Raw genomic sequence first — 57671 nt, 5'->3', positions numbered from 1 at the left:
CACGCAGTGACTGCGGCTATCTGCCCGTCAGCCAACATGGCGACGCACCAAGCATTCTCGCGGCATTGGGCCGGGCCGATCCGGCGGTCAATGCGCTGATGCCGCACATCGATGCGCAACGCCGCTCCCGCGCCTGGAACGACGCCAAGGTCAGTGCCCACCACGGCATTATCCCCACCGGGGCCGGCAAGGACCTGGCACAGTTGGCCGGCAAGCACCGCGCCGTCTACACCTTGATCCGCGCCCGTTACCTGGCGCAGTTCCTGCCCAACCACGAATACGACCGCACCCAGGCGGACTTCAACTGTGCCGGCGAAGCCTTGCGCGCCGTGGGCAAAGTGGTGGTGGAGCCAGGCTGGAAGCGTGCCTTGCCCGAAGCCCTGGCGCCAAGCAAGGGTCGCGAGGCGCCGGCCCCACAACCCTTGCCACCATTGGTGCAAGGCCAGGACTACGCAGTGGCCAAGGTCAACCTCAAGGACTTGTGGACCCAGCCGCCCAAACCCTTCACCGAGGGCGACTTGATCAAGGCCATGAAAAACGTCGCCAAGCTGGTGGACGACCCGCTGCTCAAGCAGAAACTCAAGGACACCACCGGCATCGGCACCGAAGCGACACGGGCCGGGATTATCCAGGGCCTGCTGGACCGCGGTTACCTGGTAAAAAATGGCAAGGCATTGTCAGCCACACCAGCGGCCTTCAGCCTGATCGACGCGGTGCCCAGGGCCATTGCCGACCCCGGCACCACCGCCATTTGGGAACAGGCCCTGGATATGGTGCAAAGCGGTGAGATGAGCCTGGAGGAGTTCGTCGCCAAACAGGCAGCCTGGATGAGCAAACAAGTGGCGCGCTGCAATGGCCTGCAAATGACCATCAGCGGCCCGGCCAGCCCGGCAGGTCGTGCTGCCACGCCCTGGAAAAACAAACGCAAGCCGGCCAAGCGCAAGACTGGCACCAGCCCGAAACGGGCGGCAAAACCGGCGAGCAAGGGCTAATTGGGTGAAAAAATCCAGGAAATGACGCTTTTTGACGGGATATACGCCGCTTTGGGTCTTGCCCCAGCGCCTGCGGTCTAGGATTCTGTAGGCACAGCCCTAATAACAACACCAGAGTGGCCGCCATGAAAACCGTCGCACAGTTGCTCAAGTCCAAGGACCAGAAAAATCAGGAAGTGCATACCATCCAGTGGAATCACACCGTGTTTGAGGCGCTGGTGGTGATGGCAGCGAAGAACGTCGGCGCTTTGCCGGTGGTCAAGGACGACAAAGTCGTCGGCATCATCAGTGAGCGCGACTACGCGCGCAAACTGATTCTCCACGGACTGTCCTCGACGAGCACACAGGTCCACCAGGTGATGAGTTCACCGGCGATCACCGTGGACACCCACAAAAGCGTCGAAGACTGCATGGGCATCATGACCGACGGCCACCTGCGTCATCTGCCGGTGGTGGAAGACGAAGAACTGCTGGGCCTGCTGTCCATCGGTGACCTGGTCAAGGAAGCCATCGCTGAGCAGGCGGCCCTGATCCAGCAACTGGAGCAGTACATCCGCGGCGAATGACCCTGCTCTCAACACCACCACGCCCCCGGTGAGAACTGGCTTATGTAGGAGCTGGCTTGCCTGCGATGGCATCACCTCGGTGTAACTGATGCACCGAGGCGCCTGCATCGCAGGCAAGCCAGCGCCTACATGGATCACTGCTGAACCCGGCCTTGCATGCGACCCACCGGCACAAAAAGTGACGCCCAAGTCACCTTCCCCTGCACCCTCCCCTGCACAAAAAAAATTATGTAGTGCGTGAAAATAATCACTACATAACCGTTGACGTAACCATTTTGACCTTGCATGATTCAGACGTCTCCCGGATCGGGAGCGTTGGCAACAAGCGTTTTGAACAGGCTCGTCTGACCGCCGAGCTGTTTTTCCGGATGTGCACTGCCCACAAGGCAGATTGATGAAGCTGACCGAACCGAAAGGCACGGTACAAGAAGCTCAAATGCTGCTTGTCTTCGTTATGAAACCATTGCGTAGCAGGTCATCAGCAACACTACATGCATCAGGTTCAAGACCCTGCCCGTATTCGGCAGACCGTTACTGACGCCCGGTTTTCGGAACCGGAGACAACTTAAAAGTGTATTAACGAATCAACTGAAGATCGCCAACTGGTCAAGGGGCTTACACATGAATCTGAACAACCAACCAACTATCGACGAATTGGCTGAGATGTTCGCAGCGCAGAAAGACACACTCGACGACCATATCCTGTGGATTGGCAAATCGGGCGAAGTGCAAATTGACTGCCTGGCGCCCCATACCGAAGAAGCCGAGTTCGACCGTAATAACCGTGAACTGGCGGCGCGCCTGAAGATGTACCGCCGTGGCCAGGGTTATGTCGGCAAGAAAGCGGCAGCCGATCGCAACTTTATCGAGCAAGTGTTCGATACACTTAACAATGCCTGGGAGTCCTTCAAGGACAACTCGCAAGTTAAAGTAATCGACCGCTACTACTAAGAATAACGCTACCTTTGTGGGAGCTGGCTTGCCGGCTCCCACATGTGTTTGTGTGCAACTTCAACAGTTGGGGTAATGCCCCTTCCCCGCCTCAGCCAGAAAGATATCGAACAGTGCCTGCGCCGCCGCCGACAGCTCATGCCCCGGCTTGGTCAGCACACCAATCGGCCGCTCGATCACCGGCCCTGTCAAGGTGATGCAATGAGCGCCGGCCTCCTCCATCTGCTGCGCGCATAACGCCGGCACCGCGCTGACCCCCAAGCCATTGGCAACCATCTTGCCCACTGTGGCCAGTTGATGACTTTCGAGGGCCACGGGTAACTTCATTTGCAAGGCACCGAGGTGTTCTTCCAGCATCACCCGCACAGTGGAAGGCCGCTGCAGGGTGATAAAAGGTTGCACCAGCAGGGTTTTCCAATCGATCTCGGCCATTTGCGCCAATGGCGAATCACCGGGCACGACGGCGATAAAGCGGTCCAGGTACAGCGGGGTGAATGCCAGCGACGACCCCGGCGCCGGTTCGAACGCTACCCCCAACTCCACCTGGCGATCACGGACCATTTCCAGCACTTGTTCGTTGATCAGGTCATGCACCGTCACGTTGACCTGAGGAAAGCACGCGCGAAAGATCTTCAAGATCGGCGGCAGCAGGTTGCCGGCAAACGACGGCATCGCCGCCACCGTTACCCGCCCACGTTGCAGAGTAAAACGCTGGCGCAATTCATCTTCGGCATTGTCCCAATCGGCAATCAGACGACGCGCAAGCGGCAACAAGGATTCACCTTCAGGGGTCAGTGCCACGTTACGGGTATTGCGACTGAAAAGGCGCCCGCCCAAGCCCTCTTCCAGGCCCTTGATGGTCAGGCTCAGTGCCGACTGGGACAAATGCAGGCGCTCACAGGCGGCGGCAAAACTCAGGCTTTGGGCCACGGCAAGGAAGGCCCGCATCTGTTTAACAGTCATACATTAAGCTCCAGGCGGCAAGTTGAAAGCTGCAAGTGAAAAAGCCGCGGGACTATTCTTGTTGCTTGCGGCTTGAAACTGATTATGCTGTTTTTTAAATCAATCAACCTTAAAAAACAACTTAACAAATCAATCCGTCGGCGCAACACTCGGTTCACTGGCTGGACCACAAACAATAAAAGAGGTGCATATGGCAGGTTTCGATAAACGCGTGGCGTCCTATGAAGAAGCGCTGGCAGGCCTGGAAGATGGCATGACCGTACTCTCCGGTGGTTTTGGCCTGTGTGGCATCCCGGAAAACCTCATCGCCGAAATCAAGCGCAAAGGCACCCGTGACCTGACGGTGGTTTCCAACAATTGCGGCGTCGACGGTTTCGGCCTGGGCGTGTTGCTGGAAGAAAAACAGATCAGCAAGGTCATCGCCTCCTACGTCGGTGAAAACGCCCTGTTCGAGAAGCAACTGCTCAGCGGCGAAATCGAAGTGGTGTTGACGCCCCAAGGCACCCTGGCGGAAAAAATGCGCGCAGGCGGCGCCGGCATCCCGGCCTTCTTTACCGCCACCGGCGTCGGTACCCCAGTCGCCGAAGGCAAGGAAACCCGTGAATTCAACGGTCGCCCATACCTGATGGAAGAGTCCATTACCGGCGACTTCGCCATCGTCAAAGGTTGGAAAGCCGACCATTTCGGCAACGTGATCTACCGCCACACGGCGCAAAACTTCAACCCACTGGCGGCCACCGCCGGCAAGATCACCGTGGTTGAAGTCGAGGAAATCGTCGAACCGGGCGAGTTGGACCCGGCGCAGATCCACACTCCAGGCATCTACGTCGACCGGATCATCTGCGGCACATTCGAGAAGCGCATCGAACAGCGCACCGTCCGCAAGTAATCCTCTAGCCCGAATAATAAGGACACATAAAATGGCTCTTACCCGCGAACAAATGGCTCAACGCGTCGCCCGCGAAATGCAGGACGGCTTCTACGTCAACCTCGGCATCGGCATCCCGACCCTGGTGGCCAACTACATCCCCGACGGCATGGAAGTGATGCTGCAGTCGGAAAACGGCCTGCTGGGCATGGGTCCGTTTCCTACCGAAGACACCATCGACGCCGACATGATCAACGCCGGCAAGCAGACCGTTACCGCACGCATCGGCGCCTCGATTTTCTCTTCCGCCGAATCCTTCGCCATGATTCGTGGCGGGCATGTCGACCTCACGGTACTCGGCGCCTTTGAAGTGGACGTACACGGCAACATCGCGTCCTGGATGATCCCAGGCAAGCTGGTCAAGGGCATGGGTGGCGCCATGGACCTGGTGGCCGGCGCAGAAAACATCATCGTGATCATGACCCACGCCTCCAAGGACGGTGAGTCCAAGTTGCTCAGCCAATGCAGCCTGCCGCTGACCGGTGCCAACTGCATCAAGCGCGTGCTGACGGACCTGGCCTACCTGGAAATCGAAAATGGCGCTTTTGTCCTCAAGGAACGCGCACCTGGCGTCAGCGTTGAAGAGATTGTCAGCAAGACCGCCGGTAAACTGATCGTCCCGGACCACGTTCCAGAAATGCATTTCCAGTGAGGACAGATTCCATGCAAGACGTCGTGATTGTTGCTGCCACCCGCACCGCCGTTGGCAGCTTCCAAGGTGCCCTGGCCGGCATCCCGGCTCCGGAACTGGGCGCTGCGGTGATCCGCCGCCTGCTGGAGCAGACGGGTCTCGATCCTGCGCAAGTGGATGAAGTGATCCTCGGCCAGGTGCTGACCGCAGGCAGCGGCCAGAACCCGGCGCGCCAGGCATCGATCCTCGCCGGCCTGCCGCATGCGGTGCCGAGCCTGACCTTGAACAAGGTCTGCGGCTCGGGCCTCAAGGCCCTGCACCTGGGCGCGCAAGCCATCCGCTGCGGTGACGCCGAGGTGATCATCGCTGGCGGCATGGAGAACATGAGCCTGGCCCCCTACGTACTACCATCCGCCCGCACCGGCCTGCGCATGGGCCACGCGAAGATGATCGACAGCATGATCACCGATGGCCTGTGGGATGCGTTCAACGACTACCATATGGGGATCACTGCGGAAAACCTGGTGGACAAATACGGTATCAGCCGTGAAGCCCAGGACGCGTTCGCCGCCGCCTCCCAGCAAAAAGCCGCCGCCGCGATTGAAGCCGGGCGCTTTGCCGACGAGATCACGCCGATCCTGATTCCCCAGCGCAAGGGCGACCCGATTGCCTTTGCCGTGGACGAGCAGCCCCGTGCCGGCACCACCGCCGAATCCCTGGGCAAGCTCAAGCCAGCCTTCAAGAAAGACGGCAGCGTCACCGCCGGCAACGCGTCGAGCCTCAATGACGGCGCCGCTGCGGTGCTGCTGATGAGCGCCGACAAAGCCAAGGCCCTCGGCCTGCCGGTCCTGGCGCGTATTGCCAGCTACGCCAACGCAGGTGTCGACCCGGCAATCATGGGCATTGGCCCGGTGTCCGCGACCCGCCGTTGCCTGGACAAGGCCGGCTGGCAACTGGCCGACCTGGACCTGATCGAAGCCAACGAAGCGTTTGCCGCACAGGCACTGGCGGTGGGCAAGGAACTGGAGTGGGATGCGGACAAGGTCAACGTCAACGGCGGCGCGATTGCCATCGGCCACCCGATTGGCGCTTCAGGCTGCCGCGTGCTGGTGACCCTGCTGCATGAAATGATCAAGCGCGATGCCAAGAAAGGCTTGGCCACCTTGTGCATCGGCGGCGGTCAGGGCGTGGCACTGGCCCTTGAGCGCGGCTGATTCAACGAGCAACATGAAAGAGGCCCGGTTCCACGAAAACCGGGCCTTTTTTTGCCTTCTGATTTGTAAGCGCCCTTCAATGTAGGAGCTGGCAAGCCAGCGACTACAATAGATCTCCATCGTCAGCCAGGTTGGGGCACGGCGAAGACCGCATTGGCCCGCACCACGACCTTTTCTCCCACCTGCAAACTGACCGTGGCAAACGCCATCTGCCGCCCGCGCTTGTGGTGCTCCAAGTGCACCTCGATCCACTCCCCCACCTGCACCGCCCCCAGATAATCGAGGGTCATGCTCGCGGTAATCAACGGCAACGGCGGGGCGCTGGAAAACGCCATGGCGTAACCCATGCCAACATCCGCCAGGGTCGCCAGCACGCCACCGTGGACCGTGCCGCGTCCGTTGGCATGGCGATTGTCGGCGCGCAGCCCCAGTTGCAGTTGCAGGCCTTCGCCACGGCAGTACACCGGGCCAAGCAAATCCAGGAGCGGGCTGCTGCGGGGCAATGGGATAAAACCTTCAGGAGTAACAGTCATGGTCGGATCGTCCTTGTGTGCAGACACAAGGTTTAACCCTGGGCGCGCGTTGCAGCCATCAAGATCAATGCGGCAAATCTGTGGCGATAAGCCTACGCCCGCTTTGCGTTCGCCGGGCAAACCCGCTTTAATCGCCGCGCACTTTATCCCGCACACTTGAAGGAACTGTAATGCGCCATCTGGAAGGCAGATTCACTGCACTGTTGTTATTGACTGGCCTGCTGCTCGGCGGCTGCTCGCCCAAGGAGTACTCCGAGGCCACGGCCATCAGTGGCGAACAGGGCCGGGCCGGCGCGCTGCTGGCCTATGAGCATGAGTTGAGCCTGGCGATGCCAGTAGCCCTGCTGGCACCGCGCATGCAGGCCACTCGCCAAGCCTGTGAGTCGGCGCAGTTCGGCGCCTGCAATATCCTGCGTATCGAAGAGAACAGCGACGGCGGCATGATCGTGCTACGCATTGTTCCAAACGGTGTCGAGCCGTTGGTGAGCATGGCGGCCGAGGGCGGTCAACTGGGCCAGCGCATCACCAGCGCCGAGGACCTGGCCGACGCCGTGGCCGATGTGCGCCGTCGCCAGGAACGCTTGCAGGCCCAGCAAAAACGCCTGGATGAACTGGCTGCGCGCAAGGACATCACCGTGGGTGACCTGATCACCCTCAGCAAGGAACAGGCCGCCATCGAAAACGAGCTGCAGGAACTGGCACAGATCGCCGCCGGCCAACAGCGGCGCCTGGACACCAACCGCGTGACCCTGAACTTCCAGCCCTCGGACGGCGAGCATCAGCAATCGCGCTTTGCCAGGATGTTCGGCAACCTGGGCGACAACCTGGTCGATGGCACCGCCGATGCCCTGGAGCGTTCCAGCTATGTGCTGCCGTTTGTGATCCTCGCGTTCCCGGTGTTGTGGCTGTGGGTCTGGTTGTGGCGCAAGCTGGTCAAGCGTCGCCCCTGACCTCAGCGCTTGATGCAGCGCTGGTAACGCTCATCCACACGCTTGGCGAACCAGGCCGTGGTGAGGTTGCGGGTGATCTTCGGGCTCTTGAGCACAATACCCGGCAGGATCGCCCGCGGCAGCGGTTTGCCTTCGGCTTTCTCGGCCAGGGCAAACACTCGCTGGTACAGGGTGGTCTCTTCAAAATCCAGGCGATCGCCCTGCTCCAGCTGGCTGCGAATGCTCGGGTTGCGCATGTCCAGCTTCTTGCCCAATGAACGCACCGCCAGCTCCGTGGTGCCGGGCATGATGGAGCCATGCAGGATCAGATCCCCATCCAGCGCCAGACGCGTGCCCGAGGCGCGGCTGACGGCAGCCTGGAACGCCGCATTGCGACTGGCGTACCAACCGGCGTTGAAATCCGCAAAACGGTACAGCGGCTGGTTGTAGTTCACCGGGTAGCCGAGCAAATGGGCGATGCCGAAGTACATGCCACCCCGTCGGGTAAACACTTCCCGGCGAATGCTGCCGTCCACGGTGTAGGGATAGCCCCTGGCCTGTTTCTCGGCAAAGGCAATGCTCACCTGCATCGGGCCTGCGGTATGCACGGGGTTGAAACTGCCAAACAAGGTACGCCCCAATGGCACAGTGCCAATGAAATCATCAAAGATGCCACTCAGGTCTTTTTCGGTACGCGCAGCGCTCAGGCGCTCGGCGTAGGACTTGCCCGTGGGCGAACGCAGCTGCAACGCGGTACGCACCAGCACGGCCGGCACATGCACTTTGCCTGCACGACGGAGGATTTCATCCTGGGCGATCTTGCCCATGTTCGGCACCGGCGGGTCGACCTGGTAGGTGGACTCCTGCTCGGTCACCGCCAGTACCGCGCAGATATTCTCAGTGCTGGGGTAGATGTTCTGGCTGTCGAAGGCGGTGTAGATATCCTGGGCCCAACCGGCGCGATCCGACACCTTGGCCGGCATCAGCCGCACGATCTGCGCCTTGACCTCGGCCTCACTGCGCTCGGGCTGTTGCTGGCTGCGTTGGGTTGAACAGCCGGCCATGACCAACAAGGCGGCCAGGCAGAGAATCATCCGGGATGAAAGCATGCGGGGGTGTCCTGTAGGCCAGTTAAAGCACCCACTATCTCACAAACCCACACCCGCCCCTGTAGGAGCCGGCTTGCCGGCGTCTACAAGGGTGTAGCGTCAGGATCAGATCCCGGAAAGCGCCAGGTCCATCGCAAAGTAGGTGAAGATCAAGTCCGCACCGGCACGCTTGATCGAGCCCAGGGTCTCACGCACCACCCGTGCTTCATCAATGGCCCCTGCCTGGGCACCGAACTTGATCATCGCGTATTCGCCACTGACCTGGTAGGCCGCCACGGGCAAGCGCGAGGCTTCACGGATATCGCGGATGATGTCCAGGTAGGCGCCGGCCGGCTTGACCATCAGGCAGTCGGCACCTTCCTGCTCGTCGAGCAGGGATTCGCGCACGGCTTCGCGGCGGTTCATCGGGTTCATCTGGTAGCTTTTGCGATCGCCCTTCAGCGCACTGCCGCCCGCCTCGCGGAACGGGCCATACAGGGCCGAAGCGAATTTGGTGGAATAGGCCATGATCGGGATATGGTTGAAACCGGCCGCATCCAGGGCCCGGCGAATAGCCTGGACCTGACCGTCCATCGCCGCCGACGGTGCGATCACATCAGCACCGGCGCGGGCGGCCGCCACTGCTTGCTTGCCCAGGTTGGCCAGGGTGCGGTCGTTGTCCACTTCATTACCGTGCATCACACCGCAATGGCCGTGGTCGGTGTATTCGCAGAAGCAGGTGTCGGACATCACAATCATTTCCGGCACCGCGTCCTTGCAGATCGCCGACATGCGCGACACCAGCCCGCGCTCGTTCCAGGTGTCGCTGCCGCTGGCGTCCAGGTGATGAGACACGCCAAACGTCATCACCGACTTGATCCCGGCGCGGGCAAAGCGCTCGATTTCACTGGCCAGTTTCGATTCAGGGATGCGCATCACACCGGGCATGCTGGTAATCGGTACGAAATCGTCGATTTCTTCTTCGACAAAAATCGGCAACACCAGGTCGTTGAGGGTGAATTCGGTTTCCTGGAACAGGCTGCGTAACTCGGGGGAACGACGTAAGCGGCGAGGACGGGCTTCGGGGAACTGGCTGGACATGAATGCTCCTGAAAAAAACAGGCGAAAAAACCTAGGGGCGAAAGCTTATGCCCTACGCACCCATCAGAACAAACGCTGGGGAACAACAGTTTATTCCCCTGGCGGTAACAATTGCATTGACCTACAGCCGTAGACAGCCCTCTATGCAGACCGTCACGGCACCACCGATCCAGATTTCATCACCTTGCCGGGCGACACGGATTCGCCCTACACGCCCCATGGTAGTGCCCTGGCTGACCACATACGCATCGGGCGCCAAGCCTTCGCCCAGCAACCACTGCGCCAGGCCGGCATTCAGGCTACCAGTGGCCGGATCTTCCGGCGCCCCATCACCAGCAATGAACGCCCGCACCTCAAACTGCGCATCAACCTCATCGTAGGCAGGGTCGCACGGGGCAATCACGCCCACCGCCAGCCCCAGCAACTTTGAATAGTCCGGCTGCAAGGCCAGTACCGCCTGCCGATCAGTCAACATCAGGGCCAGCCAGCCCGCGCCGTTATCGACCCATTGGCTGCGAAGGATCGCCTCGGGCTCAAGGTTCAGGGCCAGGCGCACACGCTCCAGCAACTCAACATCCAACGGGCCCGAACGGATCAAGGGCGGGGCGATAAACGCCAACTCGTCACCCTCGCGGCGGATGCGCACCAGGCCGATCTCGCATTCCTGGATGATCTCTCGGCCCCGGGGCACGCCACCGGCTTGCAGCCATGCCTGGCAACTGCCCAGGGTCGGATGGCCGGCGAAGGGCAGTTCCTGCACAGTGGTAAAAATCCGCACTCGGTAATCGGCACGCGGGTCCCGGGGCTGGAGCAGGAAGGTGGTTTCGCTGAGGTTGGTCCATTGGGCAAAGTCGGCCATCTGCTGGTCGCTGAGGCCATCGGCGCCCAGCACTACAGCCAGTGGGTTGCCCTTGAGTGCAACCCTGCTGAACACGTCCAGTTGCTTGAAATCGAAAGTCGGCATGGGTCAGCTCGGAATATTCAGACCACGGATCACCGCTGGCCGGGCGACAAAGCCATCCAGCACCCGTAATACATTGGGGAAGTCGGTAATGCCCACCAGATCGCCGGACTCATAGAAACCAATCAGGTTGCGGATCCAGGGGAAGGTGGCGATGTCAGCGATGCTGTACTCATCGCCCATGATCCAGGTACGGCCCAGCAGGTGCTTTTCCAGCACGCCGAGCAGGCGCCGGGCTTCAGCGGCGTAGCGGTCACGGGGGCGCTTGTCTTCGTAGGCCTTGCCGGCAAACTTATTGAAGAAACCGACCTGGCCGAACATTGGCCCGATCCCGGCCATCTGGAACATCAGCCATTGCAGGGTTTCATAGCGCGCAGCGGGGGCCAGGGGCAGCAGTTGGCCAGTTTTTTCAGCCAGGTAGATCAGGATCGCACCCGACTCGAACAACGCCAGCGGCTCGCCGCCAGGACCATTGGGGTCGATGATCGCCGGGATCTTGTTGTTGGGGTTCAGGGACAGGAACTCCGGGGAAAGCTGGTCCTGGGTGTCGAAGCTGACCTTGTGCGCCTCATACGCCAGGCCCACCTCTTCGAGCATGATCGATACCTTGACGCCATTGGGGGTCGCCAGCGAATACAGCTGCAAACGCTCGGGATGCTGGGCTGGCCATTTGGTAATAATCGGAAACGCTGCGAGTGAAATCATCGATATACCCCAAGCTGAGAAAAACCCATGATAGCCATCTAGCGGCCAGGCTGCATTGGTCTTCAATCCGCAACATCGGCGCGCTAATCTCGGATTTCAGCGAACCAAAACGCTATGGCGCACTCTTAGAAGCGCTTGAACGGTTGAATGGAGGCATACCGCCATACTCATGGAAAACCGCACGATGCTTGGAGCGTCGCTGTGGCTGGGCCTTGCGGTCTTGATCCAAAGCACTGAAGACTCGAACCTAATGACAATCAAGCCTCTGTGCCTTGGTAAACGCTTTAAACGATATGCTTACTACATGCTACCGATGTTCTTCGTAGGCGGCGCCTTGATGCTGGCCTTCGAAGCTCGCGAAAGCAGTGCCGAGCCGAAGAACGGCGTACAGACCCTGGTCTTCCTGCGCCATGGCGAAAAACCCGCCGGCGGCCTGGGCCAGCTCAATTGCCAGGGCCTCAACCGCGCGATGAACCTGGCCACGGTGCTGCCGGAAAAATTCGGCGCCGCCGATTTCGTGTTCGCCGCCAATCCGACGCGCAATGTCGAGGAAGGCGAGTTCGACAATTCCTACAGCTATATTCGTCCATTGATGACCATCAGCCCCAGCGCGATCAAACTTGGGCTGCCAGTCAACATCGAGTTTTCGGCCAACGATACCAGCGACCTGGCTGACGAATTGATGGAAGACAAATACCACAACTCCACCATCTACACGGCCTGGTCCCACGGCTACCTGCCGGAGTTGATCAATAAGGTGGCGAGCGAAGCCGTCGGTGAGAAGTACACCATCACCGAAGACTGGTCCGGCGGTGACTTCGACACGTTGTACGTGCTGACCCTGACCTGGCACGACGGCAAGGCCAGCCTGCTCAGCCGCAACTACAAGCAAGGCCTGGATAACGGCTTGCACACCTGCCCGGATGCGACGCATGTAAACGCTGACACTTGATCGTGTAGAACCTGACACACCGCTATCGCCGGCAAGCCGGCTCCTACAGGGGGCGGGACCGCGTATGATGCGTCGCTATCGACTTATCTGCGGATCTTGACCATGTCTAACCTCACCTCTGCCAGCCCTGCACGCGGCTGGTCCTTCTGGTGGAAACCGGCGCTGTTCCTGTTGGTGGCCTGCGTCGGCCTGTATTACGTGAAGTGGTCGCCCTACTACTTCAAGGCCTTCGTCGCGGCCGACAGCCATAGCATCGGCAACTCGATTCTCAATGACCAGCAAGGCTCGCCATTGGCGGCGGCCCTGGCCTATGCCCAGGTGTATTTCCTCGCGATCTGGAAAGCCGCCGTGCTGGCGGTGATTCTCGGCTCGTTGCTGCAGGTCTTGATTCCACGGGACTGGCTGTTGCGCCTGTTCGGCCGCGCCGGGCTTGGCTCCACGGTACGCGGCGGGCTGTTCGCCCTGCCGGGCATGATGTGCAGTTGCTGCGCCGCGCCGGTGGCAGCCGGCATGCGCCGCCAACAGGTTTCGGTGGGGGCAGCACTGGCGTTCTGGATGGCCAACCCGGTGCTCAACCCGGCCACGCTGGTGTTCATGGGCTTTGTCCTGGGCTGGGACTTTGCCGCGCTGCGGCTGGTGGCCGGGATCGTACTGGTGATTGGTGTGGCGCTGATCGCCCAACGTATCGCTCGCCCTGAACAGGTGCCACAGGTGGCGCTGGACGCCGTAGCCGACGTCAGCGCTACCGAGACCCAACCGTTCCTCAGCCGCTGGTTGCGCACCCTGTGGCAGTTGTTCTGGAGCACCATCCCGGTGTACATCCTGGCGGTGTTGCTGCTGGGCGCGGCGCGGGTGTGGCTGTTTCCCCATGTGGATGGCGCAATGGCCGACAGCTTGCTGTGGCTGGTGCCGCTGGCGATTGTCGGCACCTTGTTTGTGATCCCGACGGCGGCGGAAATCCCGATTGTGCAAACCATGATGGCCCTCGGGCTGGGGACCGGGCCGGCGGTGGCGCTGTTGATGACCCTGCCGAGCGTGAGCCTGCCGTCACTGTTGATGCTGCGCAAGGATTTCGATGCGCGGGTACTGGTGACGGTGGCTGGGCTGACCATGCTGATGGGGGTGGTGTGTGGGTTGGTCGCGGTGGTGGTTCTTTAGTGACTCGGTGAATGTTGGGGCACTCCCACACTTTTGACCGCATGTGCGGCAAGATCAGTGACCTGACGCCGCCGGCCCCGTCTTCGCGGTAAACGGTGGCTTGGCCAGCCACACCAGCAGGATCAAGCCCATGAACATCCACCCCAGCAACGTGAAGTAATCCACGGTGGACATCATATAGGCCTGGCTGGTGAGGACCTGGTCCAGTTGCGCATAGGCCTTGTGCCCGGCACCGCCCAGGGCATTGAGTGCATCCCGCGTGGCGGAGTCATAGGTGCTCATGCTCTCGCTCATGTAGGCATGGTGCTGATCGGCCCGGCGAATCCAGATCCAGGTGGTCAGCGACGCCGCAAAGCTGCCGCCCAGGGTCCGCAGGAACGTCGCCAGGCCTGCGCCGTCGGCGATCTGGTGCGGTGGCAGGTCGGACATCAGGATGCTCAAGGTCGGCATAAAGAACAGCGCCACGCCGATGCCCATGAACAGTTGCACCATGGCGATGTGTTGGAAATCCACTTCATTGGTGAACCCGGCGCGCATAAAGCAGCTCAGGCCAATCGCCAGGAATGCCAGGCCGGCCAGCAGGCGCAGGTCGAACTTGTGCGCATATTTGCCGACAAACGGTGACATCAACACCGGCAGAATCCCGATCGGCGCCACGGCCAATCCGGCCCAGGTCGCGGTGTAGCCCATCTGCGTCTGCAACCACTGCGGCAGGATCAGGTTGATGCCGAAAAACCCGGCGTAGCCCAGCACCAGCACAATAGTGCCAATGCGAAAATTGCGGTGGGCAAACAGCCGCAAGTTGACCACCGGGTGTTTATCGGTCATTTCCCAGATCACGAACACCGCCAGGGCGATTACCGAGATGGCAGCGCCGATGATGATGAAGTTGGATTCGAACCAGTCCAGGTCGTTGCCCTTGTCGAGGATGATCTGCAAGGCCCCGACCCCGACGATCAGGCTCAACAACCCGACGTAATCCATCGGTTGATGGCTGGTCACCACCGGGCGTTTCTTGAGCTGGGAGCGCACCACCATCACCGCAAAAATCCCGATGGGCACGTTGATAAAGAAGATCCACGGCCAGCTGTAACTGTCGGTGATCCAGCCGCCGAGAATGGGACCTGCAATCGGCGCCACCACCGTGACCATCGCCAGCAACGCCAGGGCCATGCCGCGCCTGGCGGGCGGATACACCGCAATCAGCAGGGTCTGGGTCATCGGGTACAACGGCCCCGCCACCAGGCCTTGCAGCACCCGAAACCCGATGAGCTCGGGCATCGAGGTGGAGACACCACACAGGAACGAGGCCAGCACAAACAGGAGGGTGGCCCACAAAAACAACTTCACTTCGCCAAAGCGCCGGCTCAACCAGCCGGTCAGTGGCAAGGCAATCGCATTGCTCACCGCAAACGAGGTGATGACCCAGGTGCCCTGCTCCGAACTCACCCCCAGGTTGCCGGAAATGGTCGGCAACGCCACGTTGGCGATGGTGGTGTCGAGCACCTGCATGAAGGTCGCCAGGGACAGGCCAATGGTGGCCATCAACAAGCTGGGTGGTGTGAAGGAGGCGTTATTGCTCATTAGCGTTGCGCTGCCTTGGGCACGGCCACGCTGTTGTCATGGATCAGTTGGGTGATCATCGCGTCGGCTTCGCTCAACTGGCGGTCATACACATTGGTGCTGAACGAGGCTTTTTGCGGCGGCTGTTGCGCCAGCACCGGGCCGCTCTGGTCGTGCAGGTTGACTTCTACCTGGGTCGACAAACCCACCCGCAATGGGTGCTTGGCCAGCTCCTCGGCATTGATATGAATGCGCACCGGCACCCGCTGCACAATCTTGATCCAGTTACCGGTCGCGTTCTGCGCCGGCAGCAAGGCAAAGGCGCTGCCGGTTCCGGCGCCGAGGCTGTCGATGGTGCCGCTGTACTTCACGTCACTGCCGTAGAGATCGGCCTCGATGTCCACCGGCTGGCCAATGCGCATATTGCGCAGTTGGGTTTCCTTGAAGTTGGCGTCGATCCACAGTTGGTCCAGGGGAATCACCGCCATCAATGCGGTGCCCGGTTCGACACGCTGGCCCAGTTGCACGGTGCGTTTGGCGACGTAGCCGGTGACCGGTGCGATCAGGGTACTGCGCGCATTGGCCAGATAGGCCTGGCGCAATTGCGCAGCGGCAGCCTGCACATCCGGGTGGGACGAAATCACCGTGTCATCCACCAGCGCGGTGGAGGTATTGAGTTGCTGTTGCAGGTTGGCCAGGGAATTGCTCGCCGCGCTCAGGGCGTCGCGGGCATGGGACAGTTCTTCCAGGGAAATCGCGCCACCCTGGGCGAGGATTCTGCGGCGGTTGAAGTTGTCCTGGGCGGTTTGCACCTGGGCTTTTTGCGCCAATACCTGGGCCTTCATGCCATCGACATTGCTGTACAAGCCACGCACCTGGCGCACCGTACGCGCCAGGTTGGCCTGGGCACTTTGCAGGCCGACGGCGGCATCGTTGGGATCGAAGTTGATCAGCACCTGGCCTTCATGCACCAGGTCGCCATCATCGGCACCAATGCTGACCACGGTACCGGTGACCAGCGGGGTGATTTCCACCACATTGCCGTTGACGTAGGCGTCATCGGTGCTTTCGCTCCAGCGGCCATACAGTTCGTGCCAACCCCACACACCGACGATGCCGAGGACCACGATCAGGGTCAGGCCCAGCAGCATGATTTTGCGTTTGCGCGGGTTGCTGTCGTTGGGTTGGGGTTCAGCGGTGTTGTTTGCTTGGGCAGTCGCCATGACAAGTACCTTGGGTTAATCAGTACGCCCTACGCGCTGCAGCGTGATGGGATCACCTGCAGCGATAAGGATTTTCTTGAGGATGCGTTCCAGGGTCTGCAACTCGCCGGGTTCCAGCACGCCGGCCAACTGGTTCAGGGCCTGGGCGCCGATCTGCGGCAACAGGTCTGCCAGGCGCTGGCCTTCAGCAGTGAGCACAAGCTGCACCTGGCGCCGATCCTGTTCGGAACGCTTGCGCGCCAGCAGGTCCTTTTGCTCCAGGCGGTCGAGCATGCGGGTCATCGAGCCACTGTCCAGGGACAGGTAGCGGCACAGTTCTGCCGGGGTATCGACGCCGAACTGGGCCATGATGATCAACACCTTGAACTGCGCGGCGGTGATGCCGTGGGGTTCCATATGGGTGTCGATGATGCGGTCCTTGAGGATCGCGGCGCGGCCCAGCAACAGCCCGAGGTGGCAGTTGTGGAAGTTTTGCGGGGTGAAGTGATCCATCGGCAAGTCACCTTATTACTGCCTAGGCAGCGAATATGTGACCAAATATTACTGCCTAGGCAGTGAATGTCAAACAAAATGCTTAGCTTGCTTGGCAATTGACTACTCAACGGTGTGTTCTAAGGATCACCTGATAGGCAGCAGCGGATGGCGTGATTACCGTGTAGCCCTTCTTTTCCAGCACGTATATCCCTCATGCAGCGTTCAAAACTACCGCTCCCCTTGTTCGCCTTCATCGTCATGATGACGCTGACATGCTCGTCAGTCGCGATCGCAAACAGTTGCACGGCCAACAATTCCACCACGCAAGACCTCTACTTCGGTGGCAGCCTGGCCAGTGCTGGCCTGACGATACCCGCCGACACACCCAATGGCACCGTGGTCTATCAGGAGACCCTGTCCGGGACCGCTCATACCTGGGGGTGCACGGCAACCTCACAATACGGCGTATTACTCAATCCGTCGCACGGGACGATCACCGGCAGGGAATCGATCTTCCCCCTGGGCAAAAGCGGGCTCTCCTACCGTATCTGGATGGATTCGTTAAACCGCTACGAACTCTCCTTGCAGCCAATCGCCCCAAACGGCAACTACGGGATCACTGCGGGGTCGGTGCGCCTGGAAATCATCAAGACTGGCGAACTGACGGATAAAGTCAGGATCAGTGCAGGCCTCCTGGGCACTTTGCAAGACGATTATCTGATCCTGAAAAGATTCAACCTGACCAATGCCATCGTCTTGAACAGCGCCTCCTGCCAGACCCCTTCCGTCCCGGTGGACATGGGGATCGACTACACCCTCGAAGACTTCCCCCGAATTGGTCCCACCCAACGTCGAGTGCCCTTCAACATTGCCCTGAACCAGTGCCAGACCGGCATCAAGAAGGTGACCTATTCGATCAAGGCCAACACCCCGGTCATCGACGCAGCCAAAGGCATTGTTGCGCTCAGCAACGACAAGACCAACGCCAAGGACATCGCCCTGCAATTGATGAATCAGGCCGGACAGCCCCTGGCACTGGATACCACCTATCCCTTCGACGCTTTCACCACGAGCGGCACCAGCTTCAACATCCCGCTGTCGGCGGCCTACTACCGCCTGGGCAGCACTGAACTCAAGGCCGGCAACGGCAACACCAGCGTGACGTTTATCGTGAACTACCTGTAGCAAACTAAGGATCGTCTGATTTTCCCTACACCCGGCGACACCTAAAGTGCCGGCATGCGATTGAAGACCTACCTGCACCAGATCAGCCCGATTCTGTCTACCCCCGACGCCGCCCGCCGCCTGTTGCGCATTTTTGCGCTGGTGGTGCTGGTGGGCATCCTGGGTGGGGTGTACAGCTTCCTGCTGTTCACGTTCAACAATGAAATTTCCCAGCGCCGCAGCTATATGAGCAGCGCCATTGCCGAAGCCCATACGTTTTTCACCACCCGAGAATCCCTGCTCGAAAGCCTCAGCCTGTCGGCCACCCGGCGCGTTAAAAATGCCGAAAGTGCTGTGTCCGCCGAAGAAATCCACCTGCTGCTGGGCACCCGCCCCGCCAAGCAATGGAGCATCTGGCTGACCCAGCGCATGCGCGATTACCTCAAGGACAAGCAACTCAACCTGATCTACGTTACCAGTGGCGCCGAGGCCAAGGTGCTGCGCCTGTACAACGCCACCCCGCCAGCGAGTGATTTGCCAAAGGACCTGCTCAAGCAATTGGACCACCTGAAACAGGTAAACCCTCCAGCCCTGCAAGAACTGTGGCTGACCCAAAGCACCCAGGGTCACTCCCAGCTGTATATTTTCATTCGCCTGGACGAGCGCGATGCGGACTCCGGCTGGCTGGGCCTGGAAATGGACGACCGCGAAGTCTCCAACACCCTGAGCGATCACAGCGCCGGGGAGTTCACCATGTTCAACTCCCAAGGGTTGCCGTTGTTCAGCAACAGCGCCCGGCCCCAGGCCAACCAGGCCTTGCCGCGCCTGCTGCAACATGACTTCTTTGGTTTTGTCGGCAATGGATGGCTGCCCGAGCAACTGGTGCTGCGCAAACAGCTGAAGTCCTCGGACTGGCAACTGACCTACTCCATCGACCTGCGTGCGGTGCTGTTATCGTTATGGCCACAACTGCTCGGCGCCCTGGCGTTCTGTGTGTTTGGTATCAGCCTGGTGTGGCTGCTGACCCGCCGCATCGAGCACCGCTTCATTGCGCCCGCGATCCATCGTATCCAGGCCCTGGTGGAAAGCGAGCTGTTCAGCCGTGACGTGATCCAGACCGCCCCCGTGGCCCTGTGTGTATTGCGCCGCACCGACGGCCAAGTGGTGCTGGAAAACACCCTGTGCCAGCAATGGCTGGGCCAGAGCGGTGAACGCGAACAACTGAGCCCTGGCTGGATCCGCCAAGCCTTCGATACCCAGGCGCCGACGCTTTCCGATTACTTTGAAACCGCCGACGGCCGCCACCTGTACCTAAGTTGTGCGCCCACCCGCTACAAAGGTGAGGACGTGTTGCTGTGCGCCTTCAGCGACATCAGTACGCGCACCGAGATCGAAGCGGCGCTGGAGCAGGCGCGACAACTGGCCGACGCCGCCAATGAGGCCAAGACCCTGTTCCTGGCGACCATGAGCCATGAAATCCGTACCCCGCTGTATGGCGTATTGGGAACCCTGGAACTGCTGGCCCGCACCCATCTGGATCCGCAACAGAAAAGCTACCTGCAAGCCATAGAAGGCTCCTCCGCCACCTTGTTGCAATTGATCTGTGACGTGCTCGACGTGTCCAAGATCGAGGCCGGGCAACTGGCCCTGGAACTGAGCGAGTTTTCCACCCTGGCCCTGGTCCAGGAAGTGGTCCACGGCTATGCCGCGGCGGCCCAGAGCAAGGGCTTGCACCTGTATGCCTGCATCGACCCACAGATGCCGGACCGGGTCATCGGCGACATCAGCCGGATCCGCCAGATCCTCAACAATCTGCTGAGCAATGCCGTGAAGTTCACCGACTCCGGGCGCATCGTCTTGCGGGCCACGTTGTTGAGCCGCGATGGCGAGCGCGCCAGCGTGCAATGGCAAGTCTCGGACACCGGCAAAGGCATCGCCGGTGACGATCAACCGTTTATTTTCGACCCGTTCTACCAGACCGCCGGCAACACCAATGTAGTGGCGGGAACCGGCCTGGGCCTGCCGATCTGCCTGCGCCTCACACACTTGATGAATGGCAGCCTGCGCATGGTCAGCGAGACCGGGCTGGGCAGCAGTTTTTCCCTGGCCCTGCCGCTGGTGGAGTGCGCCAAAGACGTGTTGCCCGCCAGCATGACGGCCTTGTTGCCAGACGTCATTTACGTGGTGTCGCCGGTCCGCGAACTGGCCGAGGCCGTCAGCGGCTGGTTGCGCCGCTGGGGCGCCCGCCCGCAGATCGGCTTGCCATCGGCCATGGACCCGGCCGGCGCGGGCCTGTTGATCGAGCTGCACCCCGGCCAGGCCGAGCTACGCCTGGCACCGCAGTGGAACGGGCCACTGGTGCTGGCCAGCAGCGACGGCTGCACAGTGCCGCAGATCATGCTGGGCGGCTGCAAAGTCAACCTCAATGACCTGCACGCCATTCACCACGCGGTGAGCCAGGCCCAGGGCATACCGGTGGCGACACCCCAGGCGAGCCATGAGCAGCGCCATCTGCGCAAGTTGCACCTGCATATCCTGGTGGCCGAGGACAACGTCATCAATCAACTGATCCTGCGCGATCAATTGGAAGAGCTGGGCTGCACCGTGGAACTCACCTCGGACGGCGAAGAAGCCCTGTCACGCTGGCGCGCCGGAACGTTCGACATCGTGCTGAGCGACGTCAACATGCCCAAGCTCAACGGCTACGCACTGGCCCAGGAATTACGACGCCTGGGCTGCACCGTGCCAATCATCGGCGCCACCGCCAACGCCATGCGTGGCGAAGCAGCCTTATGCCTGGCGGCCGGGATGAATCACTGCCTGGTCAAACCCTTCACCCTGCGAGCCTTGTTCAACGAACTGGCTCCCTATGAACGAGCCCTCCATGAATCGCTGTAGCATTTTGATCGTCGAAGACCACCCCTTCCAGCATCAGTACCTGCAGCACCTGTTCAGTGAGCTGGGGGATTTCCATGTGGAATCGGCGCGCGATGGCGAAGAGGCATTGACCTGTCTGCGCCGGCGCACTTTCGACCTGGTGCTGACCGACCTGCTGATGCCCGGCATGGACGGTGTGCAATTTATCCAGGGCCTGGCCACTCTGCGCGCCAAGCCGGCACTGGCGATCATGAGCGCCGCCTCCCGACGCATGCTGATGAGCGCAAGCCTGGTGGCGAGCAACCTGCAAGTGAATGTGATCGGGCTGATTTCCAAGCCGGTGAACATCGCAGCCTTGCGCAACCTCACCGAGCAATTGCTGGGCCTGCGCCAGGTGGTACTGCCCGAAACGGCGCCGGGCATCGAGCGCCAGGCCATTCTTGAAGCCCTGGACAACGGCGAGTTGCAAGCCTGGTTCCAACCCAAAAAAGCCCTGGCCAACGCGCGCATTGTCGCCGCTGAAGCCCTGGTGCGCTGGATCCACCCCGAATACGGCGTGTTGCTGCCCGGTGCGTTCCTGCCCGCACTCAAGGCCTACAGCCTGGAAGAGCGCCTGCTGTGGCGGGTACTGGAACAGGCCATCGCCGCCCAGGCCCGCTGGCGGGTACAGGGCTATGACATCCCGGTGTCGATCAATTTGCCCACGCACCTGCTCAACAGCTATGACCTGGCCGACCGCATCCTCGCTTTCGTCCTGGAACACCAGGGCATTCCCGGGCGCATTTGTTTCGAGTTGATGGAGTGCTCGGTGCCCCAGGACATCAGTAATTTCTACGCCGGCGCCTGCCGTTTGCGGATCAAGGGCTTTGGCCTGTCCCAGGATGACTTCGGCAAGGGCTACAGCTCGTACATGAACCTGGTATCCACCCCCTTTACCGAACTGAAGATCGACCGCGCACTGGTCCAGGGCTGCAACGACAACGAAGAACTGGCACAGGCACTGACCAGCATTGTCGCCCTCGGCCGACAATTGGGCCTGACCGTAGTGGCCGAAGGTGTGGAAACCGCGCAAGAACTTGCGCTGTTGCGTAAGATCGACTGCACTCAGGTCCAGGGGTTCCTGATTTCCCACGCGGTCTCTTCAGACCAGTTCCAGCAGTTGCTGAACCAGGACGGTCCGGCAAGCACCTATTGAGACTTTATTTCAGAGGCCATTGTGTCCGACCGCTTTCCCCTTCCCGCCTGCCGGGTCGCGTAATGAATCAGCCCAATGCCTTCCTGGAGAAACTGGCCAGCAGTTCACTGCGCCTGAATAAAAGCTTGATGGTCCTCGGCGCCCTGGTGCTGGTACTGGCGGGGATCAGCTACGTGGGTGTGCAACGCATGATCGGCGAACAGAGCGACACCACGCGCTTTCACTTCGCCCGGCTGATGGAAAACATCGCGGAACAACAAGCCTTTCTGGCCACGGTTTCCCAGCAAAGTGCCCAGGGCGACCTGTTGCCACCGCAGACCTCTGCGCAGCCCACACCCAGGGCGTTGCCCGAGCAGGGGCCGAATATTTATGAAGGCCGGGAGTTCAGCTATTCCCTGCCTTACAGCGTGAAGCTCAACCCGGCACGTATTGCCCCCAGCCAACGCACCAAGGTGTTTGACCTGGCCGCCCACCTGACGGCTTTCTACAGCGCCTTCTGGTCGGCTTCGCACTATCAGTCACCCCAGGTTCTGCTGTTCAACGGGCCGGACAACTTTGATATTTCGGTACCTTCAGCCGGTGCCCTGCGTGATGCAGGGCAGATCCAGGGCGGGGCCTTTGCCGATGTGGTGCACCGGGTAGAAACCAGCCTGCACGAAAACCCTCGCCAACCGCCGGACAACCAAGTCCACTGGAAAGCCTTCGGCGACGCCTCCAGCAGCGCGGTGACCCCCACCTTGCTCGCCTACATCCACATCGACCTGGCCCCGACAAGCCTGCATATCCAGGGCGCCAGCAGCCATGTGCTGGTCGCCTCGCTGCTGGCACCGTCCCAGGTCAATAACATCGAGCGCCTCATGCAGTGGTCGATCTACGACCACTTCACCCTGATCGCACCGTCCGGCGAAGTGCTGGCCGGGGCCCAGAACGCAGGAAAAGTCCTGAAAAACGGGGTGAACTTCACCCGTGATGGGCTGGTGTTCAAGCTGACCAGCCCCGATGCACAACCCTGGACGGCGATCTATGTCATCGGCTTCAAGAGTTTCTTGAGCTATGCCTTGTGGCCGCTGCTGTGCCTGGCCGTGCTGATACTGGCAGGCCTGGGCGGCGGCCGAGCCTTCAATCGCTGGTACAAAAACCATGTCATCCTGCCCGCCCACCAGGCCCACGCCAGCATTGCCGAAAGCGAAGCCTTCAGCCGTGCCGTGATCGATACCGCACCGGCCGGCCTGTGCGTGATACGCCGCAGCGACCATCACGTGCTGCTGGAAAACCAGCGCGCGCGGCAATGGCAAGGCACACCAAAGCTGATCAATGCCCTGTGCCAGCATTGCAACCTCAGCGAGTCCGGCCAGGCCGACCTGGAGATCGACGGGCGCCATCTGCAAGTGGCCTTCATCAATACCCGCTATCAAGGCCAGGACGCCTGGCTGTGTGCCTTCCATGATGTGACGCGGCATATCGAAGATGCCATTGCCCTGGAAGACGCCCGCCTCGCCGCCGACTCAGCCAATGAAGCCAAGACCCGCTTCCTGGCGACCATGAGCCATGAGATCCGCACCCCGTTGTACGGCGTACTCGGCACCCTGGAATTACTCGGACTGACGCCGCTACAACCGCGCCAGCAGGATTACCTGCACACCATCCAACGCTCCTCCGCCACACTGTTCCAACTGATCAGCGATGTGCTGGATGTGTCGAAGATCGAGTCCGGGCAAATGACCCTGGAAGCCCAGGACTTCTGCCCCCTGGAATTGACCGAGGACACCGTGCGCACCTACAGCGCCTTTGCCCGGGCCAAAGGCTTGCAACTCTATGCCTGCATCGACGCGACGGTGCCGGACCGGGTGCGGGGCGATCCGTTGCGGATCCGGCAGATTCTCAACAACCTGCTGAGCAATGCCATCAAGTTCACTGACCACGGGCGAGTGGTGCTGCGGCTACGCTCACTGGATGCCGACCGGGCGCGCCTGCAATGGCAGGTCAGCGACTCGGGCGTGGGCATTTCACAGGCCCAGCAGGTGCAGTTGTTCGACCCGTTCTATCAGGTCCACGGCACCGGCCATCAAACCGGTGCGGGGCTGGGCCTGGCGATCTGCAAATGGTTGTGCGAGCTGATGGCAGGCGCGCTGACCGTGGTCAGCGAGCCTGGCCTGGGCAGCAGTTTTACCCTGCAACTGGACCTTGAACCAGTAGCCGGCACACTGGCCGACTGCCCCGAGTTCGCGCCGCAGGCGCCTGCGATTTATGTGCGCGCACCAGTGCCGGAGTTGGCGCAGCACCTGTGCGCCTGGCTCAATCGCCTGGGCGTGGAAGCCAACCCTCAGTTGCCGCCAGCCCTGTCGTCAGCCGTGTGGGTGGATGTATTGCCGACCGCCAAAGATGCACCCTGGCCGGGATCACGGGTCATCGCCAGCGCCGACGGGCCAAACCCGCCGGCCTACGCGGGCGGCGCCTGGCAGGTCGATGCCTATGATGTACGCGCGATTGCCTGGGCCGTGTGCCTGGCGCAGGCTGGCAGCACAGGATCGAGCCGGCCAGCGCAGCCCGAACACACGCAACGCCTGAACCTGAAGGTCCTGGTGGCCGAAGACAACCCGATCAACTCGGCGATCATCAAGGAACAACTCGAAGCCCTCGGCTGCTCGGTGGTGACCGCCATCAACGGCGAGCAGGCTCTGGTGCAGTGGCGGCCTGGGCAGTTCGACCTGGTGCTGACCGACGTCAATATGCCGCTGATGAATGGCTATGAACTGGCCCAGGCCCTGCGCCAACAAGATGCCGATATACCCATCATCGGCGTCACGGCCAACGCCTTGCGCGAGGAAGGTGAGCACTGCGCGGCGGTCGGCATGAACGCCTGGATGGTCAAGCCACTGAGCTTGTCGACCTTGCGCAAGCAACTGTTGCTGCATTGCAAGGCAAACGTGGCAGAGCCTGGCATCGTCGTGGTGGACCAGGTGCAGTTATCGCCGAAAATGCGTGAGCTGTTTGCCAGCACCCTGCAGGCCGATATACAGGGTGTGCGCGCAGCACTGGAGCGTGCCGATGCCAATGCCGTTGCCCAGCAACTGCACAGCATGGCCGGCGCCCTGGGCGCGGTGCGGGCAGAAAACCTGGCCACGGCCTTTGTTGAACTTGAGTGCCGGTTGATGGGCTTGAGCGTCACCCCCGCCCTGGCACAGGAGGTTCGGGTGCAGCTCGAACGCCTGGAGGCTTTAATCGATACGCTTGGGTAACTTCACCGTCTTTTCGCCTTATGGATATTGCGTCATGGAAAAGTTAAACGTAGTCATTGCCGACGATCATCCGATCGTACTGGTGGGCGTTCGCGAGTTGGTAGAGCGCGATAAGCGCTTCAACGTGGTGGGCGAAGCCCTGGACTCCACCGAACTGGTCAACCTGCTTGAGCAGCAGTCGGTCGACGTGGTGATCACCGACTTCAATATGCCGGCCGACTCCCCCTACGGCGACGGCCTCAAGCTGGTGGAGTACCTGACGCGGCACTTTCCTGCGGTGCATATCCTGGTGCTGACGATGATCTCCAACCCGCTGATCCTGACCCGGTTGCAGGAGCTCGGGGTGGTCGGGGTGATTCAGAAGAACCAGTTGCACGACGAAATCCAGGTGGCGCTCAAGTCCATCGCCAATGGCACGCCTTTCCACAGTGCCGGGCCGCAATCGACTTCGGTCATTGAGTCCGTCGACCTGGACGAACGCTTCACCCTGTTATCGCCCAAGGAGCACGAAATATTGCGCCTGTTCATCAGCGGGCAAAGTGTCAATGAGATTGCACGGGGTTTGAATAGAAGCGCCAAGACCATCAGTACGCAAAAAGTATCGGCCATGCGCAAACTGGAAGTTACCAGCGACCAGGCGTTACTTGCTTACTGTATCGAGCGCAAACTTTTCAACTAACAATAACAACTAAAAACCCTGCGGCAGCGCTCAAATCCGCGCTTCTAAGGATCGTCTGATTCCTCCCTTTGGGGGGGTTCTATATCGTGTTCTGGCACTTCATAGAACCTCTTAACCCAAACAATGGAATTGAGCATGAAAAAGCTTTCCCTCGCACTTCTGACCCTTTCGATGTTCGCCGCCACTGGCGCCGCTTATGCAGCTGAAGGAACTCCTGTCAAGGCCGGCAGCGGCACCATCAACTTCACCGGCGTGATCAACAACGACGCATGTTCCGTTGAAGGCGCAGGCCTCAACAAAAACATTTCCGTGGAAATGGGTGAAGTGTCCATCAAGGACATGGGCACTGCTGCTGCACCGATTGGCAGCGGCAAACTGAGCGCTGAAAACTTCGACATGAAGATCAACTGCAACGCGGGTACCAAAGTGGCGATGCTCTTTGAACCCACCCGAGGCGCAGGCACGGGCATCGTGGCCGGCACCAAGGTCTTGAACGTGATTGGTGGTCTGGGCGCTGCGAAGAACGTCGGTATTGCCCTGCTCGACGCCAATGGCGCGATCATCGACCTGAGCTCGCCAGCCGCGGCCAAGATCGAGAGCAATCTGCAAGATAGCAACGCAACGCTGAAGTTCTCCGCAGCCTACGTCACCACTGCTGCACTGGACACCGTGGTTGCCGGTCGTGCTGACGCTACCCTGCCGTTCACCCTGCAATACGAATAAATCTGCAACACGCCTGAACCCTGGTGCGGGGCTTTACAGCCTCGCCCTTTCTTCCAAACCAGCGGTACTCATCATGTTTTCTCATTCCTCTCGGTCATTGTGCCTGGGCCTGCTTGGCCTGTTCGCCATCAGCCAGGCCCATGCCAGTATTTCCCTGAGCGCCACCCGCCTGGTGTTCGACGGCCAGCACAAGGAAGCCGGCATTACCGTGCGTAACAGCGGTGACGCCGTGTTGATCCAGTCCTGGATCGATACCGACAGCGCTGATGCAAACTCAGTGCCTTTTGCAGTCACCCCGCCGTTGGCCCGGGTCAGTGGCCAGGAGCAGCAGTTACTGCGGGTGATCTACGAAGGCAAAGGCATGCCAACCGACAAAGAGTCGGTGGTCTGGCTCAACGTCCAGGAAATCCCCCAGGCCTCGAAAACACAAAACACCTTGCAGCTTGCAGTGCGCCAGCGCATCAAGGTGTTCTTCCGCCCTGCCGGGCTGGAATCCAACGCCTATCAGGCCCCAGTAGCGTTGTTATGGCGCCTGGAAGAGCGTGCTGGCAAAACCGTCCTGCGTGTCAATAATCCGGGGCTTTATCACGTTTCAATCGCGGATATAACACTTGAGTCAGGGCAACTAAAAGATAAGCCTTTTGATTCAACGATGATTGCACCCGGCGAACAAAAAGAGTTTGCACTGAAACAGCTAGATCGCACCCACACCGCCACGTTGCTATTTAGCAGCATCAACGATTACGGCGCACAAGATCGATATACCGCGAAACTGTCCAACACTGCCGACTCCCAGGCCACACCAGACAAAGAGTCGCCTTAACGTACCTGCCTGGTTGGCACACGTACTTCTACCGTATTTCTCTTCGCTCCGTTAGTTCGTATCGGAGGTGATATAGGTTTCCTACATGTTTTTATTTATGCGCAGCAGATTAAATCTTGGCGGGAACCGCTGTGGGCGGCTGACTCAGTGGGCGCCCCTGCTTATTGTCATCACCTCCAGCAGCACGTGCCTGGCCGAAGGCAGCGAGCAGGCGTCCGTTGAACAGTTCAACACCACGTTTCTGCAAGGCGCACCGTCCTCCGTCGACCTGCAACTGCTGCTGGCAGCCAACAGTGTGTTGCCTGGCAACTACCGGGTTGACCTCTACAGCAACGACACCCTGGTAGGCCGTCGCGATATCGACTTTCGCCGCAACCCCGTCAACGGCAAGGTTGATCCTTGCCTGACCCTGGAAATGCTGCAACAACTGGGCATCGACCTTGCCAAGCTGCAAGCCAGTGAAAAACTCACCCTCGATGACCCACAAGCCTGTTATGACCTGCCCGCCCTGATTGAGCACGCCAGCGTGCGCTACGACGTCCCACGCCTGCGCCTGCTGGTCAGCGTGCCACAACAGGCCATGGAACGTGGCCGTCGTGGCTACGTGGACCCGGCCTTGTGGGACGACGGCGTGTCGGCGGCGTTTATCAACTATCAGTTGAGCAGCAACCGTAACCACACCGACTACAACACCACGCTGTCCAATAACCTGGGCCTGCGTAACGGCATCAACCTGGGCGCGTGGCGGCTGCGCAACGAATCGAACTTCAGCAGCAGCACCGGCCGGCCCAGCACCTTCAAGAGCAACCGCAGTTACCTGCAACATGACGTGACCGCCTTGAAGGGCCAATTCAGCGCCGGCGATATCTTCTCCGATGCCGACCTGTTCGACAGCGTGCGCTATCGCGGGCTGAAACTGGCGTCCGATGAAGGCATGCGCGCCGACAGTGAGCGCGGCTATGCGCCGATCATCCGTGGCGTGGCGCAGACCAGCGCGACCGTGGAGATCCGCCAGAACAACTACATCCTGTACACCGCCAACGTGCCGCCGGGCCCGTTCGAAATCAGCGATATCTACCCCAGTGGTTCCAACGGCGACCTGGAAGTGACCGTCATCGAAGCCGATGGTCGGCGCCGGGTGACCATGCAGGCGTTTTCCAGCCTGCCGATCATGGTTCGCCAGGGCCAGGTGAAATACAGCGTCTCGGCCGGTAAATACAACAGCAATAACGACGACCAAGCGACGCCACAGTTTGTCAGCAGCACCCTGGCCTACGGCATCAGCAGCAACCTGTCGGGGATTGTCGGGGTACAGGCCACGGAGAACTTCCAGGCGCTGTCCCTGGGCGCCGGGCGCAATACGCCGATTGGCGCGGTTTCGGTGGACGTGACGCACTCCTCCAGCCGCACCGAAGGCCAGAAAGTCCAGGGTAATAGCCTGCGGGCGCTGTATGCCAAGACGTTCACCGGCACCGATACCAGTTTTACCCTGGCCGCCTATCGCTACTCCACTGAAGGCTATCGGACCCTGACCGACCACGTCGAGGAACTGAGCGCCGATGGCCTCAAGCGCACGGGCAACTCGAAAACCCGTACCGACTTGACCGTCAACCAGAGCCTGGGCCGCAACCAGCAGTACGGCAACGTCTATATGAACGCCAGCGACCAGCGTTATTGGGGACGCGGCGGCTCCCAGAGTGTGTCGGCGGGCTACAGCAACTACTGGGGCGAAATGAGCTACAACCTGTCAGCCACCTACTCCAAGGATGTTGGCAATTACGGGCCGGCGAACAATGACACCCTGGTCAACTTGTCGCTGTCGTTCCCCTTGGGTTCGGCACCTCGCGCGCCACGGGCATTTGTCTCTGCCAGTACGCAAAAGAACAGCGACAGCACCCAAGTGGGCATCAACGGTTACCTCTCGGAAAACAGCGACACCTACTACTCGGTGCAAGGCGGCAATAGCAGCAACGGCGGCAGCACCGGTTCGGCCAACGTCAGCACCCGCACCTCTGTCATGGACATCAGCGCAGGGTATGGCCAGGGCAGCGGCTACAACTCGCAAAACCTCAACCTGTCCGGCTCGATTGTGGGCCACGCAGGCGGTATCAACCTGGGGCAGACCGTGGGCGAGACCTTTGCCCTGGCCGAAGTACCAGATGTGGCTGGGGTCAAGATTGGCAGCTACAGCGGCGCCGAGACAGGTCGCAACGGTTTTGCCGTGGTGTCCAACGCCCAACCCTATCGGGTGAACTGGATCAGTCTGGACACCCGCGACCTGGGTGCAGACATCGAGATCGATAACGCCACCCAACAGGTGGTACCACGCCGTGGTGCAGTGGTACTGGCGCGGTACATCAGCAAGACCGGGCGCCGCGTGCAGTTCGCGTTGTTTGATGCCCAGCGCCAGCCGATTCCATTTGGCGCGGCCATCGAGGACATGGCAGGCAAACAGATCGCGATTGCCGACCCTAGCGGCAAGGCACTGGCGCTGATGGAGCAGGATTCAGGCACCTTGGTCATCAAGTGGGGCGAGCAACAATGCCAGGCGCCCTATGCGCTGGCAGAGCGTGACAAGGCGCTGAACTTTGAGCGGGTGTCGCTGGTGTGCCAGCCCTAGGCTATAAAAACACTGCAAAACAATGTGGGAGCGGGCTTGCTCGCGAAAGCGTCGTATCAGCCAGCCAATTTGGTACTGATCCACCGCTTTCGCGAGCAAGCCCGCTCCCACATTTTGATTTGCGCCTGGCCGTCAGAAATCCCGTTTGTAGAAGATATCCAATGAGCTGGCCACGCCGCTGGCCACTTCCAGATACACCCTCTTGCTCAACAGATAGCGCAAGGCAATGGTGCTGGCCGGCTCAAATACCCCGACCCCGTAACGCAGGCTGAGTTTCTCGGTGATCTTGCCGCTGGCCACCACTGCTGTGTTGTTGCCACTGCCCTGGGTGTCGAGTTCGAAGTCCTGGATCCCCAGGTTCTTGGCGATGTCCGAAGTCACCCCGGCACTGCCCATCAAGCCCAGGCCCAGCGCTGCCTGCGCCAGCATGTTGTTGTCTTCACCCGTAGTGCTCAACGGACGCCCCAGCACCAGGTACGACAGCGCCTGCTCCTGGCTCATCGCCGGTTCCGAGAAGATCTGCGTGGTGGGCTGTTCGGCGCTACCGCTCAGGCGGATCCCGGCGATCACGTCGTCGGTCTTGCGGATGGCTTCGATGTCCAGATACGGCTGGTCGAGGGGCCCGGCAAACATCAGGCGCGCACGGCGTACATCGAGTTTCTGGCCGTAGGCACGATAGCGACCATCGTTGAGCCAGAGCTCGCCACGGGTGTCCATGTTGTCGCCGATATGCACCTGGCCCTGGACCTTGGCGGTCAGGCCGAAGCCGGCAAAGTTGAGCTGGTCCTCGCCCACCACCACGTTGATATCCATGGCCATGGCCATCGGCGGCTTGCCCTCTTCGGTCTGGCTGCCGACGATCACCGTGTCGTCCGAGACCTTGACGGTCGACGGCGGCAGTTCGCGCACGGTGATATCACCACGCGGGATGTGGACCTTGCCGGCAATCGCCAACTTGTCGTCCTTGAGGGTGATTTTCAGGTCCGGCGCCACTTCAAGTTCCGCGTAGGGTTCGACCGTGACCGGCAATTGCGAGCCTTGCAGGCTGAGATCGACCGCCAGGGCGCGACCCCAGTCGATCTGGCCCTTGAGGCTGCCCTGCCCGGCCTTGCCACTGCGCCAGCCGCCGTTGAGTTGCACGCTTTCACCGGCAATCAGCGCCTGCAGGTTCAGGCCTTCGAGGCTGATGGGCAGTTCAGGTCCGGAAATCTCACCGGCGATCAGGTTGACGTTGCCGTTGACCTGCGGCGCCAGCAGCCCGCCGGAAATCCGCCCGCTGCCGTTGAGCTTGCCGTTGAGGGTTTCCACCATCGGCACGAACGGCCGTGCTACCGCAAGATCGAGGCCGGTAAGGCTGAAATTGCCGGAGATCGGCTTGTTCTTCGCCAGTGGGTTGATCTGAGCCTGCAACAGCAACTCACCGAGTTTGCCGCCACGGAAATTCAGCTGGGTATCAATGCGCGTGGGATTGAGCGTGGTTTCCAGCTTGAGGGTGTCGTAGGGGAAATCCAGCCACTGGTCCTTGTCCTTGACGCGCAAGGTACCGCCGCTGGCATCCACCGAGACCAGGCCTTTGGGGCCGCTGGCCGGCAGGTCGAGCTGGATATCGGCGTTGAGCTTGCCCTGCCAGGCAAAATCCTTGGGCAGCCATTGCGCCAGGCTATCGATAGGGAATTGCTTGAGGTGGTAGCGCAGCTTGGGATCGGGCATCAGGCGCTGGTCTTCACCACACAGGCTGGCGGGCCCGGAGACCCAGCAATGGGCGGCGAAGGTCAGCTTGCCGTCGGCCATGCGCTCGATTTTCGCCGGGGCTTGCAGCTTCCAGTCCTGGCCACCGGCCTGTACATCACCGCTGGCCAGGCGCCCGCGCCAGTTGCCTTGGTCGAGGTTGCCGTCCAGGGCCAGGGCCAGCTTGACCATCGGCCCCATCAGGTCCAGTTGGACTTTCTGGCTCTTGATATCGCCCTGGGCGCTGGCGGTCAGGGTGCCGAGCTGGGTGTCACCGGCCTGGATGCCGCTGCCCTTGAGGTCGATCTTCGCGCGCTGGGCATTATCCAGGGTGGCGTCCAGGCTGAGGGCTTGCAGGCGATTATCTTCAAATGCCAGTTGCTGGCCCTTGAGGTCGAGCTTGCCTTGCGGCGCCTTCAAGGTACCGGCCACGTCGAGCCGGCCATTGACCTGCCCACGCAACTGCGGCCACAACTGGGCCAGGCGCGCGAGCTTGATATCAATCTGCCCAGCCAGACGTTGTTGCAGGCTGCCACTGCCATTGATGCGGTTGTCGCCCAGGCGGATATCCAGGTTGGCCAGGGTCCATTGCTCACCCGCGCCTTCGGCCTTGGCGGCCAGCACGGCGGTTTGGCCGCGCAGACGGCCCTTGAGGTCGAGGTCGGCATTGAGCTTGAGTTGCTCGTTTTTCATTTCGCCCTGGCTGCGCAACGGCCCGGCGAGCGTGCCCGGCAGTTCCGCGACCCAGTACGCCGGGTTGATCGCCGACAGGTCCAGCGCGGTATCCCAGGCGATGCCATCGGCAAATTTCAGGTTCAGGTGGCCTTCGGCCTTGCCCTGGCCGGCGACCAGTTTCAGTTCCGGCAGGAACACTTGGGTCAGATCGCCACTGAACGGCGTGACCAGGCTGAACTTGCCGGCCGGGCCATCGAGATCGGCCTTGAGATTGCCCAGGTAGTTGCCGTCTTTGTAGGAAACCTCACCATTGAAGGTACGCAGCGCTACTTGCGGCTCGTCAATCACTGGGTAGAGGCGATGCCAGGGGAAGTCCAGCCAGTCGATTTTTGCGTCAGCACTGAAACCCTGCTGCCAATCCAACTGGGCACTGAGCTTGAGGCTTTGCTTGTCACCGGCCGTCAGGTCCAGGCCGGCGATCTGCGCGCCCTTGGCATCGACCCGGCCTTGCAGCAGCAGGTCGACCGGGCCTTTCTCGGCGGGCAGTACGGCTTTGCCCAGCAGTTGATAGCCTTTGCCCAGGTCGCCCTTGGCGGTGAGGTCCAGTTGATTGAGCTGCAAGGTATCCGGCAGGTCGGCGCTAGCCTTGAAACCATCGGCGGTAATGCGCACCTGCGCCGGTAGGTTCTCGACCAGGGGTTGCAGCTCGCCGCTGAGCTTGGCCGGCAGGTAGCCGCTGCTGTCGGCGTCGAGCTTGAGGGTCTTGAGCAAGTCGCCCTCGACGTTCAGTGCCACCGTCCACGGCGCACCGCCTGGGGCGTAAGGCAGGCTCAAGTTGCCGGTCGCCGTCAGCGGCCAGTCGCCGCTGGGTTTGAGCAAGCCGCTGAGGTCCAACACCAGGCCGTCGCGCTGCAGGTGTACCGCGTCGATCTTCATCCCCTCGCGAGTCCAGTGTGCCGCCAGTTGCAGGCCTTTGAGCTCTTCGCTGCCATTGAACAGCAGGCTACCGACGCGCACGTCGCCCAGTTCGATGGCTACGGGCAGGTTCAAGTCCGGCAGGGTAATCGGGCCGCTGCTTTCTTCGGTGCTGGGCGGGAATTGCAGGCTGACCTGCTCGACGTCCAGTTGCTGGATACACAAGGTCATGCGCAGCAGGCACGCCGGCGACCAGTCGAACTTCGGCGCATTGAGCTCCACGCGGCTGCTGTCTTGTTGCCACAACAGGCGGTCGGCGCTCCATTGCCCGCCGAGGCGGCCCTGGAAATTGTCCACGGCCAACCCCGGCACCTGGCCCAGGGTCCAGCGGCTGCCGACTTGTGTGCCCAATACGGTCCACACGGCCAGCAACACCAGGGCGATCAGCGCCACCACGCTCAAACCCGTTATTTTCAAAGCACGCATCACAACTCAGGCCCCATGGAAAAGTGCAAACGAATACCGCCCGGATCTTCCAGGGCGTGGGCCAGGTCGAGACGAATCGGGCCGACCGGCGAAACCCAGCGCACCCCCACACCGACGCCGGTTTTCAGGCTCGGCAAATCCAGGTTGTTAAAGGAGTTGCCCTGGTCGACAAACGTCGCGATCCGCCACTTTTCGGCGATGGAATACTGATATTCGGCGCTCAAGGCCACCATGTAGCGGCCACCGATGCGGTCGCCCTTGTTGTTTTCCGGGGACAGGGTCTGGTACTCGTAGCCGCGCACGCTCTGGTCGCCACCGGCAAAAAAGCGCAGGGATGGCGGCACGGACTTGTAGCCATTGGTGGCACTGCCGCCAAACTGCGCACGGCCGAGGAAACGGTGCTTGTCCCACACGGTGGTCAAGCCCTTGATCATGGCGGTGCCGTAAAGCAGGTTGGTGTCCGAGCCCACCCCTTCCTTGGCCACCTTGGTGTCGAATTGCAGGCGGTAGCCGTTATGCGGGTCGATGCGGTTATCACTGCGCAGGTAGGAATAGCTCAGGCCCGGCATCAGCAAATTGCTCAGGCCGGAGTCATCGCCCAGGCGATACTCTTCGCGCTGCCATTTCAGCGAGATCACCCGTGTCCAGCCGCTGGGCAACTTGCTGTGCCATTCCGGGCCGAGGGTGAGCAGCTTGCTCACGGTGTCGGTATTGGCCAGTTCTTCGTTCTGGTAGCCACCGGCGAAGCGCAGCTTGTCGGTCAGCGGCGGATCGAGGGGGATGTCATACCACAGGCCGACGTTCTGCCGCGGCGCCGACAACTCGGCCTCCCAGCCATAGCTGTGGCCTTGGGGATTGACCCAGTGGCGGGTCCAGTTGGCCTTGCCGCGCGGGCCGACGTCGGTCGAGTAACCCAGACCGAGGCCCATGGTCCGTGGTTTGCGGGTTTGCAGTTGGACGGCCACCGGGATCACATCATTGGCTGCCGCAGCCGGGGCGGCATCCACCCGCAAGCTCTCGAAAAAGCCGCTCGATTGCAGCGCCTGGTTCAGTTCGGCAATCAATTCGGAGTCGTAAGGCGTGCCACTTTTGAACGGCACCATGCGTTGCAGCAGTTCTTCGTCAAAGGGTGTATCACCGGCAAAACTGACCTTGCCAAGGGTGTAGCGCGGGCCGCTGTCGTAGACCAACTCGATATCGGCCACACCGGCCTGGGGATCGACGGATAGCTTCTGGCTGCTGAAACGACCACTGAAAAAACCGAACCGCGAGGCCTGGTTCTGGATCAGGCGTTTGGCGTCTTCGTAATGGCCATGGTTGAGAGCGGCGCCGGGCTTGAGGTCTTTGCTGTCGGGGACACGAAAGGACTTGAGCTCGGCCGCCGGGCCGTCGACCCGAATCGTGACATTACGCAGATGCACGGGCTCGCCGGGGTCGATGCTGAGGATCAGGCGCGGGTTCTTGCCGCCCTTTACCTCACTGGCAATCTGCGGCTGGTAAAAGCCCAGTGCCTGGGCGGCCTTGCGGGCCTGCTCCTCGGCACCACGACTGAAGCGCTGCAAGGCTTCCTCGTCACGCTCGCCAACCCCGCCGATATAGCCTTCGATATTGGCTTTTAGCGCGTCGTTTGAAGGCTTGATGCGCACGTCCAACTCGCTTTGCGCCAATGCGCCGCAGCTTGTGAACAGCAGAATCAAGCCGCTGGTAACTCTATTGGGAAACTTCATAGGCGCGGATGCTACACGAGCAAGGGAGCACCTTAGAACCGGGAATCGTCTGAATAATTCTGTGTTAAGGCGTTGCAGGTTGTAACACCTGTGGATTCGGGTGAAAAAACACATGCTCCAGGATCGGTCCTACAGCCACCTCGCCCACTTCTTCATAACCCTGGCGCTTGTAGAATTCCAGGTACAACGGATTGCCGGTGTCCAGCACCACGCCCTGGGAGTGCGGGTCTTCGGCGCACCAGTTATGCACGGCCTCAAGCAGTTGCTCGCCGTAATGCTTGCCCTGGAATTGCGGGTGAATCCCCAGCAACGGCAAGACATGCACTGACGCCGACGGCAGGCACGCCAACACCGCCTGATGGTAGTCGAGGTAACGCCGGGTGCATCTGAAACCGGTGCTCAGCCACATGCGCAATTGCCAGGCCCAGCTTTCAGTGATGCCCAGGCGCCGCTGCGGCGGTGCAATCAGGGCGATGCCGATCAGGCGGTCATTAACCAGCAGGCCAATGGCCGGTAATTCCTGGAGAAAGTGCTGCTTGACCAACTCGCGCACGGTGGCGCGTACCCGCTGCTCGTAGCCGGAACGCTCGGCTTCGAACAGATAGGCAAAGGTCGGCTCATGGCGATAGGCGTGGTACAGCAGCGAACGCGCTTCGCGCGAATAGCCGCTGTCGAGCAGGTGGACCTGGGCAATAGCGGTCGAGGTGTCGGGCATCAGTCGTCTCTCCCCTGGACGCAACTCAACAGGTCGCGTTCTTATTGTTACGAGCCCGGGGCAACTGAGTCGTTCCCTGCCATTGGCTCCCTGAGAGACATTAGCAGTGCATCTGTCCTACCGCCACGCTGGCCCCCGTCCGACTTGTCGGCTAGCATCGCCCTTTTGCCAGACTGGACTGCCGACCATGAAAATCGTCTCCTTCAACATCAACGGGCTGCGCGCCCGGCCTCATCAGCTGGCGGCCCTGATCGAGAAACATCAACCGGACGTGATCGGCCTACAGGAAACCAAGGTCCACGACGACCAGTTCCCGCTGGCCGAAGTCCAGGCCCTGGGCTATCACGTGTACTACCACGGGCAAAAAGGCCACTACGGTGTCGCCCTGCTTTCGCGCCAGGAACCGCTGGCCCTGCACAAGGGTTTTGCCAGCGACGAAGAGGATGCCCAGCGCCGGTTTATCTGGGGCACCTTTGCCGATGAGCATGGCAACCCGATCACCATCATGAACGGCTATTTCCCACAGGGCGAAAGCCGCGATCACCCGACCAAGTTCCCGGCCAAGCAGCGCTTCTACGAAGACCTGCAACAGCTGCTGGAAAGCCAGTTCAGCAATGACCAGGCCTTGGTGGTGATGGGCGACGTCAACATTTCCCCCGAGGATTGCGACATCGGTATCGGTGCCGACAACGCCAAGCGCTGGCTCAAGACCGGCAAATGCAGCTTCCTGCCGGAAGAGCGCGAGTGGATGGCCCGCCTGAAGAACTGGGGCCTGACCGACAGCTTCCGGCACTTGAACCCGGACGTGGCGGATCGCTTCAGCTGGTTCGACTACCGCAGCCGCGGGTTTGAAGACGAGCCCAAGCGCGGCCTGCGCATCGACCTGATCATGGCCTCCAATGGCCTATTGCCACGAATCAAGGATGCCGGCGTGGACTATGAACTGCGCGGCCTGGAAAAGCCCTCGGATCACGCGCCGATCTGGCTTGAACTGAGCTGATTATTGCGACAACGCAGTCAAAAAATGTGGGAGAGGGCTTGCTCGCGAATGCGGTTTAACAGTCACGTATCGGGTGACTGGTCCACCGTATTCGCGAGCAAGCCCGCTCCCACATTTAGATCTGTGAATACATTTGGCTCTGTGGGGTGCCAGTCATATTATGGAAACCTTACTGACTTAATCTGCCCGCACTTCCTATGGCTTGAGAAGGTGGCGGCATGATGCTGCGCGCTCTGTACCTGCTGGCACTCTGCAGCACTTTTCCTCTTGTGGTCCTTGCAACTCCTCTTCCCTTTCCCGAACACGGTCCGGTCTTACGCATCCAGGGCTCCAACACCATTGGCGCGGCGTTGGGGCCGGCACTGGTCAAAGGCTTGATGGAACAACAGGGGCTCAAGGCCATACACCGCGAGCCGGCGCCCCGCCCCAATGAGCAACGCATCGTCGGCAGTACGGCCCAAGGCCAGCGTGTGTCAGTGGAAATCGCCGCCCATGGTTCCAGCACCGGCTTTGTTGCGCTGAAAAATGCCGAGGCGGACCTGGCCGCCGCTTCGCGCCCGATCAAGGACCGTGAACTGGTCGAGCTCGAACCCCTGGGCGACCTGAAAAGCCCTGGCGCCGAACAGGTGATCGCCATTGATGGCCTGGCAATCATCCTGCATTCACGCAACCCACTACACACCTTGAGCAGCGGGCAACTGGCGCAGGTTTTCAGCGGTGAAATCAGTACCTGGGAAGCCTTGGGCGGCAGCGGTGGCAAGATCCATCTATACGCCCGCGATAATCAATCCGGCACCTACGACACCTTCAAGGAACTGGTGCTCAACCGTCACGGCAAAACCCTCGACAGCACGGCAAAGCGCTTCGAATCGAGCGAGCAATTGTCCGACGCGGTCAGCCGCGACCCACAAGGCATTGGTTTTATTGGCCTGCCCTACGTACGTCAGGCCAAGGCGGCTGCCATCAGTGACGGCGACTCCCAGGCCATGTTGCCGCAGAACAGCCTGATCGCCACCGAGGATTACCCACTGTCGCGCCGCTTGTTCTTCTACCTGCCACCCAATAATACGAACCCCTGGGCCGCAGCGCTGGTGGACTTTGCCCAAGGCGCCCAGGGCCAGGCCATCGTTGCCGCCAATGGGTTTATTGCCCAACAGGTCCAGGCCATCACCGTGCAGCCACGGGCGCCGATGCCCGCTGCCTATCAGGCCATCGCCCGCGAGGCGCAGCGCCTGACCGTGAACTTTCGCTTCGAAGAAGGCAGCGCCAGCCTGGACAACAAGGCACGCCAGGACCTGGCGCGGGTGGTGGCTTATCTCAGCAGCCACGACAAACTCGACAAACGGGTGACGCTGGTGGGATTTGGCGATGCCAAAAGTGATCCGCAGCGCGCGGCATTGCTCTCCAAATTGCGCGCGATGGCGGTACGCCGGGAACTGGTCAAGAGTGGTGTGGTGTTGCGCGATATTCGCGGCTTTGGCGCCGAGATGCCGGTGGCGACCAATAGCGTGGATGAGGGGCGGATCAAGAATCGTCGGGTGGAGGTCTGGGTTTATTGAAGCCTGAAGACGGGTGTTGACTGGCCCACCGTTATCGCGGAAAAGCCCGCTCCCACAGTGTGGAAGCGGGCTTTCCCGCGATACAGGCGACGCGGTCTTACTGGCCGCTGCGCATCAGCTCTTTAGGCACATATTTGCCAATTTCAAACTTGCCAATCGCCGCCCGATGCACTTCATCCGGGCCGTCGGCCAGGCGCAGGGTGCGCTGCATGGCGTACATATAGGCCAGCGGGAAGTCATTGGAGACCCCGGCACCGCCGTGGATCTGGATCGCCCGATCAATCACCTTCAAGGCCACGTTCGGTGCCACGACCTTGATCTGGGCGATTTCACTTTTCGCCACCTTGTTGCCGACCGTGTCCATCATATAAGCGGCCTTCAAGGTCAGCAGGCGTGCCATGTCGATTTCCATCCGCGAGTCGGCAATCTTGTCGATGTTGCCACCCAGGCGCGCCAGCGGCTTGCCAAAGGCAGTGCGACTGACCGAGCGTTTGCACATCAATTCCAGGGCGCGCTCGGCCATGCCGATGGAGCGCATGCAGTGGTGGATACGCCCGGGGCCAAGGCGACCCTGGGCAATTTCAAAGCCTCGGCCTTCACCCAGCAGGACGTTTTCGTACGGCACCCGCACGTTGTCGAACAGTACCTCGGCATGCCCATGGGGTGCGTCGTCGTAGCCGAACACCGGTAGCGGGCGGACGATTTTCACGCCGGGCGCATCCACCGGTACCAGAATCATCGAGTGCTGCTGGTGGCGCGGCGCATCCGGGTTGCTCAACCCCATGAAGATCAGGATCTTGCAGCGCGGGTCACAGGCGCCGGAGGTCCACCACTTTTTACCGTTGATCACCCATTCGTCACCTTGGCGTTCAGCGCGGGCGGCCATGTTGGTGGCGTCGGAAGAAGCCACATCCGGTTCGGTCATGGCGAACGCCGAGCGGATCTCCCCGCGCAACAGCGGCTCCAGCCAGCGCTGTTTCTGCTCTTCGTTGGCGTAGCGCACCAGCACTTCCATATTGCCGGTGTCGGGCGCCGAGCAGTTGAAGGGCTCCGGACCGAGCAAGGAACGGCCCATGATTTCTGCGAGCGGCGCGTATTCCAGGTTGGTCAGACCAGCGCCCAGCTCGGACTCCGGCAGGAACAGGTTCCACAGCCCTTCAGCCTTGGCGCGGGCCTTGAGCTCTTCCATGATCGCGGTGGGCTGCCAGCGGTCACCTTCGCTGACCTGGCGTTCAAACACCGGCTCGGCGGGGTAAACGTAAGCATCCATAAACGCGGTGACGCGTTCACGCAGTTCCTGAACCTTGGGCGTATAGGCAAAATCCATGAGCAGCTCCCTTCTTTGAGAGGTTGTTTAGGTCATGCAATCGATGCTAGAACAGCGTTGATAATTTACCTAGCCTATTCTCGGCGTGTATTAACATTCATCACCGATATATGATCGGCGCATGAAAACCTAACAAGAAGAGCGCAGCGAAATGAATCTGAGCAAGGTCGACCTCAATCTTTTCATCGTCTTTGACGCGATCTACACCGAAGCCAACCTGACCCGCGCCGGGCAGATCGTCGGCATTACCCAGCCGGCCGTATCCAACGCCCTGGCACGCCTGCGCGAGACCTTCAACGACCCGCTGTTCGTGCGCACTGCCCAAGGCATGGTGCCGACTCCCATGGCCCAGAACATCATTGGCCCGGTGCGCAACGCCTTGTCGCTGTTGCGGGTATCGGTGCAGGAAAGCCGGATCTTCAACCCGTTGCAAGCGGCCAAGACCTACCGCATCAGCATGACCGACCTCACGGAGGCCGTGATCCTGCCCCCCCTGTTCCAGCGCCTGCGCCGCCTGGCGCCCACGGTGATCATCGAAAGCTTTTTGTCCAAGCGTCGGGAAACCACCAAGGAACTGGCCGCCGGGCGCCTGGATTTTGCCGTGGATGCACCGCTCAACACTGACCCGCAAGTGCGTCACGTCAAGCTGATGGAAGACCGCTACGTGTGCGCCATGCGCAAGGGGCATCCGCTGGCGGGCAAGGAAAAATTCAGCCTGGATGACTACCTGGGGCTGACCCATATCCATATTTCCAGCCGCCGCAATGGCCTGGGCCACGTCGACCTGGCACTGGGCAAGATGGGCATCCAGCGCAAGATCGCCCTGCGCTCGCAGCACTACCTGATGGCCTCCCAGGTATTGCAGCAGACCGACATGGTGATGACCGTGCCCGAGCGCTTTGCCAGGCGTAACGAACTGCACTCGTTCAACCTGCCGGTCAATGATGTGCCGCCGGTGGAAACCCACCTGTACTGGCATGAAAGCACCGACCAGGACCCGGCCAACCGCTGGATGCGTGAGCAGATGATCGAGTTGTGCCAGCAGGTCACGGCGCGCGAGAAGAAGTTGGATAACCCCTAGGCGGTGATTTGCTTGACGTTTACGTCAAGCAGCCATTAGCGTAGCGCCAAGACCCTTCTTGAGCGCCACCATGAGCACGACCTACAGCATCTCCGACCTGGCCCGCGAGTTGGACATCACCACCCGGGCCATTCGCTTCTATGAAGAACAAGGCCTCTTGAGCCCCGAACGCCGGGGCCAGGAGCGTATCTATTCGCCACGGGACAAAGTCAGCCTGAAGCTGATTCTGCGCGGCAAGCGCATCGGCTTTTCCCTGGCCGAGTGCCGCGAGTTGATCGAGCTCTACGACCCCACCAGCGGCAATCAAAAACAGCTGCACAGCATGCTGGCGAAAATCAGCGAACGTCGCGAGCAGTTGGAACAACAGTTGCTCGACATCGAACAGATGAAGCTGGAGCTGGACACCGCCGAAGAACGTTGCACCCAGGCCCTGGAACAGACGATCCAGAGCCAGGTCGGCCAACCCCAATAAAAAAGGTAGATCCCATGTCTCTCCCCTCCCATGTGCGCCTGGTCGAAGTCGGCCCGCGCGACGGCCTGCAAAACGAAGCGCAACCGATCAGCGTGGCCGACAAGGTACGTCTGGTCGACGCCCTCAGTGCGGCGGGCCTGGGCTATATCGAAGTCGGCAGTTTTGTCTCGCCTAAATGGGTACCGCAGATGGCCGGATCGGCCGAGGTGTTTGCGCAGATCCAGCGCAAGCCGGGGGTGATCTACGGCGCCCTGGCACCGAACCTGCGCGGGTTCGAGGACGCGCTGGCGGCCGGGGTCAAGGAGGTCGCGGTGTTTGCGGCGGCGTCCGAGGCGTTTTCCCAGCGCAATATCAACTGCTCCATCAGCGAGAGCCTGGAGCGCTTTGCGCCCATCATGGCGGCAGCGCAGCAGCATGGCGTCAGTGTGCGCGGGTATGTGTCCTGCGTGCTGGGCTGCCCGTATGAAGGCCAGGTCGCCCCAGAACAAGTGGCCGCAGTGGCCCGTGAGCTGTATGCCATGGGCTGCTACGAGGTGTCTTTGGGCGACACCATCGGCACCGGCACCGCAGGCGCCACTCGGCGGATGTTCGAGGTGGTGGGCAAGGACGTGCCACGGGCAAAACTCGCCGGGCACTTCCATGATACCTATGGCCAAGCCATCGCCAATGTCTACGCCAGCCTGCTGGAGGGTATCGAGGTGTTCGACAGCTCTATCGCCGGCCTCGGTGGCTGCCCCTATGCCAAGGGCGCCAGCGGCAACGTGGCGACCGAGGACGTGCTGTACCTGCTCAACGGCCTGGGCATCGAGACCGGTATCGACATGGACACGCTGATAGTGGCGGGCCAACAGATCTGTACGGTCCTGGGTCGCCCCACCGGCTCACGCGTGGCCAAGGCCCGCAGTGCCCATTGAGTAGCGCACCCGTGACGATGTGTTACCTCGCGGCTACACATCGGGTAACACGGGAACATATTTTGTCGCATTTCCTGAAGTAAATTTCCCACGAAAAAATCAAACCATTGATTTTAAAGGGTTTTACAAAGTTGGCACGGCTTCTGCTATCTCTATGGCATAACAAGAATAAAAAGCACCAAACCTAATAAAAATAAGACGTAACGACTCTGACATAACAAAAACAACACGGCAGAGACGCAGCTAACAGATTTTTTTGGAGAAGATGTGCTTCGCAGGGTACGGCGCAAGCCGCCACTCGCAACCGGGCAGAGAACAATAAAACTACCTCAAGGTAGCTACCCACTGGTTGGATCGCGTGCGAAGAAGCAGATCAGCGCTCAAAAAAATACGTTTGCTCTTGACCCCGAATGGGGGTCGCCAAAAACAGCGGTAAAGGGCCACGGTTGCCAAAAACAACAATAGACCGCCCCTCAATAATAAAAAAAGAGCACGTAACAACAAATTAAAGGGGAGCTTCGGCTCCCCTTTGTGCTGTCTGGGTGAAAACAATGCCTCCTGACACGCCGCTGTTATTGTGGGAGCTGGCTTGCCTGCGATTGCGGTTTATCAGTTAACAATTGAGTAGCTGACACACCGCTATCGCAGGCAGCCAGCTCCCACAATTTAGATAGAGGTGATCAGGGCTTCAGCGTTCGCAGCTCCTCAACTGTAATCTCGCGCATGCGAAACTTCTGGATCTTGCCCGTCACCGTCATCGGAAACGCTTCGACAAACCGAAAGTGCTTCGGCGTCTTGAAGTGCGCAATGCGCCCCTTGCACCAGGTTTGCAGTTCCAGTTCGTTGGCCACATGTCCCGGGTGGAACTTGATCCAGGCCACGATCTCTTCACCGTAGCGCTCATCGGGAATGCCGATGATCTGCACATCGGCCACCGCCGGGTGGGTGAAGAAGAACTCCTCCAGCTCCCGCGGGTACACATTCTCGCCACCGCGAATGATCATGTCCTTGTTGCGCCCCGCGATGCACACATAGCCCTGCTCATCCATGCTCGCCAGGTCGCCGGTGTGCATCCAGCCGGCGTCGTCGATGGCTTCGCGGGTGCCCTCGGGGTTGTTCCAGTAGCCGAGCATCACGCTGTAGCCACGGGTACACAACTCGCCGATCTGCCCGCGTGGCACGGTGTTGCCGGACTCGTCGATGATCTTGCTTTCCAGTTGTGGCTGGGTGCGCCCGACCGTGGTCACGCGACGCTCCAGGTCGTCATCCGCACCGGTCTGCAGAGACACCGGGCTGGTCTCGGTCATGCCGTAGGCAATCTGTACTTCGCTCATATGCAGGTCGCTGATCACCCGGCGCATCACCTCGATCGGGCAGGTAGAGCCGGCCATGATCCCGGTACGCAGGGTCGACAGGTCGAACTCGCCGCGCTGCGGATGATCGAGCATGGCGATGAACATCGTGGGCACGCCGTACAGGCCAGTGGCGCGTTCTTCGGCCACTGCCGTCAGGGTCAGCAGCGGGTCGAAGCCGTCATTGGGATAGATCATGGTGGTGCCATGGGTGATGCAGCCCAGGTTACCCATGACCATGCCGAAGCAATGATAGAGCGGCACCGGGATCACCAGACGGTCCTGGGCAGTCAGGCCCAGGCTTTCGCCGACCATGTAGCCGTTGTTGAGGATGTTGTGATGGCTGAGGGTGGCACCCTTGGGAAAGCCCGTGGTGCCGGAGGTGTACTGGATGTTGACGGCCTGGTCGAAGTGCAGGCTGGCCTCGCGCTGGTGTAACTGCTGCACGGGGACTCCTGCACCGAGGGTCGACAATTGCGACCAGGGCAGGAACCCCGAGGGCGGTCGCGCATCCAGGCTGATCACCCCGCGCAACTCGGGTAACAGCTCGCAGCGCAATTGGCCGATGCCCTGCTCCGCCAGTTCCGGTACCAGCGCCTGCAGCATCCCGTGGTAGTCGGAGGATTTGAACGAACCGGCACAGATCAACCACTGGCAGCCCGATTGCTTGAGCACGTATTCCAGCTCGCTGCTGCGGTAGGCCGGGTTGATATTGACCAGGATCACCCCGAGCTTGGCGCTGGCCACCTGGCTGATACACCACTGCGCGCAGTTCGGCGCCCAGATGCCGAGGCGATCCCCAGCCTGCAAACCCAGGGCCAGCAGAGCGCGGGCATGCAGGTCCACGGCGTCGGCCAGTTGCCGCCAGGTGTAGCGCAGGTGCTGATGGCGCACCACCAGGGCCTCGCCCTGCGGGTACTGCGCCACTGTGCGGTCAAATTCCTGGCCAATGGTCATGGCCAGCAGGGCCTTGTCCTGTGGGCCACGGCTGTAGCTCTGATTCGGTTGATCCATGACGACCCCTATTGTCTTTTTTGTAGGTGGACGATGCGCCGGTCAGGCGCGAGCTTGACGTTAACGTAAGCTACGATTGACAGTCATGCAACGCAAGTTTACGTTAACGTAAAGGTGATCGCCCAATGGCGTCGCCAGCCCCACAACAATAATGTTTATAGGTGCCCTCCCATGAGTTACCCGACCCTGAACTTCGCCCTCGGTGAAACCATCGACATGCTGCGCGACCAGGTGCAGGCCTTCGTGGCCAAGGAGCTGGCGCCACGGGCGGCGCAGATAGACATCGACAACCTGTTCCCCGTGGATATGTGGCGCAAGTTCGGTGACATGGGCCTGTTGGGCATCACCGTGCCGGAAGAATACGGTGGTGCCGGCCTGGGTTACCTGGCCCACGTGGTGGCCATGGAAGAAATCAGCCGCGGCTCGGCCTCGGTGGCGTTGTCCTACGGCGCGCACTCCAACCTGTGCGTCAACCAGATCAACCGCAACGGCAGCCACGCGCAAAAGCTCAAGTACCTGCCCAAGCTGATCAGCGGCGAGCACATCGGCGCCCTGGCCATGAGCGAGCCGAATGCCGGTTCCGACGTGGTCTCGATGAAGCTGCGCGCCGACAAACGCGGCAGCGTGTATGTGCTCAACGGCAGCAAGACCTGGATCACCAACGGCCCCGATGCCCACACCTACGTGATCTACGCCAAGACCGACCTGGAAAAAGGCGCCCACGGCATTACCGCGTTTATCGTCGAGCGCGACTCGAAAGGCTTCAGCCGCAGCAACAAGTTCGACAAGCTGGGCATGCGCGGCTCCAACACCTGCGAGCTGTTTTTCGATGACGTCGAGGTGCCCGAAGAAAACATCCTCGGCGCGCTCAATGGCGGCGTCAAAGTGCTGATGAGTGGCCTGGACTACGAGCGCGTGGTGCTCTCCGGTGGCCCGACCGGGATCATGCAGGCCTGCATGGACCTGATCGTGCCGTACATCCACGACCGCAAGCAGTTCGGCCAGAGCATCGGCGAGTTCCAACTGATTCAGGGCAAGGTCGCCGACATGTACACCCAGCTCAACGCCAGCCGCGCCTACCTCTATGCGGTGGCCCAGGCCTGCGAGCGTGGCGAAACCACACGCAAGGACGCCGCCGGGGTGATCTTGTACAGCGCCGAACGCGCGACGCAGATGGCCCTCGATGCGATCCAGATTCTCGGCGGCAATGGCTATATCAATGAATTCCCGGCCGGGCGCCTGCTGCGCGATGCCAAGCTGTATGAAATCGGCGCGGGCACCAGTGAGATCCGGCGCATGTTGATTGGCCGCGAACTGTTCAACGAAACCCGCTGAGGGAGTGCACCATGGCCACCCTGCACACCCAACTCAACCCGCGCTCGGCTGAATTCGCCGCCAACAGCGCGGCGATGCTCAAACAAGTCGATGCCCTGCACACCCTGCTTGCCCAGGTCCAGCAAGGCGGCGGCAGCAAGGCCCAGGAGCGCCACACTTCCCGTGGCAAGCTGCTGCCGCGCGAGCGCATCAACCGCCTGCTCGACCCAGGCTCGGCGTTCCTTGAGCTCAGCCAACTGGCGGCGTATCAGGTCTACGGTGAAGACGTACCAGCCGCTGGCGTGATCGCCGGGATCGGGCGGGTCGAAGGCGTCGAGTGCATGATCGTCGCCAACGACGCCACGGTAAAAGGTGGCTCCTATTACCCGCTGACCGTGAAAAAACACCTGCGCGCGCAAACCATCGCCGAACAGAATCGCCTGCCGTGCATCTACCTGGTGGATTCCGGCGGCGCCAACCTGCCGCGCCAGGACGAAGTGTTTCCCGACCGCGAGCACTTTGGGCGGATTTTCTTCAACCAGGCCAACATGAGCGCCCAGGGCATTCCGCAGATTGCCGTGGTCATGGGCTCCTGCACCGCCGGTGGGGCCTATGTGCCGGCGATGGCGGACGAAGCGATCATGGTGCGCCAACAGGCGACCATCTTCCTCGCCGGGCCGCCGCTGGTGAAGGCCGCCACGGGCGAAGTGGTCAGCGCCGAAGACCTTGGCGGTGCCGATGTGCACTGCAAGATCTCCGGGGTAGCCGACCATTACGCCGACAGCGACGAACACGCCCTGGCCCTGGCCCGCCGCAGCATCGCCAACCTCAACTGGCGCAAACAGGGGCAGTTGCAACAGCGCACACCGGTCGCGCCGCTGTATGCCAGCGATGAGTTGTACGGCGTGATCCCGGCCGATGCCAAGCAGCCGTTCGATGTGCGCGAAGTGATTGCGCGGCTGGTGGACGGTTCGGTATTCGATGAATTCAAGGCGCTGTTCGGCACCACGCTGGTCTGCGGTTTTGCCCATTTGCATGGCTATCCCATCGCGATCCTCGCCAACAACGGGATCCTCTTCGCTGAAGCGGCGCAAAAAGGCGCGCACTTTATCGAACTGGCCTGCCAGCGCGGGATTCCCCTGCTGTTCTTGCAGAACATCACCGGCTTCATGGTCGGCCAGAAGTATGAGGCCGGCGGCATCGCCAAGCACGGCGCCAAGCTGGTCACGGCGGTGGCCTGCGCCAAGGTGCCGAAATTCACGGTGATCATCGGCGGCAGCTTTGGTGCCGGTAACTATGGGATGTGCGGGCGCGCCTACGACCCGCGCTTTTTGTGGATGTGGCCCAACGCCCGCATTGGCGTGATGGGCGCCGAACAGGCCGCCGGTGTGCTGGTGCAAGTCAAGCGCGAACAAGCCGAACGCAGTGGCCAGGGGTTCAGCGCCGAGGAAGAGGCGCAGATCAAGCAACCGATCCTCGACCAGTATGAAACCCAGGGCCACCCCTATTACTCCAGCGCCCGCCTGTGGGATGACGGCGTCATCGACCCCTTGCAGACCCGTGACGTGCTGGCCCTGGCCTTGTCCGCCGCGCTGAATGCCCCCATCGAGCCGAGCCGCTTCGGCGTGTTCCGCATGTAATTGGAGCTGCACCCATGAGCGATTTCAACACCGTGGAACTGGTGAACGACCCCCGTGGCTTTGCCACGCTGTGGTTGAGCCGGGAACAGAAGAACAACGCCTTCAACGCCGAAATGATCCGTGAGCTGATCATTGCCCTGGACCAGGTCCAGGCCGATGCCGCGCTACGTTTTTTGCTGGTACGCGGGCGCGGCAAGCATTTCAGCGCCGGCGCGGACCTGGCCTGGATGCAACAGTCGGCTGAGCTGGACTACCACACCAACCTCGACGACGCCCGCGAGCTGGCGGAGTTGATGTACAACCTGGCCAAACTGAAGATCCCGATACTGGCGGTGGTCCAGGGCGCGGCCTATGGCGGCGCCCTGGGCCTGATCAGTTGCTGCGACATGGCCATTGGCGCCGATGACGCGCAGTTCTGCCTGTCAGAAGTGCGCATCGGCCTCGCCCCGGCGGTGATCAGCCCATTTGTGGTGCAGGCGATTGGCGAGCGCGCGGCACGGCGCTATGCCTTGACCGCAGAGCGCTTCGACGGCCACCAGGCCCAGGCCATCGGGCTCCTGGCGCAAAGCTACCCCCTCGCCGAGCTGAATCAACAGGTCGAGCAATGGACCGCCAACCTGCTGCTCAACAGCCCGGCGGCCATGCGTGCCAGCAAAGACTTGCTGCGCGAAGTCGGCAACGGCGCGCTCACTCCAGCGTTGCGCCGTTACTGCGAAAACGCCATCTCGCGCATCCGCGTCAGCGCCGAGGGCCAGGAAGGCTTGCGCGCGTTTTTGCAAAAACGTGCACCCAGTTGGCAGTCCCAGGAGCCTCGTTCATGAGTTCACCGTTGATTACCTGCGTGCTGGTGGCCAACCGTGGCGAAATCGCCTGCCGCGTCATGCGCACGGCCAAGGCACTGGGGATGACCACCGTCGCCGTGCACAGCGCCACTGACCGCGATGCGCGCCATAGCCGCGAAGCCGATATCCGCGTGGACCTGGGCGGCAGCAAGGCTGCCGACAGCTACCTGCAGATCGACAAGTTGATCGCCGCCGCCAAGGCCAGCGGCGCCCAGGCGATTCATCCGGGGTATGGCTTTCTTTCCGAAAACCCGGGCTTTGCGCGGGCAATTGCTGACGCCGGGCTGATTTTTCTCGGCCCGCCCGCCTCGGCCATTGATGCCATGGGCAGCAAATCCGCCGCCAAGGCCTTGATGGAAACCGCTGGCGTGCCGCTGGTGCCGGGTTATCACGGTGCCGCCCAGGACCTGGAAACCTTCCGCCAGGCCGCCGCGCGCATTGGCTACCCGGTGTTGCTCAAGGCCACCGCTGGCGGTGGCGGCAAGGGCATGAAAGTGGTCGAGGACGAAAGCCAATTGGCCGAAGCCCTGGCCTCGGCCCAGCGTGAAGCGCAGTCGTCGTTTGGCAACGCGCAGATGCTGGTGGAGAAATACCTGATCCAGCCACGCCACGTGGAGATCCAGGTATTTGCCGACCAACACGGTCATTGCCTGTACCTCAATGAACGCGACTGCTCGATCCAGCGTCGGCACCAGAAAGTCGTCGAAGAAGCGCCGGCGCCCGGTCTCAGCCCTGCCCTGCGCCAGGCCATGGGTGAAGCCGCAGTGCGTGCGGCCCAGGCGATTGGCTATGTCGGTGCCGGCACGGTGGAGTTCCTGCTGGATGCGCGTGGTGAGTTCTTTTTCATGGAGATGAACACCCGCTTGCAGGTAGAACACCCGGTGACGGAGGCCATTACCGGCCTGGATCTGGTGGCCTGGCAGATTCGCGTGGCTCAGGGCGAACCGCTGCCGATGACCCAGGATCAGGTGCCGTTGCGCGGTCACGCCATCGAAGTGCGGCTGTATGCCGAAGATCCTGCCAATGATTTCTTGCCGGCCACCGGGCGCCTGGCGCTGTACCGCGAGTCGGCGCCAGGCCCGGGACGCCGGGTGGACAGCGGCGTCGAGCAAGGTGACGACGTCTCCCCGTTCTACGACCCGATGCTCGGCAAGCTGATTGCCTGGGGCGAGGATCGCGAACAGGCGCGCCTGCGCCTGCTGAGCATGCTGGATGAGTTTGCGGTCGGTGGTTTGAAGACTAACCTGGGCTTTTTGCGACGCATCATCGGCCACCCTGCGTTCGCTGCGGCGCAGTTGGATACCGGGTTTATCCCGCGGTATCAGGAGCAACTGCTGCCTGGCGCCAGTGAGTTGAGCGATGAGTTCTGGCAGGCGGCTGGCCAGGGTTTCATGCAGAGCCAGCCAGCCCGGCTGCGCGAAGATGACCTCGCCTCGCCGTGGGCTGCGGCACTGGGCTTTCGCGCGGGCCTGCCCGCCGAGACGTCACTGCATTTGAGCTGCGACGGCCAGGACCGCCTGGTGACCCTGCAAACCAGCGCCGCGCCACAACTGCGTAACGAGCACCTGCTGATCGAGGATGCCGGCCTACGCCGTTCGCACCTGGCTGTGCGCCATGGGCAGACGCTGTTCCTCCGCTGGCAAGGTGAAATGCGCAGTGTGACGCTGTTTGATCCGATCGCCGCCGTCGATGCCGGGCAGGCGCATCAGGGCGGCCTCACTGCGCCGATGAACGGCAGCATCGTGCGGGTGCTGGTGGACGTCGGGCAGACGGTCGAGGCTGGCACGCAACTGGTGGTGCTCGAGGCGATGAAGATGGAGCACAGCATTCGCGCGCCCCATGCCGGTGTGATCAAGGCGCTGTATTGCCAGGAAGGCGAAATGGTCGGCGAAGGCAGCGCCTTGGTGGAGCTGGAGGCCTTGGCCTAGAACTTCACCGTGGCCTGTACCACCACGCCGATGATCTGGCAGGCATCGGTCAGCAGCGCCTTTGGATAGGTCGGGTTGAGCGGCACCAGGTAACGCTGGCCGCTTTCCTCGATCAGTTTGCGAAAGGTCGCCTGGCCGCTGCCGGCCCATTGGGCCACCACCAACTTGCCGGGCTCGGCGTCGAGGGCCGGGTCCACCAGGATCATCATCCCATCGGCGATACTCGGCCCGCTGGGTGCGGTCATTGCATCGCCGTAGACCTGGAGCCAGAACGCTTCGCCGTCGGCATCGTAGTCGCTCGCCTGAAAACGCGCCGGGCCATAGGCTGGCCGCTGTTCGTGCACCTGGATGGGCTGTTTCCAGTCTTTCACGGGATAGCGAAAATACGGGTTGTATTGAACGGTCGACGCGGCTTCGTCGTCTGCCGGGGCGTCGCCCTTCTCGCGGATCACCAGCGCCGCTTCCAGATAACCCAGGCCCAGTTCTTCGAGCACCCGGTTCATGTCGGCGAGGCTGGGGACACGGCGCTTGCCCAGCCAGTGGCCGATGCCGCCCTGGGACATGCCCAGCCGCGTGGCCAACTGGTCTTGCGTGACCTTGCGGTCTTTCATGTTGGCTTTGACCAACGCTATCCATTTATCCATGGGGGCAGACGATACCGGGTGTATTCAGCGCGACAATAAACAGTTTGTAGTAATCAATCAAATGACATAAATACAGATCGTATTATTATCAGCTCCACCTGTTCACCTTCCCACCCAGAGCACCAACCTCATGACCACACCCCCGGATCACCTGCCTGGTACACCTGATGATGAAGTAAAGCTCTTGCAGGGCAGCGACGCTGCCCGGCGCGCGTTGGACTACTACTTGAAAGAAGATCCAGGCCTGGCATCGGACGATGTGGCATGGTTCGAGGCAAACCCCGCTGTCAGCAGTGAAGAAGCCCTGATCCACGCGTCGGACCTGCTGCGCAGCGCTGCCGCCATCGCCTATGAACTGGCCGACAACAAGCTGGGAGGCACCCGGGACCTGGCGTTTTCGGTGGTGTACCTGATTGATATGGCCAAGGCCATGCTGGAGCGTCCACTGCAACTGGCAGGCGGGAAAACCCCATAGCCAGGTAGACATGCAGGAACAAAAGAAAAAATATTTCTATCTGGTTGATAAAAACATTTGACTTGCAAATGATAATGATTATTATTGCAAGCAGCTGGTCGCGAGATCAGTCGATAGACCAAGAGACCTTAGGTCGGACTCTTGGAATATCTCCTCATCAGGCTAATCACGGTTTTTGACCCGGCTCTTTGGCCGGGTCTTTTTTTTGCCAGTTATTCTGGCGTGGCTTCAGGCTAATGAAGACTGTGTGTTGCTTGATGGCGCGCATGGTAGCAAAAGACTATCGCGGAAAGAAAGTCGATAAAACGCTCTGGCCCGGATCTTTCCAAATTAGCACTTGAGAATCAATCTCACAGACTCTAAGCTGCGGCTGCGTCATGGACGACGCCCCCTCCTTTTTCGCAAAAATTTGCGTCCAGACTTTACCCCGCGCCTGTGTAAACTGCCCGCCACACCCCTCATATTCAGGCAACCAGACTATGACCGTGGCCTTGACCTCCATTAAGATCAGCACCGATTTCGACAGCGGCAATATCCAGGTGCTCGACACCAGCGATGCCCATCAATTGTTGCTCGCAATCAAACCCGATACCCGCAGCCAGCACTTCCAATGGTTCCACTTCAAGGCCGAAGGGATGCACATTGGCCATACCCATACCTTCCGCCTGAGCAACGCCGGCCAGTCCTCCTACAAACAGGCCTGGAGCGGCTACAACGCCGTGGCGTCATACGACCACATCAACTGGTTCCGAGTGCCAACGCGCTTTGACGGCGAAACCTTGCACATCGAACTCCAGACCGAGCAAAAACACGCCTGGTTCGCCTACTTCGAACCTTATAGCCGCGAGCGTCACGCCTGGTTGATCGACCGGGCACTGAACCGCGCCGGTGCGCAATTGCTGGCCACCGGCAAGAGCGTCGAAGGCCGTGATATCCCGCTCCTGCGCCGTGGCAAGGGTGGCGCAGGGCAGCGCAAAGTCTGGATCATCGCCCAGCAACACCCGGGCGAGCATATGGCCGAGTGGTTTATGGAAGGCATCATCGAGCGCCTGCAACAGCACGGTGACGACGAGCTGAACAGACTCCTGGCCGCTGCCGACCTCTACCTGGTGCCGAACATGAACCCGGATGGCGCGTTTCACGGTCATCTGCGCACCAACGCCATGGGCCAGGACCTCAACCGCGCCTGGCAAAGTGCAAGCCAGGAACAAAGCCCGGAAGTGCTGTTCGTCCAGCAGCAAATGGGGCAATACGGCGTCGACCTGTTCCTGGATATCCACGGTGACGAGGAAATCCCCTACGTGTTCACCGCCGGTTGTGAAGGCAACCCCGGTTACACACCACGTATCGAAGGCCTGGAAAAACACTTCCGCAGCCACTTGAGCGCCCTGACCCGCGACTTCCAGACCACCCATGGCTACACGCGTGACTTGCCGGGCCAGGCCAATATGACCCTGGCATGCAACAGCGTGGGCGAGAAATTCGATTGCCTGTCCCTGACCCTGGAAATGCCGTTCAAGGACAACGACGATGCACCCGACCCGCATACCGGCTGGTCCGGCAAACGCTCGCTGCAACTGGGCAAGGACGTGCTGAGCACCGTGGCGGATATGGTCGGCGTGCTGCGCTGATCCTGCTCACCCCGGGGGGCAGGTTCAGCCCCCGGATTGCGCCGCCACCCGCAGGCAATCCTGCGGCCCGAGCACCCGGCCATCCGCTGCACGCACCGCCAAGGCCTGCAGCGGCTGCCCGTGCTCACGGTCCAACATCACCGAACGAGCCTCGCCCTCGTCGTAGAGAAACCCCTCGCCCCATTGCCGCAGCCCAATGATCACGGCGAACAGTCCCCTGCCCTTTTGCGTCAACACATACTCCTGATAAGCGCTGCCATCCGAAGCCGGGACAATCTCGAAAATCCCGTGGGCCACCAGATTGCGCAGGCGCGTCGACAGAATGTTCTTGGCCATCCCCAGGCTGCGCTGGAACTCGCCGAAGCGACGGATGCCATCGAATGCATCCCGAATGATCAAGAGCGCCCAACCATCACCAATGGCCTCCAGTGAGCGTGCCACCGGGCATTCGGCACTTTCAAAGCGAGTGAGTTTGACCATGCGCAACGCCTGCCTGATGAAAAATGTAGTTGCAATATAAAACCAGTCTATCTACCGTACAACAGGTTTCATTTTAAAACCACAAAGGAATCCAGCATGCCAACCTCCCCCTTGAGCGGCGCCGTGGTGCTGCTGTTCGCCATTGCCTGTGGTTTGTCGGTGGCCAATGTCTATTACGCCCAACCCCTGCTTGATGCCATGGCCACTACGTTCGCCATGGACCCCGCCACCATCGGCATGGTGATCAGCCTGACTCAGGTCGGTTATGGCATGGGGCTGTTGCTGCTGGTGCCGTTGGGCGACCTGCTCAATCGCCGGCACTTGATCGTCGGCCAGTTGCTGTTGTCCACCGCCGCGGTTTTGCTGCTCGGCCTGTCCAGCAGCAGCCTGTGGTTTCTGGCGGGCCTGCTGCTGACCGGCTTGCTCGCGGTGGTGGCACAAGTATTGGTGGCCTACGCCGCAAACCTGGCGCGGCCCGAGCAACGGGGCCATGTGGTGGGCCTGGTGACCAGCGGCATCGTGGTCGGCCTGCTGCTGGCACGCACGGTGTCCGGGGTCATGGCGGACCTGGCCGGCTGGCGTTCGGTGTACCTGTTGTCGGCTGGCCTGACGCTGCTGATGGCACTGTTGCTCTGGCGCGTCTTGCCGGCCACCGAGCAGCCCCGGGCGCCAGGTTCATATCGACAACTGCTCGGCTCGGTGTTCAGCCTGTTGCGTGAAGAAAAAGTGCTGCGCGACCGCGCGGTCCTGGCGTTTCTGATTTTTGCCGCTGGCACCGTGCTCTGGACCCCACTGGTACTGCCCTTGAGCGCCCCGCCATTGTCGCTGTCGCACACCCAGATCGGCCTGTTCGGCCTCGCCGGGGCTGCTGGCGCGCTGGGCGCGGCTCATGCCGGACGCCTGGCCGACCGGGGCCTGGCCCAGTGGACCAGCGGCGCAGCCCTGGGGCTGATGCTGCTGTCGTGGCTGGCCATCGCCTTCACCCAGTCCTCGCTGTGGGCGCTGCTGCTCGGGGTGATTACCTTCGACCTCGGCCTGCAAGCCGTGCATGTCACCAGCCAAAGCCTGATTTACAGCGTGCGCCCCGCAGCCCAGAGCAGGCTGGTGGCCGGCTACATGCTGTTCTATTCGGCAGGCAGCGCACTGGGCTCGGTAGCGGCAACGATGATGTACGCCTGGGCCGGTTGGCTCGGCGTGTGTGGCCTGGGCGCCGCCATCAACCTGCTGGCCCTGGTTTACTGGCGGGCGACCCTTGCACCTCAGTCCTTGCCGAGCATGCTTTGCAGCACGCCATCGCGACGAACCCAGCCATGGAACAACGCCGCCGCCAAATGCAGCAACACCGTCAGAAACAGCAAGTAGGCGAGGTAACCGTGGGCCTTGCGCAGCACCGCAAACAACTGCGCATTGGCCGGCACCCACCCGGGCAACTGCAAGGCACTGGACAGCATCACCGGATCACCGGCCGCCGAAATCATCGCCCACCCCAGCAACGGCAGGATCAGCATCAAGCCATACAGCAGCACATGCGAAGCCTTGGCCGCCAGCACCTGCCACGCCGGCAAGTCGACAGGCAACGGCGGCTGACGGGTAGAAAAGCGCACCACCAGCCGCACGATCACCAACAGCAGAATCGCAATACCCAGCGGCTTGTGCAGGTGCAACAACCATTCATGGCGCTCGGAAACCGACGCCACCATGCCGGCCCCGATAAACAGCATGGCGATCACCATCAGCGCCATCAGCCAGTGCAGCAGGCGCGCCAGCGGCGCAAAAAAACGCGGTTGGGCAGTCATGGCCGGGACTCCTGAGGGGCGCTGTGCAACTGGCTGACTTCGCCGGTGCGACGCAAATATGAACTGGCATAGGCGGCAGAACGTGCAGCCAGCAGCGGGTCATTGGAGGCTTCGATACCACTGGGCAGGATCAAGGGGTCAAAGTTGATATCACGGCAATCGCCGTCCAGTTGTGGCTGGCTGCTTTCAAGTACCAAGGTGCCGGCGTTCAGCACCGTGTGCGCGCCGGCCCAGGCCTTGCTGGCGTCATCCACCGGGTCCGGGGGGTTGGCCAGGGTGATCTGCAATTGCCAGCGCAGCGGCCCGGCCTTCAAGCGTTGGATCAAATCTGCCTGCAGGGAATCCGCCCCTTCAGGCGTGATGGCGCCGCTGGCATCCTGGCTCAGCGGGACCACGCCCCAGCGCACGGCCTGGCGTTGCCCGGTGGCATTGATCAGGTAAAAAGCGTTAATCGCGTTATAGGTCTCGGTGGCATAGCTGGCAGAGGGCTTGGCGGTCTTGACCCACGCCAGAAACGGCGCGGCCTCGGGATGGCTGGCAAAAAACGCCGGCATACTGGCCGGGTTCGGCTTGCCGGTCGCAGGGTCTGGGGCACCGGCCTTGAGCATCTGGTAGAACGCCTCGGGCGTGCCCACCGGGAACACCGGCATGCTGTTCATCCCGGTGCGCCATTGCTGGCCGTTGGCCTGATTGAACTGCACGGCCAGGCTGCGGATCGGCACGCTATTGTCCGGGGCATAAGGGTTGCCGCTGGGCAGGGCGAAACGCCCGATCACCTGGGTGCGGGCCTCACTGAATACCTGTGCGCTGGAATAGGCGCGAGCCGCAGGGCTGCTCTCGAAATAGCCGGCTACGCACACACCTTTAGCGTGATTGCGTCGGTAGCCTTGGTGTACGCCATTGTTGGTTTCCAGGGCATTGACCAACGTCTTGGGGCGCAAACGCTGTGGGTCAAGTGTGCCGTTGACGTAGGCAAAAGCCCCCGCCACGACACCAACAACCACGCCAATAGCCGCCAGGCGCAAAATCAGACTGGCACGCCCCAACGGCGGGCGTGGTGGAGATGGGTGATCTGGCATGAAGTGCTCCGAGGCCTGCGGCCACAGGGGATAGGTGCAATAGGACGCCGCTCGCGCGGGCTTATTCCCCCAGGGCCGTAGGCATTTTCATCAGAGCCTTGTTCAGGAGTCCCAGATCGCCCCGTAGGCGGGTATCCCCCGAGCCTCCATTTCCTCGACCACCCGCTGCGTCACCGCCTGGTTGGCGATACAGATCACCGCTTCGGCAGAGAAGTCCTGCACCGCCGCGTAGGCCAGTTGCACCAGGTCAGGTTTGCCCCGTACATCGGTGTCCCAGATCACTGCGCCGGGTTGTGCGCGAAGGATTTCTGCGACCAGTTCCTCGCCATAGGTCTTGGCCGGGCTGCGGGTCGACCAGACCAACTGGATCGGTACCTGCCTGGCCAGCAAATGCGGCATCACCGGGCCAATGCCGCTGCCAGTGGCGATGTACACCACCGACTTGAACAAGGTCTCGACGTTGGCCACCCCCGCCGTGGTAATGCCCTTGACCCACACATGGGACGGCATCTGCTCGATAAAGCGCCCCGTCCAATCCCCAGCCCGGGAAATAATCAGGCGAAACCCCGGCTGGCCCGGTGTCGGGATATTGGCAAACGAGTGCCACTCCAGCAGCGGTTGCAGG

The 57671-nt window shown here is 61.1% G+C and carries 48 protein-coding genes (2 of these 48 cut by a window edge); 29 read left to right on the top strand and 19 right to left on the bottom strand.

From position 1 onward, the window contains the following. From KL786_RS15445 to KL786_RS15435, 3 genes are all read left to right on the top strand, one after another. Positions 1 to 992, top strand: the 3' portion of a protein-coding gene (locus KL786_RS15445; protein WP_032860216.1) for a DNA topoisomerase III. It extends 958 nt beyond the left edge of the window; the window shows 992 of its 1950 coding nt (coding positions 959-1950); its start codon lies beyond the left edge, outside the window; it ends in the stop codon at positions 990 to 992. Positions 993 to 1117: 125 nt separating this feature from the next. Next, entirely contained in the window at positions 1118 to 1558 is a 441-nt protein-coding gene (locus KL786_RS15440; RefSeq protein WP_215518171.1) for a CBS domain-containing protein, read from the top strand. A gap of 621 nt (positions 1559 to 2179) precedes the next feature. After that, complete coding sequence (locus KL786_RS15435) at positions 2180 to 2509, top strand: hypothetical protein (protein ID WP_029296579.1); 330 nt, start codon at positions 2180 to 2182, stop codon at positions 2507 to 2509. Between the two features lie 60 nt (positions 2510 to 2569). On the opposite strand, the gene KL786_RS15430 is transcribed toward KL786_RS15435, so the two are convergent. After that, complete coding sequence (locus KL786_RS15430; RefSeq protein ID WP_215518170.1) at positions 2570 to 3472, bottom strand: LysR family transcriptional regulator; 903 nt, start codon at positions 3470 to 3472, stop codon at positions 2570 to 2572. 190 nt (positions 3473 to 3662) lie between these two features. Between KL786_RS15430 and KL786_RS15425 the strand changes: the two genes are divergently transcribed. Genes KL786_RS15425 through KL786_RS15415 form a run of 3 tightly spaced genes read left to right on the top strand, consistent with a single transcriptional unit; the run spans position 3663 to position 6245 of the window. After that, positions 3663 to 4361 (top strand): CoA transferase subunit A, encoded by a 699-nt coding sequence (locus KL786_RS15425; RefSeq protein ID WP_010211319.1) that lies wholly within the window; start codon positions 3663 to 3665, stop codon positions 4359 to 4361. Between the two features lie 31 nt (positions 4362 to 4392). Further along, positions 4393 to 5052 carry a CoA transferase subunit B gene (locus KL786_RS15420; RefSeq protein ID WP_032860219.1) on the top strand — a complete coding sequence of 220 codons (660 nt, stop codon included), beginning with the start codon at positions 4393 to 4395 and terminating at the stop codon, positions 5050 to 5052. Between the two features lie 11 nt (positions 5053 to 5063). Then, the gene (locus KL786_RS15415) at positions 5064 to 6245 is read left to right on the top strand and encodes an acetyl-CoA C-acetyltransferase (RefSeq protein ID WP_215518169.1); all 1182 of its coding nucleotides are present in this window, start codon (positions 5064 to 5066) and stop codon (positions 6243 to 6245) included. Between the two features lie 122 nt (positions 6246 to 6367). On the opposite strand, the gene KL786_RS15410 is transcribed toward KL786_RS15415, so the two are convergent. After that, positions 6368 to 6778: a PaaI family thioesterase gene (locus KL786_RS15410; RefSeq protein ID WP_215518168.1), complete on the bottom strand. Its 411-nt coding sequence runs from the start codon at positions 6776 to 6778 to the stop codon at positions 6368 to 6370. A gap of 170 nt (positions 6779 to 6948) precedes the next feature. Between KL786_RS15410 and KL786_RS15405 the strand changes: the two genes are divergently transcribed. Beyond that, entirely contained in the window at positions 6949 to 7728 is a 780-nt protein-coding gene (locus KL786_RS15405; RefSeq protein ID WP_032860222.1) for a DUF4349 domain-containing protein, read from the top strand. Positions 7729 to 7730: 2 nt separating this feature from the next. On the opposite strand, the gene KL786_RS15400 is transcribed toward KL786_RS15405, so the two are convergent. The 4 genes from KL786_RS15400 to KL786_RS15385 form a co-directional block, all read right to left on the bottom strand. Further along, positions 7731 to 8816 (bottom strand): DUF1615 domain-containing protein, encoded by a 1086-nt coding sequence (locus KL786_RS15400; RefSeq protein ID WP_215518167.1) that lies wholly within the window; start codon positions 8814 to 8816, stop codon positions 7731 to 7733. A gap of 105 nt (positions 8817 to 8921) precedes the next feature. Beyond that, positions 8922 to 9896 carry a porphobilinogen synthase gene (gene hemB / locus KL786_RS15395; protein ID WP_215518166.1) on the bottom strand — a complete coding sequence of 325 codons (975 nt, stop codon included), beginning with the start codon at positions 9894 to 9896 and terminating at the stop codon, positions 8922 to 8924. A gap of 121 nt (positions 9897 to 10017) precedes the next feature. Continuing rightward, positions 10018 to 10860, bottom strand: coding sequence for a PhzF family phenazine biosynthesis protein (locus KL786_RS15390; protein WP_215518165.1), 843 nt, complete (start codon positions 10858 to 10860; stop codon positions 10018 to 10020). Positions 10861 to 10863: 3 nt separating this feature from the next. Next, positions 10864 to 11562 carry a glutathione S-transferase N-terminal domain-containing protein gene (locus tag KL786_RS15385; protein ID WP_215518164.1) on the bottom strand — a complete coding sequence of 233 codons (699 nt, stop codon included), beginning with the start codon at positions 11560 to 11562 and terminating at the stop codon, positions 10864 to 10866. 250 nt (positions 11563 to 11812) lie between these two features. Between KL786_RS15385 and KL786_RS15380 the strand changes: the two genes are divergently transcribed. Together KL786_RS15380 and KL786_RS15375 are read left to right on the top strand one after the other, a co-directional pair. Continuing rightward, positions 11813 to 12514, top strand: coding sequence for a histidine phosphatase family protein (locus KL786_RS15380; RefSeq protein ID WP_215518163.1), 702 nt, complete (start codon positions 11813 to 11815; stop codon positions 12512 to 12514). Between the two features lie 102 nt (positions 12515 to 12616). Further along, positions 12617 to 13672, top strand: coding sequence for a permease (locus KL786_RS15375; RefSeq protein ID WP_215518162.1), 1056 nt, complete (start codon positions 12617 to 12619; stop codon positions 13670 to 13672). 54 nt (positions 13673 to 13726) lie between these two features. Here the strand turns inward: KL786_RS15375 and KL786_RS15370 are convergent, their stop codons facing one another. From KL786_RS15370 to KL786_RS15360, 3 genes are read right to left on the bottom strand one after another with little or no spacing between them, the layout of a single operon-like run. Then, positions 13727 to 15256: a DHA2 family efflux MFS transporter permease subunit gene (locus KL786_RS15370; protein WP_215518161.1), complete on the bottom strand. Its 1530-nt coding sequence runs from the start codon at positions 15254 to 15256 to the stop codon at positions 13727 to 13729. Then, positions 15256 to 16458, bottom strand: a complete 1203-nt coding sequence (locus KL786_RS15365; RefSeq protein WP_154842195.1) for an HlyD family secretion protein — start codon at positions 16456 to 16458, stop codon at positions 15256 to 15258. Before KL786_RS15365 ends, KL786_RS15370 begins: the two co-directional genes overlap by 1 nt. Before the next feature lie 15 nt (positions 16459 to 16473). Next, on the bottom strand, positions 16474 to 16950 hold the full coding sequence (locus KL786_RS15360; protein ID WP_215518160.1) for a MarR family winged helix-turn-helix transcriptional regulator: 477 nt from the start codon (positions 16948 to 16950) through the stop codon (positions 16474 to 16476). 195 nt (positions 16951 to 17145) lie between these two features. Between KL786_RS15360 and KL786_RS15355 the strand changes: the two genes are divergently transcribed. The 8 genes from KL786_RS15355 (at position 17146) to KL786_RS15320 (ending at position 30252) form a co-directional block, all read left to right on the top strand. Further along, positions 17146 to 18117: a fimbrial protein gene (locus KL786_RS15355; RefSeq protein ID WP_215518159.1), complete on the top strand. Its 972-nt coding sequence runs from the start codon at positions 17146 to 17148 to the stop codon at positions 18115 to 18117. 54 nt (positions 18118 to 18171) lie between these two features. Then, on the top strand, positions 18172 to 20994 hold the full coding sequence (locus KL786_RS15350) for a response regulator (RefSeq protein ID WP_215518158.1): 2823 nt from the start codon (positions 18172 to 18174) through the stop codon (positions 20992 to 20994). Beyond that, on the top strand, positions 20981 to 22168 hold the full coding sequence (pvrR, locus tag KL786_RS15345) for a response regulator cyclic di-GMP phosphodiesterase PvrR (protein WP_032860238.1): 1188 nt from the start codon (positions 20981 to 20983) through the stop codon (positions 22166 to 22168). Before KL786_RS15350 ends, pvrR begins: the two co-directional genes overlap by 14 nt. A gap of 62 nt (positions 22169 to 22230) precedes the next feature. Next, complete coding sequence (locus tag KL786_RS15340) at positions 22231 to 25407, top strand: hybrid sensor histidine kinase/response regulator (RefSeq protein ID WP_215518157.1); 3177 nt, start codon at positions 22231 to 22233, stop codon at positions 25405 to 25407. 34 nt (positions 25408 to 25441) lie between these two features. Beyond that, positions 25442 to 26086: a response regulator gene (locus KL786_RS15335; protein ID WP_032860240.1), complete on the top strand. Its 645-nt coding sequence runs from the start codon at positions 25442 to 25444 to the stop codon at positions 26084 to 26086. Positions 26087 to 26221: 135 nt separating this feature from the next. Further along, positions 26222 to 26809, top strand: coding sequence for a fimbrial protein (locus tag KL786_RS15330; RefSeq protein WP_215518156.1), 588 nt, complete (start codon positions 26222 to 26224; stop codon positions 26807 to 26809). Between the two features lie 73 nt (positions 26810 to 26882). After that, the gene (locus KL786_RS15325) at positions 26883 to 27632 is read left to right on the top strand and encodes a fimbrial biogenesis chaperone (protein WP_032860242.1); all 750 of its coding nucleotides are present in this window, start codon (positions 26883 to 26885) and stop codon (positions 27630 to 27632) included. Positions 27633 to 27717: 85 nt separating this feature from the next. Beyond that, positions 27718 to 30252, top strand: coding sequence for a fimbria/pilus outer membrane usher protein (locus KL786_RS15320; RefSeq protein WP_458729609.1), 2535 nt, complete (start codon positions 27718 to 27720; stop codon positions 30250 to 30252). A 132-nt stretch (positions 30253 to 30384) separates the two neighbouring features. On the opposite strand, the gene KL786_RS15315 is transcribed toward KL786_RS15320, so the two are convergent. The 3 genes from KL786_RS15315 to KL786_RS15305 form a co-directional block, all read right to left on the bottom strand. Next, complete coding sequence (locus KL786_RS15315; protein ID WP_215518154.1) at positions 30385 to 34056, bottom strand: translocation/assembly module TamB domain-containing protein; 3672 nt, start codon at positions 34054 to 34056, stop codon at positions 30385 to 30387. Continuing rightward, complete coding sequence (locus KL786_RS15310; RefSeq protein WP_215518153.1) at positions 34056 to 35783, bottom strand: autotransporter assembly complex protein TamA; 1728 nt, start codon at positions 35781 to 35783, stop codon at positions 34056 to 34058. Before KL786_RS15310 ends, KL786_RS15315 begins: the two co-directional genes overlap by 1 nt. Before the next feature lie 64 nt (positions 35784 to 35847). Beyond that, positions 35848 to 36498 (bottom strand): GNAT family N-acetyltransferase, encoded by a 651-nt coding sequence (locus KL786_RS15305; protein ID WP_154842872.1) that lies wholly within the window; start codon positions 36496 to 36498, stop codon positions 35848 to 35850. A gap of 187 nt (positions 36499 to 36685) precedes the next feature. Here KL786_RS15305 and xthA point away from each other — a divergent pair, with 187 nt between their 5' ends. Then, positions 36686 to 37498, top strand: a complete 813-nt coding sequence (gene xthA / locus KL786_RS15300) for an exodeoxyribonuclease III (RefSeq protein WP_032860246.1) — start codon at positions 36686 to 36688, stop codon at positions 37496 to 37498. A 218-nt stretch (positions 37499 to 37716) separates the two neighbouring features. Next, the gene (locus KL786_RS15295) at positions 37717 to 39057 is read left to right on the top strand and encodes a substrate-binding domain-containing protein (RefSeq protein ID WP_215518152.1); all 1341 of its coding nucleotides are present in this window, start codon (positions 37717 to 37719) and stop codon (positions 39055 to 39057) included. 97 nt (positions 39058 to 39154) lie between these two features. Here the strand turns inward: KL786_RS15295 and KL786_RS15290 are convergent, their stop codons facing one another. Next, a complete protein-coding gene (locus KL786_RS15290) occupies positions 39155 to 40384 on the bottom strand; it encodes an acyl-CoA dehydrogenase (RefSeq protein ID WP_215518151.1) in 1230 nt (409 codons plus the stop codon). Positions 40385 to 40535: 151 nt separating this feature from the next. On the opposite strand from KL786_RS15290, the gene KL786_RS15285 reads away from it, so the two are divergent. The 3 genes from KL786_RS15285 (at position 40536) to KL786_RS15275 (ending at position 42851) form a co-directional block, all read left to right on the top strand. Then, entirely contained in the window at positions 40536 to 41465 is a 930-nt protein-coding gene (locus KL786_RS15285) for a LysR family transcriptional regulator (RefSeq protein WP_215518150.1), read from the top strand. A gap of 70 nt (positions 41466 to 41535) precedes the next feature. Beyond that, positions 41536 to 41937, top strand: coding sequence for a MerR family transcriptional regulator (locus KL786_RS15280; RefSeq protein ID WP_029298346.1), 402 nt, complete (start codon positions 41536 to 41538; stop codon positions 41935 to 41937). Between the two features lie 14 nt (positions 41938 to 41951). Next, positions 41952 to 42851: a hydroxymethylglutaryl-CoA lyase gene (locus KL786_RS15275; RefSeq protein WP_065943668.1), complete on the top strand. Its 900-nt coding sequence runs from the start codon at positions 41952 to 41954 to the stop codon at positions 42849 to 42851. Between the two features lie 680 nt (positions 42852 to 43531). Here KL786_RS15275 and KL786_RS15270 read toward each other — a convergent pair. Beyond that, positions 43532 to 45217, bottom strand: a complete 1686-nt coding sequence (locus tag KL786_RS15270) for an AMP-binding protein (protein ID WP_215518149.1) — start codon at positions 45215 to 45217, stop codon at positions 43532 to 43534. A 171-nt stretch (positions 45218 to 45388) separates the two neighbouring features. On the opposite strand from KL786_RS15270, the gene KL786_RS15265 reads away from it, so the two are divergent. The 4 genes from KL786_RS15265 to KL786_RS15250 are packed head-to-tail and all read left to right on the top strand — an operon-like array spanning position 45389 to position 50941. Beyond that, on the top strand, positions 45389 to 46552 hold the full coding sequence (locus tag KL786_RS15265) for an isovaleryl-CoA dehydrogenase (protein ID WP_032860252.1): 1164 nt from the start codon (positions 45389 to 45391) through the stop codon (positions 46550 to 46552). An 11-nt stretch (positions 46553 to 46563) separates the two neighbouring features. Further along, positions 46564 to 48171 (top strand): carboxyl transferase domain-containing protein, encoded by a 1608-nt coding sequence (locus KL786_RS15260; RefSeq protein WP_215518148.1) that lies wholly within the window; start codon positions 46564 to 46566, stop codon positions 48169 to 48171. Positions 48172 to 48185: 14 nt separating this feature from the next. Further along, positions 48186 to 48992, top strand: coding sequence for a gamma-carboxygeranoyl-CoA hydratase (locus tag KL786_RS15255; RefSeq protein ID WP_215518147.1), 807 nt, complete (start codon positions 48186 to 48188; stop codon positions 48990 to 48992). Further along, positions 48989 to 50941, top strand: a complete 1953-nt coding sequence (locus KL786_RS15250) for an acetyl/propionyl/methylcrotonyl-CoA carboxylase subunit alpha (protein ID WP_215518146.1) — start codon at positions 48989 to 48991, stop codon at positions 50939 to 50941. Before KL786_RS15255 ends, KL786_RS15250 begins: the two co-directional genes overlap by 4 nt. Here the strand turns inward: KL786_RS15250 and KL786_RS15245 are convergent. Further along, positions 50938 to 51585, bottom strand: coding sequence for a LexA family protein (locus KL786_RS15245; RefSeq protein WP_215518145.1), 648 nt, complete (start codon positions 51583 to 51585; stop codon positions 50938 to 50940). The genes KL786_RS15250 and KL786_RS15245 overlap by 4 nt on opposite strands. A 130-nt stretch (positions 51586 to 51715) precedes the next feature. On the opposite strand from KL786_RS15245, the gene KL786_RS15240 reads away from it, so the two are divergent. Then, on the top strand, positions 51716 to 52060 hold the full coding sequence (locus KL786_RS15240) for a DUF6124 family protein (protein WP_215518144.1): 345 nt from the start codon (positions 51716 to 51718) through the stop codon (positions 52058 to 52060). Between the two features lie 479 nt (positions 52061 to 52539). Beyond that, positions 52540 to 53691, top strand: coding sequence for a M14 family metallopeptidase (locus KL786_RS15235; RefSeq protein WP_215518143.1), 1152 nt, complete (start codon positions 52540 to 52542; stop codon positions 53689 to 53691). A gap of 24 nt (positions 53692 to 53715) precedes the next feature. Here the strand turns inward: KL786_RS15235 and KL786_RS15230 are convergent, their stop codons facing one another. Continuing rightward, complete coding sequence (locus KL786_RS15230) at positions 53716 to 54171, bottom strand: winged helix-turn-helix transcriptional regulator (RefSeq protein WP_215518142.1); 456 nt, start codon at positions 54169 to 54171, stop codon at positions 53716 to 53718. A gap of 96 nt (positions 54172 to 54267) precedes the next feature. Between KL786_RS15230 and KL786_RS15225 the strand changes: the two genes are divergently transcribed. After that, the gene (locus KL786_RS15225; RefSeq protein WP_215518141.1) at positions 54268 to 55533 is read left to right on the top strand and encodes an MFS transporter; all 1266 of its coding nucleotides are present in this window, start codon (positions 54268 to 54270) and stop codon (positions 55531 to 55533) included. On the opposite strand, the gene KL786_RS15220 is transcribed toward KL786_RS15225, so the two are convergent. The 3 genes from KL786_RS15220 to KL786_RS15210 all read right to left on the bottom strand — a co-directional run. Beyond that, on the bottom strand, positions 55431 to 55967 hold the full coding sequence (locus tag KL786_RS15220) for a cytochrome b (RefSeq protein ID WP_215518140.1): 537 nt from the start codon (positions 55965 to 55967) through the stop codon (positions 55431 to 55433). The two genes, KL786_RS15225 and KL786_RS15220, sit on opposite strands and share 103 nt — an antisense overlap. Further along, entirely contained in the window at positions 55964 to 57046 is a 1083-nt protein-coding gene (locus tag KL786_RS15215; RefSeq protein WP_215518139.1) for a catalase family peroxidase, read from the bottom strand. The genes KL786_RS15220 and KL786_RS15215 overlap by 4 nt, the downstream gene beginning before the upstream one ends. Before the next feature lie 102 nt (positions 57047 to 57148). Beyond that, on the bottom strand, positions 57149 to 57671 hold the end of the coding sequence (locus tag KL786_RS15210) for an FNR domain-containing protein (RefSeq protein ID WP_215518138.1). 755 nt of this gene lie beyond the right edge of the window; 523 of the gene's 1278 nt are visible here — the last part of the coding sequence; its start codon lies beyond the right edge, outside the window; the stop codon is at positions 57149 to 57151.

Origin of the sequence: Pseudomonas sp. TAE6080 (assembly GCF_018732265.1) — a bacterium.
GTDB classification, from domain to species: Bacteria; Pseudomonadota; Gammaproteobacteria; order Pseudomonadales; family Pseudomonadaceae; genus Aquipseudomonas; species Aquipseudomonas brenneri.
This window is presented reverse-complemented; position numbering and strand designations above follow the sequence as displayed.

Bases quoted from the DNA above. Each gene is read 5' to 3' on its own strand.
- KL786_RS15335 (WP_032860240.1), top strand. From the start codon at position 25,442: ATGGAAAAGTTAAACGTAGTCATTGCCGACGATCATCCGATCGTACTG.
- KL786_RS15280 (WP_029298346.1), top strand. From the start codon at position 41,536: ATGAGCACGACCTACAGCATCTCCGACCTGGCCCGCGAGTTGGACATC.
- KL786_RS15270 (WP_215518149.1), bottom strand. From the start codon at position 45,217: ATGGATCAACCGAATCAGAGCTACAGCCGTGGCCCACAGGACAAGGCC.
- KL786_RS15260 (WP_215518148.1), top strand. From the start codon at position 46,564: ATGGCCACCCTGCACACCCAACTCAACCCGCGCTCGGCTGAATTCGCC.
- KL786_RS15325 (WP_032860242.1), top strand. From the start codon at position 26,883: ATGTTTTCTCATTCCTCTCGGTCATTGTGCCTGGGCCTGCTTGGCCTG.
- KL786_RS15415 (WP_215518169.1), top strand. From the start codon at position 5,064: ATGCAAGACGTCGTGATTGTTGCTGCCACCCGCACCGCCGTTGGCAGC.
- KL786_RS15390 (WP_215518165.1), bottom strand. From the start codon at position 10,860: ATGCCGACTTTCGATTTCAAGCAACTGGACGTGTTCAGCAGGGTTGCA.
- KL786_RS15355 (WP_215518159.1), top strand. From the start codon at position 17,146: ATGCAGCGTTCAAAACTACCGCTCCCCTTGTTCGCCTTCATCGTCATG.
- pvrR (WP_032860238.1), top strand. From the start codon at position 20,981: ATGAATCGCTGTAGCATTTTGATCGTCGAAGACCACCCCTTCCAGCAT.
- KL786_RS15220 (WP_215518140.1), bottom strand. From the start codon at position 55,967: ATGACTGCCCAACCGCGTTTTTTTGCGCCGCTGGCGCGCCTGCTGCAC.
- KL786_RS15265 (WP_032860252.1), top strand. From the start codon at position 45,389: ATGAGTTACCCGACCCTGAACTTCGCCCTCGGTGAAACCATCGACATG.
- KL786_RS15365 (WP_154842195.1), bottom strand. From the start codon at position 16,458: ATGGCGACTGCCCAAGCAAACAACACCGCTGAACCCCAACCCAACGAC.
- KL786_RS15410 (WP_215518168.1), bottom strand. From the start codon at position 6,778: ATGACTGTTACTCCTGAAGGTTTTATCCCATTGCCCCGCAGCAGCCCG.
- hemB (WP_215518166.1), bottom strand. From the start codon at position 9,896: ATGTCCAGCCAGTTCCCCGAAGCCCGTCCTCGCCGCTTACGTCGTTCC.
- KL786_RS15230 (WP_215518142.1), bottom strand. From the start codon at position 54,171: ATGGTCAAACTCACTCGCTTTGAAAGTGCCGAATGCCCGGTGGCACGC.
- KL786_RS15320 (WP_458729609.1), top strand. From the start codon at position 27,718: ATGTTTTTATTTATGCGCAGCAGATTAAATCTTGGCGGGAACCGCTGT.
- KL786_RS15275 (WP_065943668.1), top strand. From the start codon at position 41,952: ATGTCTCTCCCCTCCCATGTGCGCCTGGTCGAAGTCGGCCCGCGCGAC.
- KL786_RS15350 (WP_215518158.1), top strand. From the start codon at position 18,172: ATGCGATTGAAGACCTACCTGCACCAGATCAGCCCGATTCTGTCTACC.
- KL786_RS15425 (WP_010211319.1), top strand. From the start codon at position 3,663: ATGGCAGGTTTCGATAAACGCGTGGCGTCCTATGAAGAAGCGCTGGCA.
- KL786_RS15360 (WP_215518160.1), bottom strand. From the start codon at position 16,950: ATGGATCACTTCACCCCGCAAAACTTCCACAACTGCCACCTCGGGCTG.
- KL786_RS15250 (WP_215518146.1), top strand. From the start codon at position 48,989: ATGAGTTCACCGTTGATTACCTGCGTGCTGGTGGCCAACCGTGGCGAA.
- KL786_RS15370 (WP_215518161.1), bottom strand. From the start codon at position 15,256: ATGAGCAATAACGCCTCCTTCACACCACCCAGCTTGTTGATGGCCACC.
- KL786_RS15225 (WP_215518141.1), top strand. From the start codon at position 54,268: ATGCCAACCTCCCCCTTGAGCGGCGCCGTGGTGCTGCTGTTCGCCATT.
- KL786_RS15435 (WP_029296579.1), top strand. From the start codon at position 2,180: ATGAATCTGAACAACCAACCAACTATCGACGAATTGGCTGAGATGTTC.
- KL786_RS15430 (WP_215518170.1), bottom strand. From the start codon at position 3,472: ATGACTGTTAAACAGATGCGGGCCTTCCTTGCCGTGGCCCAAAGCCTG.
- xthA (WP_032860246.1), top strand. From the start codon at position 36,686: ATGAAAATCGTCTCCTTCAACATCAACGGGCTGCGCGCCCGGCCTCAT.
- KL786_RS15305 (WP_154842872.1), bottom strand. From the start codon at position 36,498: ATGCCCGACACCTCGACCGCTATTGCCCAGGTCCACCTGCTCGACAGC.
- KL786_RS15330 (WP_215518156.1), top strand. From the start codon at position 26,222: ATGAAAAAGCTTTCCCTCGCACTTCTGACCCTTTCGATGTTCGCCGCC.
- KL786_RS15295 (WP_215518152.1), top strand. From the start codon at position 37,717: ATGATGCTGCGCGCTCTGTACCTGCTGGCACTCTGCAGCACTTTTCCT.
- KL786_RS15215 (WP_215518139.1), bottom strand. From the start codon at position 57,046: ATGCCAGATCACCCATCTCCACCACGCCCGCCGTTGGGGCGTGCCAGT.
- KL786_RS15315 (WP_215518154.1), bottom strand. From the start codon at position 34,056: ATGCGTGCTTTGAAAATAACGGGTTTGAGCGTGGTGGCGCTGATCGCC.
- KL786_RS15290 (WP_215518151.1), bottom strand. From the start codon at position 40,384: ATGGATTTTGCCTATACGCCCAAGGTTCAGGAACTGCGTGAACGCGTC.
- KL786_RS15310 (WP_215518153.1), bottom strand. From the start codon at position 35,783: ATGAAGTTTCCCAATAGAGTTACCAGCGGCTTGATTCTGCTGTTCACA.
- KL786_RS15235 (WP_215518143.1), top strand. From the start codon at position 52,540: ATGACCGTGGCCTTGACCTCCATTAAGATCAGCACCGATTTCGACAGC.
- KL786_RS15405 (WP_032860222.1), top strand. From the start codon at position 6,949: ATGCGCCATCTGGAAGGCAGATTCACTGCACTGTTGTTATTGACTGGC.
- KL786_RS15380 (WP_215518163.1), top strand. From the start codon at position 11,813: ATGACAATCAAGCCTCTGTGCCTTGGTAAACGCTTTAAACGATATGCT.
- KL786_RS15245 (WP_215518145.1), bottom strand. From the start codon at position 51,585: ATGGATAAATGGATAGCGTTGGTCAAAGCCAACATGAAAGACCGCAAG.
- KL786_RS15240 (WP_215518144.1), top strand. From the start codon at position 51,716: ATGACCACACCCCCGGATCACCTGCCTGGTACACCTGATGATGAAGTA.
- KL786_RS15420 (WP_032860219.1), top strand. From the start codon at position 4,393: ATGGCTCTTACCCGCGAACAAATGGCTCAACGCGTCGCCCGCGAAATG.
- KL786_RS15385 (WP_215518164.1), bottom strand. From the start codon at position 11,562: ATGATTTCACTCGCAGCGTTTCCGATTATTACCAAATGGCCAGCCCAG.
- KL786_RS15340 (WP_215518157.1), top strand. From the start codon at position 22,231: ATGAATCAGCCCAATGCCTTCCTGGAGAAACTGGCCAGCAGTTCACTG.
- KL786_RS15400 (WP_215518167.1), bottom strand. From the start codon at position 8,816: ATGCTTTCATCCCGGATGATTCTCTGCCTGGCCGCCTTGTTGGTCATG.
- KL786_RS15440 (WP_215518171.1), top strand. From the start codon at position 1,118: ATGAAAACCGTCGCACAGTTGCTCAAGTCCAAGGACCAGAAAAATCAG.
- KL786_RS15375 (WP_215518162.1), top strand. From the start codon at position 12,617: ATGTCTAACCTCACCTCTGCCAGCCCTGCACGCGGCTGGTCCTTCTGG.
- KL786_RS15255 (WP_215518147.1), top strand. From the start codon at position 48,186: ATGAGCGATTTCAACACCGTGGAACTGGTGAACGACCCCCGTGGCTTT.
- KL786_RS15285 (WP_215518150.1), top strand. From the start codon at position 40,536: ATGAATCTGAGCAAGGTCGACCTCAATCTTTTCATCGTCTTTGACGCG.